56 protein-coding genes and 1 tRNA gene (2 of these 57 only partly in view) are annotated in these 55,873 nt (G+C 64.9%); 36 read left to right on the top strand and 21 right to left on the bottom strand.

Translation table 11 applies throughout. The features are described 5' to 3' along the window. The 7 genes from addA to regB all read right to left on the bottom strand — a co-directional run. Window positions 1-1,318 carry the beginning of a double-strand break repair helicase AddA gene (addA, locus tag CVV76_RS06945; protein WP_102223911.1) on the bottom strand. The gene continues 2,057 nt to the left of window position 1, outside the view, so only the first 1,318 of its 3,375 coding nucleotides appear in the window; the start codon lies at window positions 1,316-1,318; its stop codon lies beyond the left edge, outside the window. After that, window positions 1,315-4,251, bottom strand: a complete 2,937-nt coding sequence (addB, locus tag CVV76_RS06940; protein ID WP_102223910.1) for a double-strand break repair protein AddB — start codon at window positions 4,249-4,251, stop codon at window positions 1,315-1,317. Before addB ends, addA begins: the two co-directional genes overlap by 4 nt. Next, complete coding sequence (locus CVV76_RS06935; protein WP_102223909.1) at window positions 4,244-4,930, bottom strand: nucleotidyltransferase family protein; 687 nt, start codon at window positions 4,928-4,930, stop codon at window positions 4,244-4,246. The genes addB and CVV76_RS06935 overlap by 8 nt, the downstream gene beginning before the upstream one ends. Further along, complete coding sequence (locus CVV76_RS06930) at window positions 4,915-5,907, bottom strand: aminoglycoside phosphotransferase family protein (RefSeq protein ID WP_102223908.1); 993 nt, start codon at window positions 5,905-5,907, stop codon at window positions 4,915-4,917. The genes CVV76_RS06935 and CVV76_RS06930 overlap by 16 nt, the downstream gene beginning before the upstream one ends. Continuing rightward, the gene (tsaE, locus tag CVV76_RS06925) at window positions 5,900-6,379 is read right to left on the bottom strand and encodes a tRNA (adenosine(37)-N6)-threonylcarbamoyltransferase complex ATPase subunit type 1 TsaE (protein WP_102223907.1); all 480 of its coding nucleotides are present in this window, start codon (window positions 6,377-6,379) and stop codon (window positions 5,900-5,902) included. The genes CVV76_RS06930 and tsaE overlap by 8 nt, the downstream gene beginning before the upstream one ends. Before the next feature lie 54 nt (window positions 6,380-6,433). Beyond that, complete coding sequence (locus CVV76_RS06920; RefSeq protein WP_233192756.1) at window positions 6,434-7,876, bottom strand: PAS-domain containing protein; 1,443 nt, start codon at window positions 7,874-7,876, stop codon at window positions 6,434-6,436. A gap of 317 nt (window positions 7,877-8,193) precedes the next feature. Further along, window positions 8,194-9,588, bottom strand: coding sequence for a sensor histidine kinase RegB (gene regB, locus CVV76_RS06915; protein WP_102223905.1), 1,395 nt, complete (start codon window positions 9,586-9,588; stop codon window positions 8,194-8,196). A gap of 100 nt (window positions 9,589-9,688) precedes the next feature. On the opposite strand from regB, the gene CVV76_RS06910 reads away from it, so the two are divergent. The 3 genes from CVV76_RS06910 to CVV76_RS06900 all read left to right on the top strand — a co-directional run bounded on the left by CVV76_RS06910 (window position 9,689) and on the right by CVV76_RS06900 (window position 11,437). Beyond that, complete coding sequence (locus tag CVV76_RS06910; RefSeq protein ID WP_102223904.1) at window positions 9,689-10,366, top strand: SCO family protein; 678 nt, start codon at window positions 9,689-9,691, stop codon at window positions 10,364-10,366. Between the two features lie 58 nt (window positions 10,367-10,424). Then, a complete protein-coding gene (locus CVV76_RS06905; RefSeq protein WP_102223903.1) occupies window positions 10,425-10,985 on the top strand; it encodes an ActR/PrrA/RegA family redox response regulator transcription factor in 561 nt (186 codons plus the stop codon). Window positions 10,986-11,116: 131 nt separating this feature from the next. After that, a complete protein-coding gene (locus tag CVV76_RS06900) occupies window positions 11,117-11,437 on the top strand; it encodes an H-NS histone family protein (protein WP_102223902.1) in 321 nt (106 codons plus the stop codon). Window positions 11,438-11,447: 10 nt separating this feature from the next. Here the strand turns inward: CVV76_RS06900 and CVV76_RS06895 are convergent, their stop codons facing one another. Continuing rightward, window positions 11,448-12,047, bottom strand: coding sequence for an HD domain-containing protein (locus CVV76_RS06895; protein ID WP_102223901.1), 600 nt, complete (start codon window positions 12,045-12,047; stop codon window positions 11,448-11,450). A 108-nt stretch (window positions 12,048-12,155) separates the two neighbouring features. Here CVV76_RS06895 and ahcY point away from each other — a divergent pair, with 108 nt between their 5' ends. After that, window positions 12,156-13,550, top strand: coding sequence for an adenosylhomocysteinase (ahcY, locus tag CVV76_RS06890; protein ID WP_102223900.1), 1,395 nt, complete (start codon window positions 12,156-12,158; stop codon window positions 13,548-13,550). Window positions 13,551-13,738: 188 nt separating this feature from the next. Beyond that, window positions 13,739-14,080: a DUF2853 family protein gene (locus CVV76_RS06885; RefSeq protein ID WP_102223899.1), complete on the top strand. Its 342-nt coding sequence runs from the start codon at window positions 13,739-13,741 to the stop codon at window positions 14,078-14,080. A gap of 247 nt (window positions 14,081-14,327) precedes the next feature. Here the strand turns inward: CVV76_RS06885 and CVV76_RS06880 are convergent, their stop codons facing one another. From CVV76_RS06880 to tsaD, 4 genes are read right to left on the bottom strand one after another with little or no spacing between them, the layout of a single operon-like run. Beyond that, window positions 14,328-14,741 (bottom strand): EVE domain-containing protein, encoded by a 414-nt coding sequence (locus CVV76_RS06880; protein ID WP_102223898.1) that lies wholly within the window; start codon window positions 14,739-14,741, stop codon window positions 14,328-14,330. Continuing rightward, window positions 14,741-15,016: a YciI family protein gene (locus CVV76_RS06875; RefSeq protein ID WP_102223897.1), complete on the bottom strand. Its 276-nt coding sequence runs from the start codon at window positions 15,014-15,016 to the stop codon at window positions 14,741-14,743. The genes CVV76_RS06880 and CVV76_RS06875 overlap by 1 nt, the downstream gene beginning before the upstream one ends. A 1-nt stretch (window position 15,017) precedes the next feature. Further along, the gene (locus tag CVV76_RS06870) at window positions 15,018-15,983 is read right to left on the bottom strand and encodes an NAD(P)H-dependent glycerol-3-phosphate dehydrogenase (RefSeq protein WP_102223896.1); all 966 of its coding nucleotides are present in this window, start codon (window positions 15,981-15,983) and stop codon (window positions 15,018-15,020) included. Continuing rightward, the gene (gene tsaD, locus CVV76_RS06865) at window positions 15,980-17,074 is read right to left on the bottom strand and encodes a tRNA (adenosine(37)-N6)-threonylcarbamoyltransferase complex transferase subunit TsaD (protein WP_102223895.1); all 1,095 of its coding nucleotides are present in this window, start codon (window positions 17,072-17,074) and stop codon (window positions 15,980-15,982) included. The genes CVV76_RS06870 and tsaD overlap by 4 nt, the downstream gene beginning before the upstream one ends. Window positions 17,075-17,131: 57 nt before the next feature. On the opposite strand from tsaD, the gene CVV76_RS06860 reads away from it, so the two are divergent. From CVV76_RS06860 to CVV76_RS06835, 6 genes are all read left to right on the top strand, one after another. After that, window positions 17,132-17,839, top strand: coding sequence for a uroporphyrinogen-III synthase (locus CVV76_RS06860; RefSeq protein ID WP_102223894.1), 708 nt, complete (start codon window positions 17,132-17,134; stop codon window positions 17,837-17,839). A gap of 75 nt (window positions 17,840-17,914) precedes the next feature. Beyond that, the gene (locus tag CVV76_RS06855) at window positions 17,915-19,273 is read left to right on the top strand and encodes a mitofilin family membrane protein (protein ID WP_233192755.1); all 1,359 of its coding nucleotides are present in this window, start codon (window positions 17,915-17,917) and stop codon (window positions 19,271-19,273) included. A gap of 10 nt (window positions 19,274-19,283) precedes the next feature. Beyond that, window positions 19,284-20,792: a heme biosynthesis protein HemY gene (locus CVV76_RS06850; protein ID WP_102223892.1), complete on the top strand. Its 1,509-nt coding sequence runs from the start codon at window positions 19,284-19,286 to the stop codon at window positions 20,790-20,792. A 278-nt stretch (window positions 20,793-21,070) separates the two neighbouring features. After that, complete coding sequence (locus tag CVV76_RS06845) at window positions 21,071-22,324, top strand: site-specific integrase (protein WP_102223891.1); 1,254 nt, start codon at window positions 21,071-21,073, stop codon at window positions 22,322-22,324. A 194-nt stretch (window positions 22,325-22,518) separates the two neighbouring features. Further along, entirely contained in the window at window positions 22,519-22,755 is a 237-nt protein-coding gene (locus CVV76_RS06840) for a helix-turn-helix transcriptional regulator (RefSeq protein WP_102223890.1), read from the top strand. Continuing rightward, entirely contained in the window at window positions 22,752-24,050 is a 1,299-nt protein-coding gene (locus CVV76_RS06835; protein WP_102223889.1) for a hypothetical protein, read from the top strand. The genes CVV76_RS06840 and CVV76_RS06835 overlap by 4 nt, the downstream gene beginning before the upstream one ends. On the opposite strand, the gene CVV76_RS24935 is transcribed toward CVV76_RS06835, so the two are convergent. After that, complete coding sequence (locus CVV76_RS24935) at window positions 24,047-24,199, bottom strand: hypothetical protein (protein WP_158243111.1); 153 nt, start codon at window positions 24,197-24,199, stop codon at window positions 24,047-24,049. The genes CVV76_RS06835 and CVV76_RS24935 overlap by 4 nt on opposite strands. A gap of 815 nt (window positions 24,200-25,014) precedes the next feature. Here CVV76_RS24935 and CVV76_RS24625 point away from each other — a divergent pair. The 7 genes from CVV76_RS24625 (at window position 25,015) to CVV76_RS06805 (ending at window position 29,833) form a co-directional block, all read left to right on the top strand. Beyond that, window positions 25,015-25,284 carry a hypothetical protein gene (locus CVV76_RS24625; RefSeq protein ID WP_146010259.1) on the top strand — a complete coding sequence of 90 codons (270 nt, stop codon included), beginning with the start codon at window positions 25,015-25,017 and terminating at the stop codon, window positions 25,282-25,284. A gap of 2 nt (window positions 25,285-25,286) precedes the next feature. Beyond that, window positions 25,287-26,654, top strand: coding sequence for a DUF4055 domain-containing protein (locus CVV76_RS06830; protein ID WP_102223888.1), 1,368 nt, complete (start codon window positions 25,287-25,289; stop codon window positions 26,652-26,654). 1 nt (window position 26,655) lies between these two features. Further along, on the top strand, window positions 26,656-27,303 hold the full coding sequence (locus tag CVV76_RS06825) for a LexA family protein (protein WP_102223887.1): 648 nt from the start codon (window positions 26,656-26,658) through the stop codon (window positions 27,301-27,303). Window positions 27,304-27,407: 104 nt separating this feature from the next. Next, a complete protein-coding gene (locus tag CVV76_RS06820; RefSeq protein ID WP_102223886.1) occupies window positions 27,408-27,773 on the top strand; it encodes a hypothetical protein in 366 nt (121 codons plus the stop codon). After that, window positions 27,770-28,342 carry a hypothetical protein gene (locus CVV76_RS06815; protein WP_146010258.1) on the top strand — a complete coding sequence of 191 codons (573 nt, stop codon included), beginning with the start codon at window positions 27,770-27,772 and terminating at the stop codon, window positions 28,340-28,342. The genes CVV76_RS06820 and CVV76_RS06815 overlap by 4 nt, the downstream gene beginning before the upstream one ends. Beyond that, complete coding sequence (locus CVV76_RS06810; protein WP_102223884.1) at window positions 28,339-29,124, top strand: terminase large subunit domain-containing protein; 786 nt, start codon at window positions 28,339-28,341, stop codon at window positions 29,122-29,124. Before CVV76_RS06815 ends, CVV76_RS06810 begins: the two co-directional genes overlap by 4 nt. Further along, entirely contained in the window at window positions 29,114-29,833 is a 720-nt protein-coding gene (locus tag CVV76_RS06805) for a hypothetical protein (RefSeq protein WP_146010257.1), read from the top strand. The genes CVV76_RS06810 and CVV76_RS06805 overlap by 11 nt, the downstream gene beginning before the upstream one ends. A gap of 74 nt (window positions 29,834-29,907) precedes the next feature. Here the strand turns inward: CVV76_RS06805 and CVV76_RS06800 are convergent, their stop codons facing one another. The 3 genes from CVV76_RS06800 to CVV76_RS06790 form a co-directional block, all read right to left on the bottom strand. After that, window positions 29,908-30,720, bottom strand: a complete 813-nt coding sequence (locus CVV76_RS06800; protein ID WP_102223882.1) for a GIY-YIG nuclease family protein — start codon at window positions 30,718-30,720, stop codon at window positions 29,908-29,910. 137 nt (window positions 30,721-30,857) lie between these two features. Next, a complete protein-coding gene (locus CVV76_RS06795) occupies window positions 30,858-31,136 on the bottom strand; it encodes a hypothetical protein (protein ID WP_146010256.1) in 279 nt (92 codons plus the stop codon). Between the two features lie 71 nt (window positions 31,137-31,207). After that, window positions 31,208-32,215, bottom strand: a complete 1,008-nt coding sequence (locus tag CVV76_RS06790; RefSeq protein ID WP_102223880.1) for a hypothetical protein — start codon at window positions 32,213-32,215, stop codon at window positions 31,208-31,210. Between the two features lie 324 nt (window positions 32,216-32,539). On the opposite strand from CVV76_RS06790, the gene CVV76_RS06785 reads away from it, so the two are divergent. From CVV76_RS06785 to CVV76_RS06765, 5 genes are all read left to right on the top strand, one after another. Continuing rightward, window positions 32,540-32,962: an HNH endonuclease signature motif containing protein gene (locus CVV76_RS06785; RefSeq protein WP_102223879.1), complete on the top strand. Its 423-nt coding sequence runs from the start codon at window positions 32,540-32,542 to the stop codon at window positions 32,960-32,962. Between the two features lie 47 nt (window positions 32,963-33,009). Continuing rightward, window positions 33,010-33,085: transfer RNA gene (locus CVV76_RS06780), tRNA-Thr, on the top strand. A 120-nt stretch (window positions 33,086-33,205) separates the two neighbouring features. After that, the gene (socA, locus tag CVV76_RS06775; RefSeq protein ID WP_233192754.1) at window positions 33,206-33,730 is read left to right on the top strand and encodes a type VI toxin-antitoxin system SocA family antitoxin; all 525 of its coding nucleotides are present in this window, start codon (window positions 33,206-33,208) and stop codon (window positions 33,728-33,730) included. Then, on the top strand, window positions 33,723-34,424 hold the full coding sequence (gene socB / locus CVV76_RS06770; RefSeq protein ID WP_233192753.1) for a type VI toxin-antitoxin system SocB family DNA replication inhibitor toxin: 702 nt from the start codon (window positions 33,723-33,725) through the stop codon (window positions 34,422-34,424). Before socA ends, socB begins: the two co-directional genes overlap by 8 nt. 499 nt (window positions 34,425-34,923) lie before the next feature. Continuing rightward, window positions 34,924-35,391: a c-type cytochrome gene (locus CVV76_RS06765; protein WP_199178520.1), complete on the top strand. Its 468-nt coding sequence runs from the start codon at window positions 34,924-34,926 to the stop codon at window positions 35,389-35,391. Between the two features lie 409 nt (window positions 35,392-35,800). On the opposite strand, the gene CVV76_RS06760 is transcribed toward CVV76_RS06765, so the two are convergent. The 4 genes from CVV76_RS06760 to CVV76_RS06745 form a co-directional block, all read right to left on the bottom strand. Beyond that, entirely contained in the window at window positions 35,801-36,667 is an 867-nt protein-coding gene (locus CVV76_RS06760; RefSeq protein WP_102223876.1) for an amidohydrolase family protein, read from the bottom strand. A 33-nt stretch (window positions 36,668-36,700) separates the two neighbouring features. Beyond that, complete coding sequence (locus CVV76_RS06755) at window positions 36,701-37,834, bottom strand: mandelate racemase/muconate lactonizing enzyme family protein (RefSeq protein WP_102223875.1); 1,134 nt, start codon at window positions 37,832-37,834, stop codon at window positions 36,701-36,703. Continuing rightward, entirely contained in the window at window positions 37,831-38,736 is a 906-nt protein-coding gene (gene kdgD, locus CVV76_RS06750; protein ID WP_102223874.1) for a 5-dehydro-4-deoxyglucarate dehydratase, read from the bottom strand. Before kdgD ends, CVV76_RS06755 begins: the two co-directional genes overlap by 4 nt. 102 nt (window positions 38,737-38,838) lie before the next feature. Further along, window positions 38,839-39,606: a FadR/GntR family transcriptional regulator gene (locus CVV76_RS06745; protein ID WP_102223873.1), complete on the bottom strand. Its 768-nt coding sequence runs from the start codon at window positions 39,604-39,606 to the stop codon at window positions 38,839-38,841. 158 nt (window positions 39,607-39,764) lie between these two features. On the opposite strand from CVV76_RS06745, the gene CVV76_RS06740 reads away from it, so the two are divergent. From CVV76_RS06740 to CVV76_RS06725, 4 genes are all read left to right on the top strand, one after another. Beyond that, a complete protein-coding gene (locus tag CVV76_RS06740) occupies window positions 39,765-40,751 on the top strand; it encodes a TRAP transporter substrate-binding protein (RefSeq protein ID WP_102223872.1) in 987 nt (328 codons plus the stop codon). Between the two features lie 62 nt (window positions 40,752-40,813). Then, the gene (locus CVV76_RS06735; protein WP_199178519.1) at window positions 40,814-41,155 is read left to right on the top strand and encodes a TRAP transporter small permease; all 342 of its coding nucleotides are present in this window, start codon (window positions 40,814-40,816) and stop codon (window positions 41,153-41,155) included. 166 nt (window positions 41,156-41,321) lie between these two features. After that, window positions 41,322-42,596, top strand: coding sequence for a TRAP transporter large permease (locus CVV76_RS06730; protein WP_102223871.1), 1,275 nt, complete (start codon window positions 41,322-41,324; stop codon window positions 42,594-42,596). Between the two features lie 11 nt (window positions 42,597-42,607). Further along, window positions 42,608-43,402, top strand: coding sequence for an NAD-dependent epimerase/dehydratase family protein (locus tag CVV76_RS06725; RefSeq protein ID WP_102223870.1), 795 nt, complete (start codon window positions 42,608-42,610; stop codon window positions 43,400-43,402). A 149-nt stretch (window positions 43,403-43,551) separates the two neighbouring features. Here the strand turns inward: CVV76_RS06725 and oxlT are convergent, their stop codons facing one another. After that, window positions 43,552-44,868: an oxalate/formate MFS antiporter gene (gene oxlT, locus CVV76_RS06720; protein ID WP_102223869.1), complete on the bottom strand. Its 1,317-nt coding sequence runs from the start codon at window positions 44,866-44,868 to the stop codon at window positions 43,552-43,554. 617 nt (window positions 44,869-45,485) lie between these two features. Between oxlT and CVV76_RS06715 the strand changes: the two genes are divergently transcribed. From CVV76_RS06715 to CVV76_RS06680, 9 genes are all read left to right on the top strand, one after another. Beyond that, window positions 45,486-45,929, top strand: a complete 444-nt coding sequence (locus tag CVV76_RS06715) for a PAS domain-containing protein (RefSeq protein ID WP_102223868.1) — start codon at window positions 45,486-45,488, stop codon at window positions 45,927-45,929. A gap of 63 nt (window positions 45,930-45,992) precedes the next feature. After that, a complete protein-coding gene (gene frc, locus CVV76_RS06710; RefSeq protein WP_102223867.1) occupies window positions 45,993-47,243 on the top strand; it encodes a formyl-CoA transferase in 1,251 nt (416 codons plus the stop codon). 227 nt (window positions 47,244-47,470) lie between these two features. Then, on the top strand, window positions 47,471-48,205 hold the full coding sequence (locus CVV76_RS06705; protein ID WP_199178518.1) for a GntR family transcriptional regulator: 735 nt from the start codon (window positions 47,471-47,473) through the stop codon (window positions 48,203-48,205). 319 nt (window positions 48,206-48,524) lie between these two features. Continuing rightward, complete coding sequence (gene oxc / locus CVV76_RS06700) at window positions 48,525-50,273, top strand: oxalyl-CoA decarboxylase (RefSeq protein WP_102223866.1); 1,749 nt, start codon at window positions 48,525-48,527, stop codon at window positions 50,271-50,273. A gap of 66 nt (window positions 50,274-50,339) precedes the next feature. Then, the gene (gene frc, locus CVV76_RS06695) at window positions 50,340-51,617 is read left to right on the top strand and encodes a formyl-CoA transferase (RefSeq protein ID WP_102223865.1); all 1,278 of its coding nucleotides are present in this window, start codon (window positions 50,340-50,342) and stop codon (window positions 51,615-51,617) included. A gap of 298 nt (window positions 51,618-51,915) precedes the next feature. Then, complete coding sequence (locus CVV76_RS06690) at window positions 51,916-53,142, top strand: MFS transporter (protein ID WP_102223864.1); 1,227 nt, start codon at window positions 51,916-51,918, stop codon at window positions 53,140-53,142. Between the two features lie 392 nt (window positions 53,143-53,534). Next, window positions 53,535-53,684 carry a hypothetical protein gene (locus tag CVV76_RS24930; protein ID WP_158243110.1) on the top strand — a complete coding sequence of 50 codons (150 nt, stop codon included), beginning with the start codon at window positions 53,535-53,537 and terminating at the stop codon, window positions 53,682-53,684. A 207-nt stretch (window positions 53,685-53,891) separates the two neighbouring features. After that, complete coding sequence (locus tag CVV76_RS06685; protein ID WP_102223863.1) at window positions 53,892-55,268, top strand: sensor histidine kinase; 1,377 nt, start codon at window positions 53,892-53,894, stop codon at window positions 55,266-55,268. Next, window positions 55,265-55,873, top strand: partial view of an NADH-quinone oxidoreductase subunit B family protein gene (locus CVV76_RS06680; RefSeq protein ID WP_102223862.1) — the 5' portion only. 390 nt of this gene lie beyond the right edge of the window; 609 of the gene's 999 nt are visible here — the first part of the coding sequence; its start codon is at window positions 55,265-55,267; its stop codon lies off the right edge, out of view. The genes CVV76_RS06685 and CVV76_RS06680 overlap by 4 nt, the downstream gene beginning before the upstream one ends.

Here is a 55,873-nt window from a genome sequence, read left to right as displayed (position 1 = left end):
CGGCGCCCTGGAAGGAATAGATCGACTGTTTCTTGTCGCCGACGACGAAAATCGTCCGCCCCGCGCCGCGCGCGCCCTGCCCCGCCGTGAATTCCTGGGTCAGCCGCTCGATCACCTGCCATTGCGCGGGGCTCGTATCCTGCGCCTCGTCCACAAGGATGTGGTCGATCCCGCCATCCAGCCGGAACAGCACCCATTGCGCCACCGACGGGTCGGTCAGAAGGGCCTGCGTGCGCAGGATCAGGTCGTCGAAATCCAGCCAGCCGAGAGCTGCCTTGCGTGCCTCGTACTCGGGAAGGAACACCCCCGCGAACCGGTGCAACGCTGCCGTCCGCCGGGCGGCCTTCAGCGCCAGCCGCCGCGGGCGTGCCGCCTCGACCCGCCGCATCAGATCCTCCAGCCGGTTCAGAAGCGGCCCAAGCGCGGCCCGCGTCGACTTGGTCGGAAACTTGTCGAACTTGGCGGTAAACGCCTTTTCGCCGGTCTTGAACAGGAACGTGTCTTCCAGCGCGACGAGATCGGCAATCCCGGGGGCGTCAAGCGACAGAAGGGAAAGACGTTCGGCATCCTTGACGTCGGTCTTGGTGCCCGCAGCGAGGGTCGCGATGACCTCGGGCAACCAGTCCTCCTCTCCGCCAAGGAAGACTTCGGCGATCAGCGTGGCGTCATCGTCATCCGGCGACAGGCCGAAGGCCTGCCATACCTGGTCGCGCGTCAACGGCGGGGCGAATCCAGCCCGCCGGCCCGCGACCGACGCGCACAGGGCCGAGAAATCCTCGTCCGTCAGGAACTGTGCCACGCCGTCGACCACCTCGGTCTGTTGCTCCGCCAGCGCGTCGACCACCTCCTCGCGCAGCAGCGCGGCGCGGCGGTCGTCCATCTCGGCGAAGGCGGGCGTCACCCCGGCCTCAAGCGGAAACCGACGGAGCAGAGACGCACAGAAGGCATGGATCGTCTGGATCTTGAGGCCACCCGGCGTTTCGATCGCGCGGGCAAACAGGCGGCGCGCGCGGGCCAGGGTGTCGTTGTCGATCGCGCCCTCGATGCCCAGCTCGGACAGCGCCTTGCGCAGCGCGCCCTCCTCCAGCATGGCCCAGTCGCCAAGACGCTGGAACAGCCGGTTCTGCATCTCGCTCGCCGCGGCCTTGGTGTAGGTCAGACACAGGATCCGCTGTGGCTGGGCCCCCTGCAAAAGCAGCCGCGCCACCCGGTCGGTCAGCACCCGGGTCTTGCCCGACCCCGCGTTGGCCGATAGCCAGGTCGAAGCGCCGGGATCCGCCGCGCGGACCTGGCTTTCGCTTGCCTCGTTGCGGCTCATGCCCCGTCCTCCCCGACGTCCGAGGGCACGGCGGTATCGCTCAGATCCCATTCGCCGTAGCGGGCCAGGTGATCGTAATCCCCGGCGAAATCGTCGCGGAACATCGCCCGGCGCGCGACATAGCCCGTCTCGCGCCTCTGGTATCGGGCGATCAGCTTCTCCAGCCCCTCCCAGACCGTTCCGGTCAGCTCCGCGGTGATCTCGGTCACCTCTTCCCTCGGGTTGCTGCCAAGCCCAATGTAGGTGATCCGCGCCACCTCGGCCGGGCCAAGCGCGGCAAAGCCCGCGCGTTCGGCCATCGCGGCCTCCAGAAGCAGTTGCTTGTTGAACGCGGCCTGCTGTTTCTGGGTCGGGGGCGTGCCTGTCTTGTAGTCCAGAAGATGCAGGCGCCCATCGGGCAACACGTCGATTCGGTCGGGCTTGGCCGTCAGCGTGAACGGGCTCTGTTTCAGCGTGACAGAGCCTTTCTCCTCGATCAGTGCGGGTGTTCCGGGGCGCTGCGCCTCGCGCGCGATGAACCAGTCTGCGACCCGGTCGAGCCGCGCGCGCCACATCCGGCGGGTCGCGGGCCATGGGGTTTCCGTATTCAGCACGCGCTCGGTGATCTGCATCAGTCGGGCGCGGGCGTGATCCGGGGTCTCGCCAGGCTGGAGCGTGCGGAAATCTTCCAGGATCAGGTGCAGCACCGATCCCCTCAACCTCGGATCCGGTCCCGGCCGCAGCGGATCAAGCGGGCGCAGCCCGAGGATATGTTGCGCATAGATCGCGTAGGGGTCGCGGATCAGCGTCTGGATCCGCGTGACGGCAAGCTCGGTCGGACGGGCGGCGACCGGTGGCCGCGGGGCAGGGCGGGGCGCGGGGGGAACCGTCGTCCCCGCGGCATCCAGCGCGTCGGCAAGCGTCAGCCACGTTCGCCCGCGGTCCCGCATCTCGGCCAAAGCCTCCGGTCCGCCGCTTTCCTTCAGCCCGCCCAGAAGGTTCGTCAGCCGGTTGAGCCAGCGTGACGGCACCGTCTCGGCCTCGGCGTCGCGCAGGCTGCGCGACAGCACGACCTCGGGCGCCGCCACCGCGATCTGATAGTCATGCGCGGACAGCCCCACCTGCCTTTCGGGCAGCAATAGTGACGATTCCTTGCGCATCTGGCGGCTCAGCCACGGATCGGGCGCGGGCAGGGCGGGCCAGGTTCCATCGGTCAGCCCGCCGAGGATCACCAGCTCCGCCCCCTGTTCGCGCGCCTCGCGCGGCCCGTGGATCGCGATCAGGGGATGCGGCTCCACCGCCTCGCGCACGTCCCGCCGAGCCAACACCGAGGCAAAGAGATCGGCGTAATCTGCCGGGATCATTGCGCCGCCGTGGTCGGCCTCACGGGTCAACTCCTCCATCGCCAGAAGGGCGGCCTGCCCGGCTTCCTGCTCCCATAGCGCGCCGCCCCCGGTCCCGTCGGGGCCTTCGGCCAGGGCTTCGGCAATACGGCGGTGGTGGTCGAGGTGTTCGGCAAGCGGGCGCTTTCCCACCTCGGCCAGCCCGTCGATCAGTGACCCGAGCCAGGCCGCCCAGGGCTGATCGTCCGGCCGGGCGGCGGCCCAGGCGACAAGATCCTCCCCCAGCGGAAAGACGGGGCCATGACGACGCAGTGACAGCTCCAGCTCGCGCGTGGCCAGAAGGTGGGCCCCCCGCGCGGCGCCGGAATGCGTCAGCGGATGCTTCAGCAGCACGAGAAGCGCCTCGGCGGTCAGCTGCCGGCCGAACAGCCCCGCCACGTGGCGCAGGAAACGTCCGGGCGGCGACAGGCCCAGCGGTCGCCCGGCGCTGTCGTCGGGAAGAATGGCCCAGCGGCCAAGCGCGGCGGTGACCTGCCGCGTCAACTGCCTGTCAGGGGTTATCAGGCAGGCGCGCCGCCCTTCCTCCGCCGCGTGCCGCAGCCGCAGGGCGATTGCCAGTGCCTCGGCCCGGGGCGCGTGGGCCTCGATCAGCGTGACGTCGCGCATGGCCTCGGGCAGGGCGCTGAACGCCCGCCCCTCGCGCATCCACTGGTCGGTGACCGGGGCGGGCCTGAGCGAAAGCGAGATCAACCGGTTGCGCGCCGGTGCGGGGGCCACGGCATCGGCCCAATGCGTCACTGACCCGGCGGAAAACCCGATCAGATCCATCAGGCGGCGATAGCGGTATTGGGGATGATCCTCGGCCGTCAACGCGTCGGAAAGGCCATCCCACACCGGGGCGGGCATGTCGAAATCGAACGCGGGCAGGACCAGCGCGCCTTGCGGCAGCCCGGCCACGGCCTGCATGAACAGCGCCGTAGTGCCGCGCGACCCGGTCGAGCCCGCGACGATCACCGGGTGGTCCGGCGGGTCATCGCGCCAGCGCGCGGCCAGCGAAAGGGCGACCTTGCGGCGCAGTGCCTCGGGGTCGGGCGGCGCCTCGGCATCGGTGAAACGCGTGACGATGCGCAGAAAGTTCAGCGCCCGATCCCAGTGGCGGGCATGTTCGGCAAGGTCGAGCGCCTCGAGCGCGGCGATGCCCACGCCTTCGCCCTGCATCTCGTCCATCAGCGCGGCAAGGCTGTCGGCAAGATCGTAGATCGCGGCGCGCGGGGCGAGTTCCGGCGCGCGCGTCAGCAATCCATCGACAAGCTGCGCCAGTTCCAGCCGCCGACGCAGCGGTGGCACGGGGGCGGGCAGGCCGGGCAGGGGGACATCCTGCGCCAGGTCGGTGACGAGGCGCAGCCGGGGCAGCAGCAGCGCGCCTTCCTCGGACAGGATCTCCTGCACGCGGCGCTGCATCCGGCGGGTGTTGAGGTACAGCTCGACCCGGGCCATCGCCTCGGGCGGCTGACCCACCATCCGTGTTCTCAGGCCGCGCACGAGGTCACGAGCGAAATCGGTACCGGGAGGCGTGGCGAAGACGCGGGGAGCGGGTGAGGGCTCAAACATCGCCGGCCCCGGACAGAAGCTGCTCAGCTGTCGCGATGCCATCGGGCCGCCCGACATCGCACCACGAACCGTCATGAATCAGGCCGAAAAGCCGCCCCTCGGCGATCATCCGGTCCCACAGCAGGTTCATCGAGAACGCGGTTTCGGCGATCCCCGCCAACCCCTCGGTCCGCACGATCTGGGCACCGGAATAGATCGGCCCGGGGCCCCGCGACAGCTGCCCGTCCGGCGCAAGCAGAAAGTCGCCGCGCCCGGTATGGCCATTGGCGCGCGACGGGTCGATCAGCAGGAGAAGGGCATCCATCCGCGCGGGGTTCCAGGCGGCGCGCAACTCGGCCAGCGGGTTGGCGCCGGTCCAGACCGCATCGGTGTTGAGGGTCATCACCGGCCCCGGCCCCAGCAGCGGCAGGGCCGCGCGCAGCCCGCCGCCGGTTTCCAGAAGCACGGGTTCTTCCGACAGAAGGACATCGGGGCGGGGGGCGAGATGGGCGCGAATCTGCCCGGGCAGATAGTGCAGGTTGACCACCTTGCGCGGCACCCCGGCCGCATCGGCCAGGGCCAGCGCGTGGTCAAGCAGCGGGCGCCCCGCAACCTCGATCAGAGGCTTCGGACGGTCACGGGTCAGCGCGCCCATCCGAGTGCCCTTGCCGGCGGCGAACAACATTACGGCGTCGGGCATGCGGCGGCCAGTCCTTGCAGGTGCCCCGGGGTCGGTTCCGGGATCGTTTTCGTCACGAACGCGGCCAGATCTGCCAGTTCGGGATGCGCGAGGCAGCGTCGGGACAGGCCCCAGACGCGGGGGATCATGCCGAGGTAGCGGGTCTTTCCCGCGGTGCGCGCGAGGCGGGCGAAAAGGCCGACGATACGCAGGTTGCGCTGGGCGCCGAGCGCGGCGTAGGCCGCCGCGAAAGCCTGCCCATCGGCGCCCGTCGCCGCGGCGAAATGCGCGACCATCGCAGTCTCGACCGCGGGCGAGACGTCTCGGCGCGCGTCCTGCAGCAGCGAGACGAGGTCATAGGCCGGGTGACAGCGCATCGCCATCTGGAAATCGAGGAGCCCGACCCGCGCCAGCCCGCGGCGCCCGGGCAGCCAGAGCAGGTTCTCGGCGTGGTAGTCGCGCAGGATCATCGTGCCTGTCTCTGGCACCAGCCGCTCCAGCGCGGAGCGAACGTGGCCGACGAGCGGTGCCGGATCCGTTCGCGCGTAATCCTCGGCCAGAACAGAGACGTAATCCGCCATCATCGGCACGCCGTATTCAGGCAGGTTCGGCAGCGGTGGCACCGATTGCAGCCGCACGAGGACATCGGTGGCCGCGCGGTAGAGATCGGGTTCGAGGGCGGGCCTGGTGTCGAGAAGGCGAGCGAAGAGATCGTCGCCCAGATCCTCGAGCAGGAGGAAGCCGTGGACCGGATCCTCCGCCAGGATCGCGGGCGCCGAGAGGCCGAGGCTTTGGAGGTGCCGGGCCACGCGTGTGAAATCGGCAATCGGTTCGACCAGTCCGGGCGGCGCATCCATCAGCACGGCGGTGCTGCCGTCGGCGGCGACTAGGCGGCGGTAGCTGCGCGCCGAGGCGTCGCCGGCCAGTGGCCGGCTTTCGGCCGCGCCCCATCCGGTACGGACCACGAAGTCGCGGGCAAGGTCGTCACGGTCAGTCATCGGCGCGGCCCAGCTCCTGCAACAGTGCCGACCATCGGGCGGGGCCTTGCAGGACCAGTGCGCGGGCCTCCTCGTCCTCGGTACCGGAAAAGGTGAGGTGAAGGGCGTCTTCCGGCGCTTCCTCGCCCAGCCGGTCGGGCCATTCCACCAGGCAGATCGCGCTGTCGAATGCGGCGTCGAGGCCAAGCTCCATCACCTCAGACGGGTCGGTCAGGCGGTAGAGGTCGGCGTGCCAGATCTCCGCCCCGTCGGCGGTTTCGTAGGTCTGGACAAGGGTGAAGGTCGGCGAGGGAACGTCTTCCGGTTCGGCCAGAAGTGCCTGAATCAGCGCGCGCGCGAAGTGGGTCTTTCCGGCGCCGATCGGCCCCTCGAGCAGCAGCACGTCGCCCGGCTTCAGCGCGGGGGCGAGGCGGCGCGCCAGGGCGGCGGTTGCCTCGGGCGAGGGCAGGGCGAGGTGCTGCTTGTCTTGCATCGTCCCCGCAGTCTTACCGTGCCGCCAGCCACCTGCAAGCCCGATCCGGGCGGGTCACGCCCGCCGCTTGCGGGGGCTGGCGGCGCCGGCCTTCGGGGGCGTGGCCGCCGGCGCGGCCAGCGCGGTCGGCTCCGCCGCCCGGGCGACGAACCGGACAAGGGTTGCGCCCCCGGTCACCGGGGCACAATGACAAGTCAGGGCGCGTCCGTCCGTCAGCCGCAATTCGCCCGACCAGGGATCGCGCGGCCCGACGCGGCGGATGAAATCGGCCAGCCGGTCCCAGACCGGAGATGGCGCGCAAAGCTGCCGCCAACGGGCCAGCATGCCGGACAGATCGGCGCTGATCGGTGTCTCGGCGGCGCCGCAACCCCAGATACCGTCGCATGCCGCGTTGGAGACGATCAGCTGCCCCGCGGGAGAGAAGACCGCGATCGCCTCTTCCATCGCGTCGATGACGGCCTGACTAAGCTCCAGCTCCGCGCGGAACCGGCGTGTGAGGCTCATCTCGGCACTGATATCCTCGAACAGGAAGGCGACGGCGCCGTCGGGGTGGGGCCGCCCCGTGACGCGATAGGTGAGGCCCGAGGGCAGCGTCCAGGTTTCCTCGTACTGGCCCGAGGCCGCGGCCTTTTCCAGCGCGGCCAACTGATCGCGCCAGGTCTTGTAATCCTTGGGTTCCGGGATCGTGCGGCGGTCGCGCATCGCGTCGAGGAAATCGGGCAGCGTCGGCCGGGCGGACAGGAACTCGGGGCTGATCTGGGTCAGTTCGATCAACGCCGGATTGAACAGCACCAGCCGGCGTTGCCGGTCAAAGATGGCAAGGCCGATCGTGAGGTGCGCGAAGGTCTTGGTCAGCGTCTGGACAAAGCTGCGCAGGCTCGATTCCGCCTGAACTGCGGCGTCTGCAGGCAGGGCGAACACCAAGCGGCCGGCTTCCGCAGGCATCGCGCGACAGTCGAACCAGAGCGTCGTACCCTCCTTCGGCGTCCGCACCGACGCCCGCCGCGTGGCGCCCGGGGCCTGGCCATGTTCTGCCAGGTCAAGATCGGGAAAGAGCTGCGGCAGCGGCCAGCCGATATCCTCCTCGTCATCCTTCCGCGCCAGATCCAGATAGCGGCGGTTCGCCCAGATCACTGCGCGGTCCGGCGCCTCGCGCCAGACGAGGAAGGGGGCCTCCTCGACCGTTCCGCGCAGGTCGGACAATTCATCCTCCAGCGCGCGCTGGCTGATCGGGTCGAGCGTGGCGCCCGGCCCGGACCCGGCGGCGCGCGGATCGTGCAGGGAAAGCCGGGTCAGGCCGCCGCGCCATTCCGCCTTGAGGGTAAGTGGTCGGGGGCCCTGCGACATCAGCGTGACCCGGCCGCGTTCGGAAAGATCGGCGATATGATCCTCGATCCCGGGAAAGCGTGGCAGCAGGTACGACAGCAATCGTGACCAGTTGTCTTCCCCCTCGCCGGCGTTCAACAGCGCACGGGCGGGTCCGGTGGCGTCGATCATTTCCCTTTCGTCGAAGAGAAAGGTGATGCCTTCGGTCCGTTCGGTCAGCGCATCGGGGGAAAGCGCCGCCCGACTGGATGCAAAAGCGGACAGAATAACCAGTGAAGCGAAAGCGATCGCGAAGGAAACACCAACGATCACAATAAACTCTACCCAGCCACCATGTGACCAGTCGAAACCCATAAGCAGAGCCCCCCAGGGTAAAAACACCCTCTCTGAAAAACCTAAGGTTGACTAAGTTAACGAACAGTTAACACGAGGGCGAGTAGAAATCACCGCTTCTTCGTGCTGTGATGAGTTTGGAATGCGCGACAGGATCAGCCGGTGATCAGCACATTCTCGCCCAGCGGTCCGTCCCCGTCGGCGGCAATCCGGCCGCGCGGCCAGGTGACCGAAACGATGGCGCCCGACCGCGCGGGAATCCCGCTTTTCGGCGCGAACGGATCGGTGCCGTTGGCAAAGCTCAGTTCCGCGCCGGACCTTTCGAGAAGGGTTTTCGCAATGAAAAGACCAAGGCCCATGCCTTCGTATTCCGGCCTTTGATGGCGATCCTCGTCGCTTTGCCGCGACCGCACGAACGGGTCGCCGATCCGGGTGATCACCTGGGGCGGATAGCCGGCCCCGTCATCCGAGACCCGGATCGTGATCGCCCGGGCGGTCCATTCGCCTTCGACCCACACGGTCGAACGCGCGAAATCGACCGCGTTCTGGATGAAATTGCGCAGCCCGTGGATGATCTCGGGCTGCCGCAGGAGCGTGGGCTGCCGTTCGTCCCCGCCGGAGCCGGGATGAACGTTGAAGACGATCTCCTTGCCGCGGCCCATGTGCGGTTCTGCCGCCTCGCGTAGGAGCGCGGCCATCGGGGCGCGGCGCATGTGCAGGTCGTCCTTGCCGGCCTGGCCCATGGATCGCAGGATATCGCGGCAGCGGTCGGCCTGGTCGCGGATCAGGGCCACGTCCTCGGCCAGCGTGGGGCTGCCCTCAAGCTCGTCCATCAATTCGGAGCTGACCAGCTTGATCGTCGCAAGGGGTGTCCCCAGCTCATGCGCCGCGGCCGCCACGACGCCGCCGAGATCGGTAAGCTTCTGCGCCCGCGACAGAGCCATCTGCGTCGCGAGCAGGGCGTCCGACATCGACCGCATCTCGGTCGCGACGCGCCAGGAATAGAGCCCGAGAAACACGATCCCGATCACCGTTGCCAGCCAGAAACCGAAGGCGAAGACCGGTGGCACGTCAAGCTCCAGCCCGCCCTGAAGCACCAGCGGTACGTGGAACACCGCCAGGGCCGAGACCAGCGTAATCGCCACGGCGCCGAGGAACACGGTGGTGCGCAGTTGCAGCGTGCTGGCCGATATGGTGACCGGCGCCAGGATCAGTATCGCGAAGGGGTTGTTCATCCCCCCGGTCAGGAACAGCAGCAGCGCGAGCTGGCAGATGTCGAACAGCAACATCGCCATCGTCTGCACCTCTGTCAGTCGCAGCTTGCCGGGGAAGAGGAAGATCGCGCCAAGGTTCACCAGCACACCGGCCAGCACGGCCAGAAGGCACAGCCCCAGGTCGAGGTCGAGCCCGTAGAACTGGTGCGCGGCGAAGATCGCCAGCGCCTGCCCGGCCAGCGCCAGCCAGCGCAGCAGGATCAGCGTGCGTAGCCGAACCCAGTTCGACGGGGCGTCGCCGGTGAAGATATCGCGTCTGTGGTGTCTTGCGGGCATGTCTGTCGGCCGGGCTGGAAACGGGATGGGGCAGCGTGAAGCATTGTTAGTTGCCCCGTGATCGTGGATCAATGTCGCGAGGGGACGGAGGAGGAAAGGCATGACCCGGCAGAACGCAGTGTTTTCCGCCTTTGTCGTTTTCGTGGCGGTCATCGTCGTGGGCGTCGGCGGGTATCTCTATCTTCGCAGCCAGGCGGGCGGCGACCGGTTCGCGGCCTGCCGCGGCAGCGCGGTCGCCGGCAAGGCGGCGATCGGCGGGCCCTTCACCCTGACCGACGGCGACGGCAGGACTGTCAGCGACGAGGATGTCATCACCAAGCCCTCGCTGGTCTATTTCGGATATACCTTCTGTCCCGATGTCTGCCCCCTCGATAGTGCGCGCAACGCCGACGCCATCGACCTGCTGGACAAGCGCGGACTTGACGCGCAGGCGGTCTTCATCTCGATCGACCCGGGGCGCGACACCCCCGCGGTCGTCAAGGAGTTCGCGGCGAACTTCAGCCCCAAGATGATCGGGCTGACGGGCACGCCCGAGGAGGTGAAGGCGGCGTCGCGGGCCTACAAGACCTATTACAAGGTGCATTCTCCGCCCGCGGACGCGGCGCCGGGTACCAAAGCCTATGCTGATTGGCAGAAATACTACCTCGTCGACCATTCGACATTTACCTATCTGGTGCTCCCCCGCGCGGGCTTTGTCGACTTTTTCAAGCGCGAGGATACGCCGCAGCAGATCGCCGACCGGGTCGCCTGTTTCGTGGGTGCCGCGAAGGCAAATTGACGCTCGGGGCGCTTGGCCATAGAAAGGGCCGCAAACGCGCGAATTTCCGGGGGATTTCATGGCGGACGACGACGACCTGACGGCCGAACTGGGCCAGGACCGCTCGCTCTTGCTTGTCGACGACGACGAACCTTTCGTCAAGCGGCTGGCACGCGCCATGGAAAAGCGTGGCTTTGCCGTCGAGACGGCGGAAAGCGTGGCAGGGGGCAAGGCAATCGCCACCAGCCGGCCGCCAGCCTACGCGGTGATCGACCTGCGGCTTGAGGATGGCAATGGGCTCGACGTGGTCGAGGTGCTGCGCGAGAAACGCCCCGACGCGCGCATCGTTGTGCTGACCGGATATGGCGCGATCGCCACGGCTGTCGCGGCGGTGAAGATCGGCGCGACCGACTACCTGTCGAAGCCCGCCGACGCCAATGACATCGTCAATGCGCTGCTGGCGCGGACCGACGAATTGCCGGCCCCGCCGGAAAATCCGATGTCGGCTGACAGGGTGCGTTGGGAACATATCCAGCGTGTCTATGAATTGTGCGACCGCAACGTTTCGGAAACCGCGCGGCGGCTGAATATGCACCGCCGCACGCTGCAGCGCATTCTGGCAAAACGCAGTCCGCGCTGATTTCCTCCTACCGAATTCCACCGTCATGGACATTTGAGCTATTCTGAACAAGAATAGGTTAACTTGTATATATCGCTTGACTTTATTGATGTGGAGAGCGAGGAAGCTGCGGAAAAGCACTGGAGGCTAGATTGTCGACTGATTTGAACAACCTTTCCTTGAAAGAGCTTAAAGAGTTGCAATCGAAAGTCGCGAAAGCGATTGCGAGTTACGAGGAACGCCAGAAAAAAGATGCCATTGCGCAGCTTGAAGAAAAGGCGCGCGAGATGGGCTTTTCCCTAGCCGAATTGACCGGGACCCAGGTCGGAACCAAGCGCAAGCGCAGCGTTTCGGCGCCGAAATACGCCAATCCGGCGGATCCGACGGAAACCTGGACCGGTCGCGGCCGCAAGCCGAACTGGATGATCGAGGCGCTGAAAGCGGGCAAATCGCCCGACGACCTGCTGATCTGAATAGACCGACTTACCGCCCGTCCATCGCCGCGATCAGTGCGGCATGACGGGCGGTGTAGTCGGTGCGCACCTCCCGCGGGGGGCGCAGGCGGATCTCCAGCCCGGCCTTGAGGGCCTCTGGCACCCGTCCAAAGAACTTGTCCGCCTCTGCAGCGGAAAAGCCCGCGATCTGCGTGGCTTCCAGCCAGGCCGATACCTTGTCGGCCGCCTTGATCGCCTTCTTCACTGTCTTCGGCAATGCGGCAGGCAGGCCAAAGCGGATGTGCACTGCCGCGGTCAACCGCTGGTCCAGCTCGCCGTAGGCAGGGCCCACCGAAGCCTTCACCGGGCTGATCATGTCACCGATCACGTATTCCGGCGCATCGTGCAGCAGCGCCGCCAGCCGCCATTTCACTGGCGCCTGGGGATTGGCGCGGCCAAAGATCTCCTCGACCAGCAGCGAATGCTCGGCCACGGAATAAGGCCAGTCCCCCACCGTCTGCCCGTTCCAGCGCGCGACGAAGGCAAGGCCGTGGGCGATGTCCTCGATCTCGATATCCACTGGCGTCGGGTCCAGCAGATCAAGTCGACGCCCGGAAAGCATGCGTTGCCATGCCCGTGTCTGCTTCATTCTTGTGCGCTCCGTCAGGTCGGGGGGTATGGCCCGGGGGGCCAGCCATTGTTCATTTCCCCCCCGGATGGTATTCGACCGCCAACCGAAGGTTCAAGGAGCACACCCATGCCGAAAGATTACATCGTCAAGGACATCGCGCTGGCTGACTACGGCCGCAAGGAGCTCGACATCGCCGAGACGGAGATGCCGGGTCTGATGGCCCTGCGCGAGGAATTCGGCAGCTCGAAGCCCCTCAAGGGCGCGCGCATCGCGGGTTCCCTGCACATGACGATCCAGACCGCCGTGCTGATCGAGACGCTGACCGCGCTGGGCGCCGATGTGCGCTGGGCCTCGTGCAACATCTTCTCGACCCAGGACCACGCCGCCGCGGCGATCGCCGAGGGCGGTACCCCGGTCTTCGCCATCAAGGGCGAGAGCCTTGAGGATTACTGGTCCTACACCGACAAGATCTTCCAGTTCGAGGGTGGCACCTGCAACATGATCCTCGACGACGGCGGAGACGCCACGATGTACATCCTGCTGGGTGCGCGCGTCGAAGCCGGTGAAAAGGATCTGATCGAGACGCCGACCTCCGAGGAGGAAACCTTCCTCTTCGCGCAGATCAAGAAGCGCCTTGCCGAAACCCCCGGCTGGTTCACCAAGCAGCGCGACGCGATCATGGGTGTTTCCGAGGAAACCACCACCGGCGTGCACCGCCTCTATGACCTGCACAAGAAGGGCCTGCTGCCCTTCCCGGCGATCAACGTGAACGACAGCGTCACCAAGTCGAAGTTCGACAACAAGTACGGCTGCAAGGAATCGCTGGTCGACGGCATCCGCCGCGCGACCGACGTGATGATGGCCGGCAAGGTCGCGGTGGTCTGCGGCTATGGTGACGTGGGCAAAGGGTCGGCCGCGTCGCTGCGCGGCGCCGGCGCCCGCGTGAAGGTGACCGAGGTCGATCCGATCTGCGCCCTGCAGGCCGCGATGGACGGGTTCGAGGTCGTGACGCTGGAAGACGTCGTCAAGGATGCCGACATCTTCATCACCACCACCGGCAACAAGGACGTCATCCGCATCGAGCATATGCGCGCGATGAAGGACATGGCGATCGTCGGCAACATCGGCCATTTCGACAACGAGATCCAGGTCGCCCAGCTGAAGAACCACAAGTGGACCAACATCAAGGACCAGGTGGACATGATCGAGATGCCCTCGGGCGCCCGCATCATCCTGCTGTCCGAAGGCCGCCTGCTGAACCTCGGCAACGCCACGGGCCACCCGTCCTTCGTGATGTCGGCCTCGTTCACCAACCAGGTGCTGGCGCAGATCGAGCTGTATACCAAGGGCGATGATTATGCCCCGGGCGTCTACATCCTGCCCAAGCATCTGGACGAAAAGGTCGCGCGCCTGCACCTCGCGAAGATCGGCGTGAAGCTGACCCAACTGCAGCCTGAGCAGGCCGCCTACATCGGCGTCACTGTCGAGGGTCCGTTCAAGTCGGAACATTACCGCTACTGATCGCGCGGCCACTGGCCCCTTGATCGTCTGATGACCCCGGAGGGGCGGCACAACTGCCGCCCCTTCTGCCTTTCGCGGTACTCTCCTCCTGCACGCTTTTCTTCTTGGTTCCCTCGGGGCTTGGGCTTACGCTTCGATCAGCCTGAGGGCAGTGAAGCCCCGCAAACGGGGACAGTGGGAGAGACGACATGAGCAAACGTGACGAACTGATCGCCAAGTATGCCGACGATCTGAAGACCAAGTGCGGCATGACCCCCGACATGGACCTGCTGACCAAGGTCACGATCGGCTGCGGCCCGACCATCTACAACGCCGACAGCTCCACCGTCGCGGGTTCGGACAGCGCCGAACTTGAGACCGTCAAGAACAACTTCCTCGTCAAGAAGCTGGGCCTCGCCGATGGCCCGCAGCTGATGGACGCGCTCAACGCCGTCATCGACACCTATGGCCGGTCGGAGCGCAACAAGTACCGCGCCGTCGTCTATTACATGCTGGTCAAGCACTTCAACAAGGAGTCGGTCTACGGCTGACCCTCGCGCCGGGCGCCTGCACTGCCGCGGGCGCCCATGCTTAACGCCTCATTAAGCTAACCTGTTCTTTTTGAATGATTTTTCGGAACGTGAGGCTTGCGTCTCGCGGCCGGTCGCGATATACACATCGCATCGGGCCAGAATGGCCGGACCCAGAATTTCACGCGTGGTGCAGGGGTGTACCAGGGTGGCAAGGGGTTCCGGTCGGGGCGGCCGGGACCCCTTGTTTTATGTCTCCGGCAATTGCCTACAGCCCGCCCATCTTGCAGATCAGCGCCCATTCCGCATCGCTCACCGGCTGCACCGACAGGCGCGAATTGTTCACCAGCACCATCTCCGCCAACTCCGGCTCGGCCTTGCAATCATCCAGGCTCACCGGCGTGGGCAGCGGTTTCACCGCCTTGATGTCCACGCATTCCCAACGCGGATCGTCGGTGGTGCTGTCGGGATGCGCCTCCGAGCAGACTTCGACGATGCCGACGATCTCCTTGCCCTGGTTCGAATGGTAGAAGAACCCCTGGTCGCCCAGCTTCATCGCCCGCATGTTGTTGCGGGCCTGGTAATTGCGCACGCCATCCCATTGCTCGCCGGCCTCGCCCTTCGCGACCTGGGCGTCCCAGCCCCAGGTGTCGGGCTCCGACTTGAACAACCAGTGCGCCATCAGCCGATCACCTTCTTCCATTCCTGCACGCTCACCTCGGCGAACAGCCCGGCCTTGGCATAGGGATCGCCGGCGGCCCAGTCCCTGGCAGCGGCCAGGCTGTCGGCCTCGATCAGCAGCAGGCTTCCGCACATCTCCCCCTCGGGGCTGACGAAGGGACCGGCCAGCGTGACGGCGGAGGACTCGTTGAGATAGGCGAGGTGCCGATCGCGCGTGGCCTTGCGGATGTCGAGCGCGCCGGGCTTGTCGCGGCAGATCACGGCATAGGTCGTCATGTCATTCCTCCTTGAGGGGTCGTGTCAAAAGGCTCTCGGCCGCCTGTTCAAGCGTGATACGTTGGTCCAGAAGCGCGGCGATCATCGCGGTCACCGGCATCTCGACGCCCCGCTCCCGCGCCAGCCGGGCCATCGCCCGCGCCGTCGCCGCCCCCTCGACCGTAACCGAGGGATCGAACTCCTCGCCCCGCCCCAGCGCATGCCCGAAGCGGAAGTTGCGCGACTGGTCTGAGGTGCAAGTGAGCACGAGGTCGCCCAGCCCGGACAGGCCGGCCAGCGTCTCGGGGCTGCCCCCAAGCGCTGCGGCCATCCTGGCCATCTCGGCATAGCCCCGCGTCATCAGCGCGGCACGGGCGCTGTCGCCAAGGCCCGCGCCGATGATCATGCCGGCGGCGATGGCGATCACGTTCTTCAGTGCCCCGCCCAGCTCGGCCCCGATCACATCGGTGGTGCGGTAAAGCCGCAGAACCGGTGTAGAAAGCACTTTCTGCAGCCGCGCGCCTTCCGCCGCGTCGGCGCACGCCAGCGTCAGCGCGGTGGGAAGGCCCCGCGCGATGTCGGCGGCAAAGCTCGGCCCGGTCAGCATCGCCGGCACCGCGCCGGGTGCAAGCCGGCCGATAAGCGTGGCCGGCCCCTCCAACGTGGTCAGGTCGATCCCCTTGCAGCAGGCCACGAGCACGCCTCGGCCAAGCCCGGGATTGGCGGCAAGAAACCCGCCCAGCTGTTGCATCGGCACCGACAGGAGGATCGGGGCACCTTCGGGAAGATCCGCGATTTCCGCCGTGACAGTCACGTTTTCCGGCAGATCCACGCCGGGCAGTCGCGCCGCGTTCTGCCGGCTCGCGGCGATCCTGGCGACCGCGTCGGCATCGCGGCTCCAGAGCGTGACCTCGGGCCCGTTGCGCGCCAGCGCGACCGCCAGCGCGGTGCCGAACGCGCCGGCCCCGACAATGCCGACCGCGCTCATGCCTTAGCGCCCTTCTTGCCCGATCCGATCAGCGCGGGGCGGCTGCGGTCCAGCGGCCAGCGGGGACGCGCCGCAAGGTCCATCCCGTCGCGCCGTCCTGCACGGAAGAGTTCCACCCCCGCCCAGGCGATCATCGCCGCATTGTCGGTACAAAGCCGCAGCGGCGGCGCGACGAACCGCGCGCCGGCCCCGGCCGAAACCTTTTCGAGTGCGTCACGGATCGTCGCGTTCGCGGCCACCCCGCCTGCCACGGCGAAGGCGGGCGCCGCGGGCGCTTCGGCCATGTAGAGCGCAAGCGCCCGGCGTGACTTTGCCGCGATCACGTCGGTTACCGCGGCCTGGAAGCTGGCGCAAAGATCGGCGCGGTCGGCCCGCGTCAGCCCGCCCTTTTCCGCAACCAGCGCGTCGCGCGCCCGCAGCAGGGCCGTCTTCAGCCCCGAGAAGGAAAAGTCGCAACCCGGCCGGTCCAGCAGGGGCCGGGGCAGGGCGAACCGCGCCGGATCGCCCGCGCGCGCCTCTGCCTCGACGGCAGGCCCACCGGGCTGCGGCAGGCCCAGGATCTTGGCCGCCTTGTCGAAGGCCTCGCCGGGCGCATCGTCGATCGTTCCGCCGATCCGGCTGAATTCGTCACTGTTTCGCACGATCAGGAACTGGCAATGCCCGCCGGAGACCAACAGCATGAGATAGGGAAATTGAAGCCCGTCCGTCAGCCGCGGCGTCAGCGCGTGCCCGGCCAGATGGTTCACCCCGATCAACGGCAGACCGGCGCCCGCCGCGATCCCCTTCGCGCACATCACCCCGGAGAGCACGCCGCCGATCAGCCCCGGCCCCGCGGTCACCGCGACAGCGTCGAAGGCCGACAAGCCGACCCCGGCTTCCACCAGCGCCTCCTCGACACAGAGGTCGATCTTTTCGGCATGGGCCCGCGCCGCGATCTCGGGCACGACGCCGCCGAAGGGCGCATGCAGTGCCGTCTGCCCGGCGACCACCGAAGACAGGATCTCGGCGCTGCCATCGGTCCGTGCGCGCACCACGGCCGCGCCGGTATCGTCGCACGAGGATTCGAGGCCGAGGAGAAGGAGGTCTTTCATTGCCGGGCCGGATCGGGAAAGCTGCACAGCAGGTAGCATCCGGACCCGCCCGAAACAATGGCCCCCACCATTCTCCTGACCCGTCCCGCCGCGCAATCGGCCCGCTTCGCGAAGGCGTTGCACGATCGGTTTGGCCCCGTGCCCGTGGTCATGGCCCGGCTGACCGAGACACGTTTCCTTGACACTCCGCTGCCGGATCGGCCCCAGGGCGTGATCTTCACTTCGGAAACCGGTGTCCGCGCCCTGCACCGTCTTGCGCCGGATCTTGGCGGTGCGGCGTGGTGCGTGGGCGACCGTACCGCCGAGATCGCGACCGAAGCGGGGTTTGCCGCCGTCAGCGCCCATGGCGACGCCGCGGCGTTGATCGCGATGATCCGCGCTTCGGGCGTCCGGGGGCCGCTCCTGCATGCGCGGGGCCGACACAGCCGCGGGGAGGTGGCAGAAACCCTGACCTCTGCCGGGATCGAGACACATTCGGTCATCCTCTACGATCAGGCGGAGTGCCCGCTTGGGGAGGAGGGACAGGCAGTTCTGGGCGGAAAGGCGCCGGTGCTCCTGCCGATATTCTCGCCCCGGACGGCGCGCCTTCTGGTGGCGCAGGCGGCGGGGGCGCAGGCGCCGCTTCATGTCGTTGCGCTCAGCCAGGCTGTGGCCGAGGGGGTAAGCGGACTGCCGGCCGAGACGCTGACCATTGCCTCCCGCCCCGACGCGCAAGCGATGATCGACGCCCTGGCGCAGCGGTTGGCCGCAGTTCGCCCGGCTTGAGGGTCGCGCTGCCGCAGTCTACAGTCGGGCGAGGCGGGGCGGCCGACAAGGCCCTGCAAGTCAGGAGGGATGCAGATGGCGGGCCGTAAGACGCCGAAAGATAACGCAACGTCCGCCGAGGCGCCTGAGACGACTCCTGACACCGCAGAGACCGCGAAGACCCCCGCGACCGAACCTGAAAAGACCCTTTCCGAAGGTGCGACGCCGCCCCCCGAACCGGAGGAGGACGCGGCGTCCGAGCCGATGGAAGAGCCCGCTATCGAGTCCCGCGAGCCGACCGGGGCCACCGATCCGACGGAGCTGCCGGACGAGGGGACCGGGCCTGCCGTCTCCGACGACGTCCCGCCCGAAGATCTGCCGCCCGAAGATCCGCCAGTCGAAGAGCGTCCCGCGCCCGAGGCGCCGGCGCCCGTGGTGGTGAAGCGCGGGCCCGGCTTCGTACCGCTGTTCTTTGGCGGGGTGGTCGCCGCCGCTCTGGGCTTTGGTGCCGGGCAATACGTCAACAAGGGCTGGCCCTTCGCCGCACGCAACGATGCGACTGCGCAACTCAAGTCCACGCTGGACCGCCAGCAGAAGGACATCGCTGCGCTGCAACAGAAGCTTGACCAGACCGCGAAGGCCGCGGCGGACGCCTCGGCCCGTGCCGGGAAGCTGGACAGCGATCTTGGCAAGCGGCTCGACGACCAGAAGAAGACCTTTGCCGCGGGGATCCAGACGAACACCCTTGCGATTTCCGAGCTGAAGAGTGGCCTGTCCGGCATCAAGACCCAGGCCAGCAGCGCGCAGGGCACCCTGCCCAAGGCGACGCAGGACGAGATCGGGCAGCTTGAACAGCGCGTGAACAAGCTGGAGACCGACGTTCAGAACCGGCTCGACGCCGCGCGCAAGTCGGCGGACGAGGAAAAGGCCAGGGCCGAGGCCGAGGCCAAGCTGGCCCGTGAACGGGCCGCCGTCACCCAGATCGAGGCGGCGCTGAATGCAGGTGGCGGCTATGCCGATGCCGTGTCGGTGCTGAGCGCCGGGGGGGTCGACGTGCCCGAGGCCCTTTCGGGTACGGCGCAGAACGGGGTACCGACGATGGCGGCGCTGCGGCAGGCCTTCGATCCGGCCGCGCGCGACGCGCTGACGGCCTCCGTCCGCGGCAAGGTGAATGGCGGGGTCTGGGATCGGGTGACCGCCTTCCTGCAGGTTCAGACCGGGGCCAGGTCATTGACGCCACGGCAAGGCGACAGCCCCGACGCCGTGCTCTCGCGCGCCCGTGCAGACGTTGAAAAGGGCGATCTTTCCGCAGCGATAGAGACGATCAAATCGCTGCCCGAACCGGGGCAGCAGGCGATGTCGGACTGGGTCAAGCGGGTCCAGACCCGCCTCAAGGCTCAGGCCGCGGCCAGGAAGATCGGCGCCGCGCTCGCCAACCAGCCGAACGGCAAGTGAGGGGACAGTCATGCTCTGGTCGCTAATCAAGGTTCTGCTCTTCGTCGCCGTGATCGCCGCGCTCACCATGGGTGCCGGCATGCTGATGGACATGGGCGGCGGCCTTCGGCTCGCCATCGGCGGCTGGGAGTTCTCGCTCGGTCCGCTGCAGGCGGTGATCGCCGTGATCCTGCTGATGGCGGTGCTCTGGCTGGTGATCAAACTGGTCGGCCTTCTGGTCGCCGTGCTGCGCTTTCTCAACGGTGATGAAACCGCGGTCAGCCGCTATTTCGACCGCAACCGCGAGCGGAAGGGATATGACGCGCTGTCCGACGGCTACATGGCGCTTGCCTCCGGCGAGGGGCGACTGGCCATGATCAAGGCGCAGCGGGCGGAAAAGCTTCTGGGCCGGCCGGAGCTGACCAACCTGATCACCGCGCAGGCGGCCGAGATGGTGGGCGATACCAAGAAGGCCGAAGCCGTCTACAAGGACCTGCTGACCGACGACCGCAGCCGCTTCGTCGGTATCCGCGGGATCATGAAGCAGAAGCTGGCCGAGGGCGATACCGAGACTGCCAAGGCGCTGGCGGAAAAGGCCTTTGCGCTGAAACCGCGCCACGCCGAGACGCAGGATATCCTGCTGGAGCTGCAGGCGCGGCAGGGCGACTGGACCGGCGCGCGCGCCACCCTCAGCGCCAAGGCCCGCTCGGGCTACCTGCCGCGCGACGTGCACCGTAGGCGCGACGCCGTCCTGGCCCTGCAGGAGGCGAAGGATATCCTCGACAGCGGCAAGTCGATCGAGGCGCGCGAGGCGGCGATCGCGGCCAACCGCAAGTCGCCCGACCTGATCCCCGCCGCCGCGATGGCCGCACGCGGCTACATCGCGGACGGCAAGCCGAAATACGCGACCCGCGTGCTGCGCAAGACCTGGGAGGTCAGCCCGCACCCCGACCTTGCCGCCGCCTTCGCCGAGATCGCGCCGGACGAGACCCCGGCCGAGCGGCTCAAGCGGTTCCGCACGCTGACCTCGGTACACCCCGACGACCCCGAAACCCGGATGCTGCTGGCGGAGCTTGAGATCGCGGCCGAAGATTTCCCTGCGGCACGCCGGGCGTTGGGTGACCTTGTCGAGACCAGGCCCACGGCCCGCGCCCTGACCATCATGGCGGCGATCGAGCGTGGCGAAGGTTCCGACGACGCGGTGGTCCGCGGTTGGCTGACCCGGGCGCTGACTGCGCCGCGCGGCCCGCACTGGGTCTGCGATACCTGCCAGGCGGTACATACGTCATGGGGGCCGGTCTGCGAGAATTGCGGCGGTTTCGACACGCTTTCGTGGCGTGAGCCGCCGGTCTCCAGCGGTCCGAGCGCGACGCAGACCGAGATGCTGCCGCTGATCGTCGGCGCCCCCGGCAGCCGCGCGCCGGAGGCTGCGGAAACGCCAGAGCCGCCGCCGGAGGCAGAGGTCGAAGATGCCGAGGTGATCGCCGAACCGACATCCGGGGAGGCTGCCGAAGATCCCCCCCGGCGGGCGGCAAATTAGGGCTACACACCCCGCAAAGATGGTGCTATCAGGCGCGCCACCGGGGTTGATCAATCGCGTCTGCGACGCGCGTGTCCTTCCCGGATCGAGAAGGATGCCGGTGTAGCTCAGCTGGTAGAGCACGTCATTCGTAATGCGAAAACCTCGGCAACACTCGGTGGCGTTTCGCCGTAAAACCTCAACAAAATAAGGTACTTGACCAATTCTCGGTTGGGTTTGATTCCGGTTAGAACGTATCGTGAACCTTGCAACAGCACGCCCATTGCAAGGAAACGGTCATGCCACAGATCAAGTTCACCGACACAGCAATCGCCAAGCTTAAGACAGACAAGACCACCTGGTTCACGGACCCCAGTGTGAAGGGCCTCCGGCTCTGCGTCACCGGGCCGGGGGTGAAGACTTGGTATGCCGTGAAGTGGGACTCGCAAGCGAACAAGACCCGCCAGATCAAGCTCGCGCAGTGGGCCGACAGAGGTACGCATACGCGCTGGGCGAAGGGTCAGGTTGGCAAGGTCATCCTGGATATTGTGGAGGGCAAGGCCAAGACACGGGCCGAGCGAGTCATCGACAAACCCAACTCGTTGCCGACCTTCCAGGACGCCTTGGAACTCATGATCGAGCGGAAATCGGGCGCTCGGGCTTCTGGCAAACGCTCGATGGCCGATTCGACCATTCGCGACTATCGCGGCTCGTTTAAGAAACACCTCGGTAGCTGGGCGCATATCACGGTTGACGAGTTGCCAGTGTATGAAATTGCCTCCTACCTGAACGATCTTCAGGCGGAGAAGCCGGAGGCTGCGGCGCGCGCAGCGGCCGTCGCAGGCTCAGTTATTCGCTTCATCGGGCGCGTGGCGTCTCGCGACCTCCCGGTGCCACAACTGGTCGATCCGACGAAGCACAAGAGCAGGGTTGAGACCTCGCGGTTGGACATGTCTGTGCCACTGGCCGACCGGTGGGCAGATATTCAGCGGGTGGAGAATGCCCACAAGCGACTTGCCTTAATGCTGACCGTCTATACGGGCATCCGTGGCCGCCCCCTTCGTGAACTCACCTGGGACCGGGTGCGAGAGGTTGTGCTTGCAGACGGCAGGACCGTGACCGCGCTGCTGTTGGACAAGCCGATCAAACGGCGCCCAGAGGACCGCGAGATCGTCCTGGCCGACGATGCCGCACGTATCATCGGGAAGCTCCGCGAGATTCGCGCAGATGACTGCCAATGGGTATTTCCCTCCCGGCGTAAAATGGATGGCACGCGCGGCTGCCTCGATGCCATCGACAAGTTCGGTACCACGAATGCAGGTGATCTTCGGCACTACTGGATGACCATTGCCCGTGGGGTGGCGAAATTGCACGTCCAGAAATGGCTCGGCCTGCACACGATGAAAAGTGCAGAATTTGGCATGATCGGCCACTACGGGGTCGCAACGCCGGACGAGCAGTACGCCGGAGCAAATGCCATCGCCTCCGCAATCAACGCTCAGATCAAGCGCGGCCCCGCCAACGTGGTCAACCTCAAGCAGGCTAGCGCCTAAGGCGAAGAATCAGGCGTTACCTTCTAATGTTGTTGAAATTCGCCAAGGCTCCGCCTAGCTTGATCATAGCAACGGATTAGCAACGGACGCGGTGCGGCAAGGCCGACCTATCCCCTGAGGGGGAAGCGAGGCCCGCGACAGCAACGCAGAGACAATCGCCCCTCGGGGCTAGAACCTGCAACCGGAGCTTTTCCATGACAATCGAAATGATTGGTCAGCAGCTTGCTGACCTGCACCGTGACCTTGTCAGGTCACATCCCCCTGAGGTGATGACGCCGCCCGAGGCGGCGGAATACATCGGGGTAACGACTGAAACCCTCTTCCGCTGGCGTAAGGATGGCTGTGGCCCGAAGTTCAGCCAGCCCAATCCGCGCATTGTCCGCTATCTGCGCGACGACCTGGTCACTTTCCTCAAGGAGTACCGGGCATGAGCGGGCGCAATAAGGAAAAAGACCTGGCTGTGCTCGATGAGTCGGTCGCGAAGGACCTCGTGAAGTTCAGTCGTGGTTCGAAGCAGCGAGTTGTCGACTTCTGTAATCAGGATCTCGCTAACGATGATAGCGAGGTGCTCGACGAGCAGAAGAACTACTCGTCGTGGAATCGCGCGCTCAATTGCCAGGAAGTGTGGGAAGGGCTTATCGAGTCGCTCGATGACCTCTGGTCTAGCCAAATCGCCCGGCCATTCGATTATATCGAGGAACCCGGTGACGACCTGCGCGGCTATATGAAGAACTTCGCGTCAGCTGACTGGTGGTTCGACACGCTGAAACCCGATATGTCGCCCTCGACGTTCAGGGCGTGGTTCTCGGGCCGCTCGGCTTCGGACAAGAAGATTGCGGCACTCCGCGAGCGCTTCGACGACTGGTGGACCCGCATGGCGGCGGCGCTTGACGGCGCGCGCGATTATACAAAATGGGCTCAGGCCTTCCGGAAGGACGGCCCGAGCGGTGTATTCGAAATCTGGGAGAAGGACGCGAAGGAGCCGCGCCGCTGGAACCAAAGGGGCCTCGACCAGATACTCTACCGACTCGTCGTCGAAGACCGGGTGGTCACGAAGGCGGAGGCACGTTCGCTCGTCGAAGAGAAATTCAAGCGCTACTACTGCGGGCGTCTGACTATGATCGACCCCTCTGACCCCAAAGATCCGTTCGCGTGGCTCGACTGGGCTGGGGATTACGCCCGCGAGACGTGTCTGTGGGAGATCGAGGAACGCCTTGATGAGATCTTCGACAACGACTTCCCGCTGGCAACGCCCTCTCTGCCGCCGAATGGTAAATGGGAGCGAGTGCTGTCGAGTGAGGGGCAGTGGGGCGGCTTCGCCGAGGAAGAGGGCACGTCCGTTCAGAATAGCGAACTCTGGGGTCTCTGGTACCGTCAGGAGACCGTGCAGGTATGGAACCGCGATAGCGTTGGCTATGAGTCCAACGAGTCGAGGATTCTGCAGGTGTCCGAGGATGGCAAGCACTGGCGGGAACCTGACGAGCGCGAAGCCCAGGGATGGCTGTCGGGCACGACGGCGTTCCTGGAGGCACTGGTGCAGGGTAAAGATACCAGCTCGCCGTATTACCAGGAACGCGAGCTGCACCGGTGGGCGAAGCGCATGGCGCATGACCCCAGCAATCTCAAGTACCTCCTCAAGCGGCTGAAAGATGCGCCGGATGAAATCGATGAGAGGGCCAAGAAGCGGCTGGAGAGGGAAGTCGAACTGGTGAAGCAGTATCTCTAGGCTGCCTGAGCGCAGGTAGGGAGGTCGAGCGCCGCGATGACTTCGCGGCGCTCGTCTGCCGTCGTTACGGGCGCGAGCCACTGCTTGATGACGTAGATCGGTTCGCCATGGGCTTTGAGCAGTTGAGCGTGGGCCAGAATGTTGGGCATTGGTCAGACTCCGTTATCAGTTGGTAGCCTAATTATATCGCCTGGGGCATGTGGACCTAACCGAGATCAAAGGTGGCAATGCCAGCATCTGAGGTCCAGGGGTGCCGGTCGGCGTAGCTCGTTGCCAGTAAAGTTGCTCGTCCTGCTGCGTCGCTACTATGCGCACGCGCGCACGTGCATAATAAAATGATGATGACAGTTCTGATGTGCTGGCATGGCCGATTGATAACATCATTTTATTATGCACGTGCGTGTGCGCGCGACATACGCAAACGGCTCGCCACAGAGCGCACAGAAATCCGCCCCATCTTGGATTTCTGTTCAGATACGCATAGATAATGCGTAGGTCTATACAAACAACCTATTGATATTTAACATAAATCCTGGATATCTGCCTTGCAACGCGTCGGACGTTGCAAGACTGACCTCAGTTCTGCACCTCGCGACCCCTCCAACACCGCAGTCATCGGTCTTCCTGCTCAACATCCGCGCTGTCGCAGGCCACTTAGCACTGCAACCGCGCCAACGCGCCTCAGAGCGCGGCGCTAAGGCGGTGTCTTAGCTTTGGAGGTATGCTGACGCCCAAACGTGCGCTTGCCGCCTTAGCGCCGCGCTGCTGCGACGTTCTGAAACGACGGCAATTGCTTGGTCGTTCCCACCGACCGCTTCTCCACCTCGTTTTCCCTGGCGACACCTTCTAATCTGCTTTCGTTCCTGATGTGTTCTTCCGAAAATCAAGCTGCACGCGGGCTTACCGGTCGGCTGCCGCGCGCATGACGACCAAGCAGCCGCCCAACTGCCACAGGAGAATCACAGTGAAAGTTTACATCGAAGGCCAAGGTGAACGTGACTGCACGATCACGACTACCACCAACTCGTCGCGCAGCTTCCTGCCTGTCCCGCTGCCGAAGGAGTGTATGCTGGAAGTGATCCGTGCCACGCTCATGAACCCCGACGCGCAGCAGACCGTCTACCTGGGCGCCTCGGTCAGGCACGTGCCCGATGGCATCACCGTCGAATACAAGAACGGCAAGATGCACATTCCTTACCCGCTCGTCTTCCCCCTGATCATGCAGGACGCTTGACCATGGCCGAGCGGATCCATCATCGCACCTACGACGTGCGTGCGGCCCAGGTCGAGAAAGTCCTGGACGCCCTTGACGGGGAAGAGCAGGTCAAGCGCCAGGGGCAGGTTTACTTGCCCCAACCCTCCGGCATGTCCGTGGCGGACTATTCGGCCTATCTCGCTCGCGCACACTACTTCCCTGTGGCTGAGCGCACGCTCCGCGGCCTGACAGGTCTAGCCCTCGCCCATGACCCCCAGATCAAGCTGCCAACGGCACTCGTGCCCATGATCGAGAACGCGACCTTCCGTGGTGACTCCCTGGATGTGCTGGTCGAGAAGATCCTGCACGACACTCTTTCGGTGGGCCAAATCGCGCTGTTGCTCGACTACCCGACGAGCGGCGCGGCCGCGTTCTCGGCTCCCTACATCTCTGTCTTCACGGCCTCGACAATCCTGGACTACCGCGAGGCCGTCGTGGAGGGCCGCTCGCGCCTTGTCATGGTTCGACTCGCGGAAGACGACGACTTCGACGACGAGGTGGAGCGACACCTTCTGCTGACCCTGACCGATGGCATCTATACGGTTCAGCGCTTCGAGGTGGACGGCGAAAACCTGGTGCCAATCACAGAGCCGCTGGTGCCTACGATCAACGGCAAGCCGCTGACGGAGATTCCCATCGTCTTCGTCTCGCCCTATGAACTGCGCGCGGCACCGCCGAAGCCCCCGATGCTCGACCTGGTCAATGTCGCTCTGTCCCACTATCGCAACGCGGCTGACCTCGAACACGCTCTGTTCCTCACCTCGCAGCCGACCCCGTATGTCTGCGGCAATATCCAAGAAGACCAGCGCCCGCAGTCCTTGGGTTCTGGTGCGTTCTGGGTCTTGCCCGAAGGCGCTCAAGCCGGGATGCTTGAAATGCAAGGCAACGGCATTCAGCACCTGCGTGAGGTGATGGCCGAAAAGAAGAACGAGATGGCCGCGCTCGGCGCCCGCATGATCCACGAAGGCCAGAACCGCAACGAGTCATCGGACACGGCCAAGATGCGCGGTCGGGCGGAAATGTCGCTCCTCGCAGGCGCCGTCCGCATGACCGAGGCCGCGATGCGGCGCCTTCTGCGGCTTGCAGCCACCTGGACGGCATCGTCGCCGGATGAGGTGGTCTTCGAAATGTCCCGCGACTTCGTATCGGTCGAGATGGCGAGTGACGCGATCCGCGAACTCGTCAAAGCCTGGCAGTCCGGCGCTATTTCGCACCAAACGCTCATCGAGAATCTGCAACGCGGCGAAATCGTCCCGGCGGATCGGTCGCCAGATCACGAAATGATGCTGATCGAGGAGGAGGGCGGCAACCTCGGCACTCCGAGCGTTGTCACCTTCCCAGGGGCCTGAGATGCAGCCGGAATACCGGCTGCTTATGTCAGTCCTCTCGCTCGCCGTCGAAGACCTCACGTCGAGCGATGAGAGGATCCGCTGGGAAGCCCACGAATTCTTCTTGCAGCAGAAAGGTTCGTGGGCAGATCACCGCCGGTTCCTCCTGGATGCCCTCGGAATTGACGAGCAAGCGATGCTCGCGGCAATCGCGGACAAGTTGGCGCCTCTGCCGCCAGAAAAACCCGAACAGCCGTTCATAACGGGGTCGAAGGTCGACCAGGCCATTCCCTACACGCCATTTACCGCCCGGCAGATCGCGGACAGAATCGGTTGCCGCAGCACGGCAACTGTCGCGACCCATCTTCACAGGCTGAAAGCCAAGGGCATTGTTCGGCGGCTTGATCGCGTCACCTGGATTCGGGCCGATAGCGATCATGACCTCACGCCTCTGCCCGACCGAATCCTGGACACACTGCGCGACGGGCAAAAGACGATCCGGCAGATCATGTGGGCGCTCAACGGCGAAGTTGATACCTCGACAATTCGCACGAACCTCGACCGGCTGATCCGTGAGCGCAAGGTCGAGCGCGATGTGGTCGAATACCGACTAACACCTTGTTTCGCTGAGAAAGACCTTCTTTCCCTGGTTGTGGAAGTCGCCGGTTAGGACCGAACGTTAACGCGTGGGCTAGGCCTCGACTTTCTTGTGGCGATGGGAAGGCGGGCAGCGTGCAGCCCGCCTTTTCATTTTCGATCCACAAGGAGACTGACATGACGGACGAAACCCAGCCCGAGACGCCGGACGAGAATCAAGCGCAGGCGGCTGCCTTGATCGAGGCACTTGTACCCAAAATCGCCGAGGCGATTCTGCCGAAGATCTCCGAGAGCGTCGAGGTCCAAATCGGCGGCGTGCTGAGGAAGAACGACGAACTGCTGGACAAACTCGCGAAGCAGAAGATCGCGGACGACGAGGTCCGCAAGGAGCGCGCGGCCCGCAGCAGCGGATTCGACGCAGATGCTGCTGTGAAGCCTCTGCGTCTTTCCCGAGCGGACGCCCTCGACGTGAAGAAGTATCGCGCTGCAAAGGCCGAGGCTGAACGGCTCGGCGTCAGCCTGGAAATCGTGTCGGGCGAATGAGTCGGACGCGGCCATCAAAGATTGCTCAACTGCCTGAGCGCAAGCGCGACGAAATCGTCCGCGATATTGTGCTCGGGCGGAAATCTATGTGGCAGGTAAGCAAAGAGCTTGGCATCGCGGACACCTCGGTCTCTCGGTATATGGCGACCGTGACAGAGGAGGAGCGGCTTGAAATAGTCGCGAAGGCCGCCCACGACGCCAAGGTCCAAAACGCGCTGCGCAACGCCGAGATCGTCAATGAGCTCGGTGATGACACTGAGAAAGACCTGAAATGGGTTCTCCATGAATTGAAGACCCTGCTTGCTGATGCGCGCGGCGACGAAGACCGGATGATCCAGCTCGGCACGCTGAAAGAGCTCCGGCAGGCACTCATGGCTCTCGCGGACCTTCAGGGAAAGCTGAACCGCAAGATCGACATCCGCTTGAACCTGAACGAGTCGCCGCAGTTCGTGGAACTTCGCCGCATCATTCTGACCGTCCTGGATCGCCATCCCGACGCGAAGGCTGACTTCCTGACCGAGATGCAGCGCCTTCAGGTCGTCACGCCGCCGAAGGCGATCTGTGAATGATCCACGACCCACACCTCCGAGAATACCTGGCCGGACTTGCCCTGTCCCTCGATCCAGTCGAGCGGTTCCGCATGACCATTGGAGAGCCGGACCCTTGGCAGACGGAGGTGCTTCGAACGGACCCTACCGCGAGCGAGACCGACCGCATGACACTCGTGCTGACGGGCAGACAGGGCGGCAAGAGCACGACGTGCGGCTGCCTGGCATATGATGACTTCGCGCGCGGAAAGACCGTCGTGCTGACCGCGCCATCACTCCGGCAGTCAACGACCTTGTTCCGCCGCATTCTCGCGTTCAAGCAGGCTGACCCTTTCTGTCCGCCCATCGTGCGGCAGACACAGACAGAACTTGAGGCCCACCCGCGCCATGGCGGCCGTATCGTCGTTCTTCCCGCGACCGATCAGGCACGCGGCGAGACGGCAGACACCATACTGGCGGACGAGGCCTGCTTCATCCAGCCTGACGAGGCCCTGACCGCCTTCTTCCCCATGCGAAAACCCGATGGCCGTGTCTTCCTGATCTCGACGCCGAACGGCACCAGGTCCGGTTACTTCTACGAGACCTGGGAGTCGGATGCCGACGTGCGCCGCATCAAGGCACGCTCGATGGACACAGCAAGACCTGATCGCCTACGTCAGGTCGAGTTTGACCGGCGAACCATGTCTGACGCGACGTTCCGCCGTGAACACCTCGTCGAGTGGGTGGGTGCAGGCGAAAGCCTGCTTTCCTGGAACACACTGCAACGTGCCATGCACAATGAGGAGAAAGCACTTGTCTTCTGATCTGGTCGAGCGTGGCGACGGCACCTTGGCATTGCACACATCTGCTGATCCTGCAGGCGCTGGGCATCAACGCCTCGGCTTTCGCCGATATGCTGTCGGCCTCGACGTGGGTGGGCGTGGGGAAGACCCATCTGCCCTCTGCATCGTTAAGGCAGAGTCTCGGCCTTTCATGACGGGACGTGGCTGGCAACAGGCTCTCACCCCGCCGGAGTACACCGTGGTCTACACCGAAGCGGCCAGGCTCGACGAGGCGACGGACGTTGTTGACTGGGTCGTCGCGCGTCTGCTCAAGCTGAAGAACTGGCACCTGACCTTTGACATGTCGGGCATGGGCGCGCCGCTCCTGTCCATGTTCCAGGCCGCAAAGGTCTCACCGCTCTTGGGTGTTACGATCACGGCGGGTTCGGCATATGACCGGCGTGGGAATACGGCGCGCGTGAGCAAAGCTCTGCTGTTCGAGAATGCGGCGTCCTGCCTTGAGACGGGCACTCTCCGCATCGCCCATGACCTGCCTGAGCGAGACGCGTTGCTCGCCGAGATGCAGTCCGTGGAATACGCGGAAACCTCGTCAGGCAATCTGACACTAAAAGCCGGTGGCCGCGGCCACCATGCCGACCGCTTCTCGGCGCTCTGCCTCGCACTGATCGCCGAAACCCACCTCGCCCCGCAGAAGATGGTCGTCAGCAAGATCGCGGGCTACTACGGCTGACCAACGGTCTCGGTCCGCAAGTTCAGTTCTGTTACCATCAAGAGGCTCCCAGGGTAGCGCAACGGGACACGCGTTTATGCGGCCTGTGCGCCGATTTCTCGCGCCCAGTCAGGCAGGTTGTTGTGGCCTGGATTCTCTTCCGCCCATTGGATGATGGCGAAGACCTCCTCGACCGCGTCACACTCTGGGTCACCGTGGTGCGGCAGATAACGCCATGCCTTGAACCGTGGGGAAGTCAGATTGTTGCAGCGCCATTGGATCGTTGCGCGCCCTATCTTCAGCGCCTCATGCGCCAGGCGGACATTTCCGAAAATCTGACCTTCAATGATGAGTGAAGGCACGCGCGTCACCTTGGTCGCTCTCAGCTTCTTCGAGATTTGCGCATTCCGCTCTGGCCTCTTCGCTGCCTCGCGCACCTTGTTGAGCCAAGGTCTATTATGGCCTAACTCGCTTGCCAACGCGCGCATCTTTTGAAGTCGGCGTGCCCGGTGCAATGGATTCTGCCATAGCTGGCGCGCAGCATCACTTTTCGCGCGGCGGCAGGCCTCTGCGTTAACACTGGCTCGATGGCGCTCAGCTACCAACAGAGACATTTTTCCGCCGCCACCGCCCTCGGTCATGTTGTAACCCTGAGGTGAAAGGGTGCCGTTGTTTTTGATCTCCTGAACCTCAAGAGCGTCGAGCACAGTTTTGTCGTCTATGCCGTCGTGAAGCACCTCAAGCGTGAATGCAGCGGCCCCATATTTTCTGATGGCGCGGTGCAGCGCGAATGGGCTGCCAAATCGTGCGTCAGTCATATGCCCGTTCCACCGCTCTTCGAGCGTCTTGCTTGTCTGCCCGACATACTGCTTTCCGCTCGGGCTGGTGAGAAGGTAGATGCACCCCATCCTGGCACTCCGGTCTAACGCCTGGTCGACGATGGACGCCAGCTTGGTGACATGCCAACCAGAATTTCAGGATAGGACTAGAGCCGCGCAGAGCTTGGCGAGCAGGCGGCGTCTGCCCGCTCGCCCTACGTCCACGCCTACTCGGCGGCTACCGCCCGTCTGAGGCGCGCTGTGCGCGGCACGCGCCGCATCTGAACCGATAAGACCCAGACGTCTTGCCCCACGCGCTCAGTCAACTGGCCTATGGTCGGTGGCTCGTCGAAGATCAGTTCGCGCGTCTCGCGCCCGTCGTCCGTCACGACGACACAGCAGCGCGAGATCGTCAGCAGCGCGCGTCGGCGCCCCTGCCGAACCTTCCCAGCCATGCGGCGCATAGCATCTGCGTTTAAACGGTCAGTCAGCTTCTCGGAAATCATGATTGCCCCCTGCGGCATTGTTGCGGAGGCAATTTTCATAAGTGCCGGTCAGGTGGGCGGGTCAACCAGTTCTAATCGAGCAGCCGGAAGTTCCCGTTTGACTGCCAAGAAACGAGGTCCGTGTCTTTCGGCGGCTTCAAGTCGTAATAGCTGTATTCCGAGGCCTGATCGAACCATTTGTACTGGGAGCGAGTAAAGCGCAACATCATGAGTTGATCATACATTTGCTCTTCGATCTTCTGGATATTGGCGTGCAGCGCGAAAGTCCCTGACACGAACTCGACTGTCCGGTATCCCGCGCCGATTGTCCTTGCGCTGCCATCCGCGATCCACAGCTTCTTGCGCATGATCGGCCCGTAGGCGTCACGGAGTGCTGGGAACATTTCAGCCTGCTTGCGGATCAGCAATGCCTTGAAGCGCTCGCGCTTCTGCTGCCCATCCGGCCCCAAGTCCAAATCGGCACCGTTTTCGTAGAGCAGGTTCCATGCGCCGATGAGGATAAGGGCCTCGTTGATCTTGTCTATGGAGCTCGTGTAGTTCGATGCGCGGACGCTCGGGAGCGAGGTGAGTTCCCGGTCAAGTTGCTCGACATATTGGTCAACCTTCGCCTTCGCAGCTTTCGCGACCTTCGCGTCGGCCGCCGCCTTCTGCGCCTCCTGCTTTGCTTTCAAAGCAGCCGTGCGAGCAGCCTCGTCCTGAGCGATCCGGGCGAGTTCCGCTTTGTGCCGTGCTGGGTCGATCTTTGCGAGTTCCGCGAGATACTTCGTTTGGTCGGTCGCCTTCAACTCGGCAAGATAGGCAGCCGGATCGGTCTTCTTGAGAGAGGCCAGTTTTCCGGCCTCTTGGTCGTTCGCGGTCGCAGCCAATAGCGCAGGGAGGCCAACCAGAAGCATCACCGCGATACTGAATCCACGATGCCCCAGCCCAAACTTCGGGAGCGGTTTGAACAACGCGATAAATGGGACGACAAGCAGCGTCGCGGCGAATGCAATACCGACCTGGGGGGAGATCGCTAGGGCAAGTCCTGCTAAGAACATCAGCCCAATGACTATTGCCGTCCCTTTGAGAAATGCCTTCATCGGTGCTCCTATGCCAATCGTGACGCGTATCAGTTCAGACGGCGACCGAGGCCGTCGAAACAACTATTGCGATAGTCACCCAATCGGGCAACACTAAGGCGTCGGTTTGGAAATTGTCTCCGAGTTGAGGAAGGTTCCTCCATTAGGCAGAAGGCCAAAGACGACGCGCTAAGTCGGCGTGAGGGTCAACGGGGTCTCTCGGGATGCCTCGGCAGGTCACGGGCGAACTCGGTCCCGCCGAAGCCCGTCAAAGACCATCTTCTCGACACAATGCGGCCTGTCTCAACGGCGACCATCGCAGTGGGCAGTCAGGGAGGCCAATAAGTGCCGTATCTCATCAATCGTCGCAGGGAAGACGGAAAGCTCGAGACCTGGATCTCGACCGAAGATCTGGACCGGCACGGGCGCTACCGCTTCTTTCATCGCTCGGAAATCCTCGTGCGCAAGGCAGAAGGTCGCGCTGGCCCTGCCGCACCTCCCTGGTTGACCGATAAGGACCGGCAGACGATCTTGAACATTTTCCGCGAGGCAGAGATGCGGTCCAACTTCACGGGCGAGGAGTTCGAGGTGGACCACATCGTCCCGCTGAAGGGCTATGACCCCCACAATCCTGATGGCCAAGCTGTTGTCTGTGGCCTTCATGTCCCTTGGAACCTTCAGACATTGACGAAGCCTGCGAACCAGAAGAAGGGCAAATGGTTTGTCACCGGCTGGTACTCCGGCGATGAAGATGAAGTCCCGTTCTGACATGGCTTGCGCGAGACCGCTGGGTCGTTTAAACGCACCATCGGTACGCCGCAGTAGCTCAGCTGGTAGAGCACGACATTCGTAATGTTGGGGTCGGGGGTTCGAGTCCCTTCTGCGGCACCATCAGCCTTCATCATTGCCAAATCACCCCGCGGTGAGGCATGATAGTGAACAAAAGTAGAACACGAAGTCGGCAGGCACAAGGCGATGGGAGCGTATGATCCAAGGGCAGTCGCTAACCTCATGCTCGATGAGGCTGCCAACCCGCGCTATGGTGCGGAGATCAGAATCACGAATCTCGCGCTGCAGAAGTTGCTCTACTTCGCGCATGGCATCCACCTGAAAAGGGGCAACGGACCGCTCGTTTCGGGGTACTTCGAGGCGTGGCAGTACGGTCCTGTTCACCCCGCGGTCTACCGCGCCTTCAAAGCGTCCGGCTCGAACGTGATCACCATGCGGGCGGCTGGCCGCGACCCCCTGACGGGCCAGGCGCGCGAACTTGTGACGCCGACCGACCCTGAAGTGCGCGAACTGATAGCCGAGGTCGTCTGGCGCTACGGCAAGATGTCACCTGGCCGTCTCGTAGATCTTTCGCACGCGAAAGGTTCACCGTGGGATGTGGTGGTGGACAAATCAAGAACAAGCGTTGCTTTTGGGATGCGAATACCGGATAATGTGATTATCGACCGATTCCAGCACCACAAGGTGTCGGTCGGCGCTAATCCTCGTGCCGGAGAACCGCCCAGTGACGATACGCCCTTTGCCTGACATTGACCTCGCGCGCATCGCACCGCAACGCGATGATATGAAGCGCAAGAGCTTGGAGCAGATGAAGGGCGGTTTTTCGACCTTCTCCTACAAGCCGGTGCGCACCTGTTTCTCCGACATATTCAACATCCAGCCTGAGTTGGACCTGGGTGTAGCCGCGCCAACCCCCTGGGCCGTTATTGAGACCGAACTGCGGAGGCGTAGTAGGTCTGAAGAGGAGTTCACCTATAATCGGCGCGTTGCCCTGGGGCTGCACGACTTCGCGACGTCCGGTCGGGTCTTTGGGCGGCGCCATGAGTTTTTCCCGCTTTCAATGGGGATGGGGCGGAAGGTCACTCTCTGGCTGCCTATGATCCTCGCCATTGACGAGCAAGCTAGTGCGCTGTTTATCGAGCCCCGCAGCACAAGAGGCTTGGGCGCCGAGGGCCGCCGGTTTGCGTTCTCAATGATGCACGAGCGAATCCGAGCCGTTGACGAAGACTTCGCCAATGTGCGGCTGACCATCTTGCAGTTTGCCGATGCTGCCAATGACCGGCGTGCTGTCAGGCTACACAATGACGAGGGAGTTGAGCTTTACTCACGCGAGGAGTTGGAGCAGATGGTGGCATCGACCTATGAGATGTGGCGCGAGGTTCTGGAAGAACGCGAGCGCAAGGCGCGCGGTCAGGCGACTGGGACCGGCCCGTTGATCTGACTCATCCTTGCAACATCCTTGCAACGGCGGACAAGCAAACGAGAAAACGCTTAGTTTTCAATGCAGATAGGCTCTAGCCCTCCGCATTCGTAATGATGGGGTCGGGGGTTCGAGTCCCTTCACCGGCACCACTAAACCGCGGGATTGCCTGACAATATCTGATTGTTGGCAATCTCGCGGGTTTAGGGCATCCAGCCGGATATTCACCTTCATGCACGCATCAGGCACTGGCGGCGCGTAGCCCGCACGTCCTGGTCGATCTCCTCAGGTTAGCTTCAAGTCGTCCCACAGCCCCGTCTCTTGGCCAGAGATCGCGTTCGCCAGGTGGCGTTCAGCCGATGGCCTGTTTGCGCCTGATGTCCAGGACCTCCCGGCCAGGGCATCCGCGACGCTGCCGCCTGCTCTGATCTTCGGCGCGGCAAGGCGTGAATTGACGTAGCGCAAGGCGCAGTTCGAAAGGTGTCTTAAAGTTACACCTCTTTGAGGGAGGAGTATCCCAATGCTCAGATCAACCGATCGCCGGCGTGCGGCCCTTGTGCTTCTTGGCCTGGTGGCCATGGGCACGACGTTCGACGGCTCAGTGGCGTCCGCCCAGATGGGCCACATGGACCAGCCCGGCTACCATGGTCAAATGATGGGCGGCGGCACGATGATGATGGGCCGTGACCGCACGTCGCCCGGAGGATCCGCATCCGGCAAGCAACTCTATATCGGCGATTGTTCGAGTTGCCATCGCGCGAGCGGCGCGGGCGGGCTTAAGATCGGTGAAGCCACGTCGGCCGATCTCAGAGCGCCGGCGCTGGAGGTGATGTATCGTCATGACGACCGGCTTCTTCTTCGCGCGATCCTGAGCGGAGTCGATGAGGATGGCGAAGCGCTTGATCAGGCAATGCCCAGATGGCAGGGCACGCTGTCGAAACAACAGGCCAATGCGATCGTGAGCTACCTGAAGCAGCTTCACAAATAGTTGGGGCCACGCCAAACGGGTTCACCGGGGGCTTCGCCGAGCGGTCAGCCGCTGGCTTATGCCATACGGCTGTGGCGCAGGCGGGCTGCGACCAGCACGTTGAGTTGTGGGTAGGCGCACCGCCCCTGCGCCGGGCCGGAGGCCCGTTTCCGCCCGGCGGAGAAGCTGTTGACGCCTATCTATGATTGCCTCGGAGGTGATCGGGTCGCGAGATAATATGCGGGCGGGCCACCTCGGCTGCCCGCGTTCAACTGGAACTTCGTCCTTCGCAACAAGCGGGCGCCGCCGCCGAACAGGAAAACGCCTGCCGAAGCGGGCTGGATTCGTCACTGTTTGAGCTGAAACAGCCCCTTTCCAAGGCGATGTCGCCGGGCGGCCATGGGCGTGGAAGCAGTGTTGGCGAGGAAGGTCAGCGCGGGGGAAGACGTCCGCCGAACAGTGCCTCGGCGTTGTCGACAAGTGCGCGTTGGCGCCCTTCCTCGGGCAGCCAGCCGAGGGTGGCATCGAGAAGTTGTGCGTCGTCGGGATAATCGGCCGCGGTCTTGGCCAGATTGTGCGGCCAGTTCGTGCCCCAGACGATGCGATCTGGCGCATGGGCAGCGATCACACGGGTCATCGCGGCCACGTCGGCATAATCCGGGCCGCCTGAGAGGCTCGACTCGTAACATCCCGCGATCTTGTACCAGACGTTGCCGCGGTCGATCAGGCGTTTCACCGCCGCCATCTCCGGCCCGTCGGGGGTGGCGCCGCGGAAGAACTTTCCATGGTGATCCAGCACCCAGCGGCTGCCGATCGCCCCGAGCCGCGCCTCGTGGTCGAGGATGTCCGAACCGTCGAACTGCACGGCCATCATCCACCCCATGTCGCGTGTCCGCGCATCGACCGCTTTCAGCGCCGGCAAGCCGACCGCACCGCCCGGAAGATCCATGATCCGGGCGCCGATCACCCCGCCGTCGTCCAGCCGGGAAAGCTCGGTCGCGTCCTCGGTCCCGTCGATCACGGCGACGCCGCGGGCATGGTCGCGCGTCTGGTCAAGGCAGGCCAGAAGGTTGGCATTGTCCCCGAGATGCGCATTGCCCTGGGTGATGATAAAGCGTGAAATACCCAGCCAGTCCATGACCTTGCGGTAATCTTCCCAGACCGGCAGCGGCGCGGGCGGCAGGCCGATGCTGCCCGGCGCGGCGGGATAGCCCTCCATGTAAAGATGCATCTGCGTGTCGACGGCCCCCTGCGGCAGGCGGATGGCGGGCGGGGTGCCGGTATAGCTGCGTTCCATGCAGTCCTCCGTATGGCAGGCGTATGGCGGGGGTCAGTCCCTGGGGGCGAACTCGGCCAGCGCGGCGCGGTCGATCTCGATCCCGAGGCCGGGGCCGTCCGGGATCGAGACGACACCGTTCTCATGCTCGATCGGGCGGGTCACGATGGCCTGACGGAAGGGGTTGTGGGTGCGGTCGAACTCAAGGATCGGCGCCACCGGGTTCACCCGTACCGGATCGGGGATCTGCGCCGCCATGAACTGCAGCGAGGCGGCGATCTGCACCGCCGTACCCCAGACATGCGGCACCAGGCGCACGCCCGACAGCACCGCCATGTCCATGATCCGCTTCATCTCGGTAAATCCGCCGGTGCCGCAGAGGTCGGGCTGCACGATGTCGATGCAGCGCGTCTCCAGCGGCTCCTTCATCGCCCAGCGGCCCTGCCACGTCTCACCGCTCGCGACGGGGATCGGCTGGCCCGCACGCACCGCGCGGTAGGAGGACAGCGCTTCGGGGATCACCGGCTCCTCGAACCAGTCGATGCCGTATTCGGCGGCACGATGGCCGAGGCTCAGCGCCTCAGACAGGTTATAGCCGTGGTTCGCGTCGATCATCAGTCGCATGTCGGGGCCGATCGCCTCGCGCACGGCCCGGATGACGCGCAGGTCTTCCTCCACCCCGAAGCCGATCTTGATCTTGCCGGCATGGAAGCCAGCCGCGTGGTGCCCCGCCATCTCGGCCGCGTTGTCCTCGACCCGGTCGACGCCATCGCGCTTGAAGGAGCCTGTGGCATAGGCCCGCACGGATTCGCGCCAGCGCCCGCCCAGAAGGGTGGAGACGGGAACGCCGAAATGCTTTCCCTTGATGTCCCACAGCGCCACGTCGATCCCCGACAGGGCGGTGATCGTCAGGCCGCGCTGCCCCTGGTCGCGCAGCGCGTTGTAAAGCGTGGCCCACAGCTTTTCGGTTTCCAGCGGGTTTTGTCCCACCAGCCACCCGGCATAGGCGGCGACCACCGCCGCGTTGGGCCGGGCCGGGCCGAGGCATTCGCCCCAGCCCGTGGTGCCGTCGTCGCACTCGATCTCGACCAGCAGATGCTGGCGCCGGTCGAACCGCATCGAGGCGCTCTCGAACGGCACCTCGAGCCGGTGCTCCAGAAGATGCGTGCGAACCCGGGCGATCTTCATTTGCCGGCGCGCTCCATCAGGGCCTTCATCATCGCGTCCTCCTCGGCGGTCAGATCCGACAGCGGCGGACGGACCGGACCGACGTCGAAGCCCGCCATGCGCACGCCGGCCTTGATCGCCGAGACGGCATAGCCCTTGCGGCGATTGCGAATCTGCATGAACGGATAGAAGAAATCACGCAAGATCTGCTCGCACCGGGCGCGGTTGCCGGCGCGCAGTTCCTTGTAGAACTCCACCGCCAGCCCCGGGACGAAGTTGAACACTGCGGACGAATAGGTGGTGAAGCCGGCGCCCAGATACGCCTCGGCGAACAGCTCCGCCGTGGGCATGCCGCCGAGATAGGTCAGCCGGTCGCCCAGTGTCGCAGTGACCTGCCGAACCAGGCCGATGTCGCCGGACCCGTCCTTGAAGCCCACCAGGTTCGGGCAGGCCTCGGCCAGCCGCGCGACGGTATCGGCCTGGAAGATGCAATTGTCGCGGTTGTAGATCATCACGCCGATGCCGATCGCGTCGCAGACCTTCTTCACGTGATCGAACAGGCCCTCTTGCGGCGCGTCGATCAGGTAGTGCGGCAGAAGCAGGATCCCGTCGGCGCCGGCTTTTTCGGCGGCCTTCGCGATGGAAACGGCCATCTCGGTGCCGTAACCGCAGCCCGAGATGATCGGCGTATCGCCCGCGGCTTCCTTGGCGGCGGCGACGATGGTTGGGATCTCGTCCGGCGCAAGCGAGAAGAACTCCCCGGTGCCGCCCGCGGCGAAGAGGCCCGCCGCGTCGAACCCAGACAGCCAGGAGACGTGCTTCTGATACGGCTCGGGCGCGAAGGCGCCGTCGGCGCCGAACGGCGTCACCGGAAACGACAGGAGCCCGGAAGCGAGCGTCTTCTTGAGATCTTGGGGGGTCATGACATCCTCTGGTGCTGACATCGCAGGGTACGCGCCGCGGCGTGCGGCTTGCGCCAGACTTATCGCCAGCCGCCATGTCTTGTCAACAACTTGTATGATAACTTAGGGATGAGAGCCGCTCTCGCTGCGCCGGAGGAGGGCACGATAGCGCTGCAGGCTGCCCTTCAGATGGGTCCGCATCGCCTCGCGCGCGCCGTCTTCGTCCCGCGCCGCGATCGCATCGAAGATCGCCCGGTGCTCGGCTGAGATCTGCGCCATATATGCCGGTGGGGCGGCTTCGCCCTCGGTCTGCTGCACCGCGGTTCGCGGGATCATGTTGCGCCCCAGCATCTGAAGAAAGTCGCGAAAACGCCGGTTGTTCGTCGCGTCGGCAATGGCGAGGTGCAGTTCAAGATCCGCCTGAACCGCTGGCCGACCCTCGGCTGTCAGCGCCTCGACCGTCAGAAGGCGCTGCATGATTTCCTCTTCCTGTGCCGCCGAGCGGCGCGCGGCGGCAAGGGCCGCGGCCTCGATCTCCACTGCCGAGCGAAGCTCAAGCATCTCTATCATATGGGAAATCTTCTCGACGTCGAGGTTCTCGAACGGCTGAGACGAGGGCGGCGCGAAGCTGAGCACGAAGACGCCCGCCCCCTGCCGCGCCTCGACTAGGCCGTCGGCACGGAGCGAGGCGATGGCCTCGCGCACCACTGTCCGGCTGACGCCGAAGCGCTCTGTCAGCTGCGCCTCGCTTGCAATCTTGTCGCCAGGCTTCACCTTCCCAGACAGGATCTCGGTGCGCAGCCCCTCGCGCACCGTCTCGACAAGCGTGCGGGTGGCGCGGCGGCGCGTGCGGCTGGTTTCTGGGCTGTCTGTCGGGGGCGCGTCGGTCAAGGAAAGCTCCGTTGTTGCCGCGGCGAGGATGGGTCTCGCGCGGGGGGCTGTCAAGGAACTCTGGACAACTTATAATACAGGTTGACAGAATTTAGCCGATTGATAGGATGACTTCGTTTGCGATTGATGAGGGGCGCATCAGCCCAGGGAGGAGAAACATGCAGTTCATGACACCGATCCGTGCTGCCATGGCGGCGGCGGTCGCCGCGGTGGCGCTGACCGCCCCGGTGCACGCCGATACCTGGCGCGGCTGGAACATTCACCCCAAGGGGTACCCGAACACCACCGCGATCGAGAAGTTCGCGACCGATGTCGACAAGGCGACCGACGGCAAGCTGAGCCTCAAGGTCTACAACGGCGGCATCCTCGGCGACCAGTCCGACGCGATCGAGCAGCTGCGCGCCGGCGCGCTGGAATTCGCCAACTTCAACCTCGGGCCCATGGGGCCGGTGGTGCCGATGACCGACGTCCTGTCGCTGCCCTATCTGTTCAAGAGCCCGGAACAGATGCACCACGTCATGGACGGCCCGATCGGCAAGGAATTTGCCGCCGCGATGGAGAAGAAGGGCATCGTCGTGCTGTCGTGGTACGATGGCGGTTCGCGCAGCTTCTACAACACCAAGCACCCGATCGAGACGCCCGCCGACATGAAGGGCCTGAAGCTGCGGGTGATGAACAATGATCTCTACGTCCAGATGGTCGCCCAGCTTGGAGGCAACGCCACGCCGATGGCCTATGGCGAGGTGTACCAGGCGCTGAAGACCGGCGTCATCGACGGGGCCGAGAACAACTTTCCGTCCTACGACAGCTCGAACCATTACGAGGTGGCCAAGTACTATTCGGTCGACGACCACCTGATCCTGCCGGAATGCCTGTGCATCTCGAAGAAGGCCTGGGACAAGCTTGACCCGGCGCTGCAGGACGAGGTGAGGAAGGCCGCGATTGCCTCGGCCGACGACCAGCGCAAGCTTTGGGCCGAAGACGTGAAGAAGAGCGAGGCCCAGGTCAAGGCGTCGGGTGTGAAGGTCAACACGGTCAAGGACAAGGCCGCCTTCCAGGACGCGATGAAGCCGATCTACGCCAAGTTCGAGACGGAACACCCCGAGTTCAAGAAGGTGATCGAGCAGATCCAGGCGACGGAATAAGCCTGCAACGCCTGGCCCGGCCCCGGGGAGGGGGCCGGGCACTTTCATTTTCGGGGAGTGAGATGCTGAAACCTTATCCGACCCTCGGGCCGGTTTCCCGGCTGCTCGACGGCGTGACCGCGCTGATCGTGATCGTCTCGGGCGTGATGATGGTCGTGCTGATCGCGATCTTCGGCTGGCTGGTCTTCGGCCGCTACGTCCTGAACAACACCCCGACCTGGGTCGAGCAGGTGTCCCTGCTTCTCGTGGTCTGGATCACCTTTCTCGGGGCCGGGGTCGGCGTGCGGCAGAAACTGCACCTGTCGACCGATTTCATGCGCGATGCGCTGCCCACCCCCGCCAGTGTTCCGCTGACCTACCTGACCCACGTGGCGATGATCTTTCTCGGCGGCCTCATGGCCTAGTACGGCTGGGAACTGACAGTCAGCAGCCTCGACCGCATCATCCCCATGCTGGGCATCGCCGAGGGCTGGCGCGATCTGCCGGTCGCGATCTGCGGCGTGCTGATGGTGCTGTTCTCGATCGAACACCTCGCCGCGCTGGCCGCGGGACACAAGGATCTGGTCTGACATGGGTCTGGCAATTCTCTTCGTCGTCTTCTTCGGCGGCCTCTTCGTCGGCATCCCGGTGGCCTTTGCCCTGGCGCTCTCGGCCATCTGCGGATTCTGGTACGAGGGGCTGCCGATGTTCCTCGCCTTTCAGCGCGTGGTCTCGGGGGTATCGGTCTATTCGCTGCTTGCGATACCGTTCTTCATCTTCGCGGGAGAGCTGATGCTGCAGGGCGGGATCGCCTATCGCCTCGTGCGCCTGTCCTCGGCCGCGGTCGGCTGGATGCGCGGCGGGCTGGGTGTCGTCGGCGTGTTCTCGTCGATGCTGTTCGGCGGAATCTCGGGATCGGCGGTGGCCGATACCTCGGCGCTGGGGTCGATCCTGATCCCGGTGATGAAGCGCGAGGGCTATGCGGCCGACTATGCCGTCAACGTCACCGTCAGCTCTTCGGTCGCCGGCGTCGTCATTCCGCCCAGCCACAACATGATCCTGTTCGCCGTGGCGGCGGGGGGCGTCTCCGTCTCCAAGCTGTTCTTTGCGGGCATCCTGCCGGGCGTTCTGATGTGTCTGTGCCTGGCCGTCGCCGCCTATGTGATCGCGGTGCGACGCGGCTATCCGGCCGAAAGCTTCCCGGGCTTCAAGTCGCTGGGCATCAGCTTCATTGCCGCGCTGCCGGGCCTGTTCACCGCGGTGATCATCGTGGGCGGCGTGCTGTCGGGCGTGATGACCGTGACCGAAAGCGGGGCCTTCGGCGCGATCTACGCCCTTGTCGTGACACTTGTCGTCTACCGCGAACTGACGTGGGAGAAGTTCCGTCACGCCGTCATGGCGGCGGTGCGCACCACCTCGATGGTGATGATCCTTGTCGGCGCGGCCAACGCCTTTGCCTATCTTCTGGCGCTCTACCAGGTGCCGGACATGTTGGCGAATTCGCTGACCGACATCTCGTCGAACCCGATCGTCATCCTGCTGATGCTGAACGTGATCCTGCTGGTCTTGGGCATGATCATGGACATGGCGCCGCTGATCCTGATCTGCACGCCGATCTTTCTGCCAGTCGTCCGCGATCTGGGGATGGACCCGATCCAGTTCGGCGTGATCATGATGATGAACCTGGGCCTCGGCCTCTGCACCCCGCCGGTGGGCGCGTGCCTGTTCGTCGGCTGTGCGGTGGGCAAGATCCGCATCGACCAGGCAGTGCGGACGATCTGGCCCTTCTACCTGGCGATGTTCGTGGCGCTGATGCTGGTCACCTATGTGCCCGCCTTCTCCATGTTCCTGCCAAGCCTGTTGTGAAAGGACCCCTGATGAAACGACTTCTGATCACCGGCGCCGCAGGCGGTTTGGGCCGTGCGATGCGGTCCCGGCTGGCGCCGCTTGCCGACACCCTGCGCCTTGCCGACATCGCGCCGGTGGGCGAGGCCGGCGCGAACGAAGAGGTCGTCACCTGCGACCTGGCCGACGCGGCCGCCGTGCACGAGATGGTTGCCGGGTGTGACGGCATCGTCCATTTCGGCGGCGTCTCGGTCGAGCGTCCGTTCGACGAGATCCTGAACGGCAACATCATCGGCCTCTACAACCTCTACGAGGCGGCGCGTACCCATGGCCATCCTCGCATTCTGTTTGCCAGTTCGAACCACACGGTGGGGTTCCATCCGCAGGACAAGCGGCTGACCGCCTCGGACCCGATGCGGCCAGACAGTCTCTATGGCGTGTCGAAATGCTATGGTGAGGCGCTGGCCTCGATGTATCACGACAAGTTCGGACAGGAGACGCTGATCCTGCGGATCGGGTCGAGCTTTCCCAAGCCTGCGAACCGGCGGATGCTGTCGACCTGGCTGTCCTACGACGATCTTGCCCGGCTGATCACCCGGATGTTCGAGGTGCCGCGCCTTGGCCGCCCGATCGTCTGGGGCGCCTCTGACAACCCCGCCGGCTGGTGGGACAATGGCGAAGCCGGCTGGCTGGGCTGGCGTCCGCAAGACAGCGCCGAGGCCTTCCGCGCCGAGGTCGAGGCGGCCGAGCCCCTGCCGGCCCGCGACGATCCGGCCGCGGTCTACCAGGGCGGTGCATTCTGCGTGGAGCCGATCCACAAGAAGTGACGCTTTGATCCGTGGTCCAAATGAAAAGCCCCGTGGTCCGTCCGCGGGGCTTTTTCGTCTCTGTTCCACGGAAAATGAGATCATAGGCCCGGAAAGCAAAAGGACGCCCGGGACAATCGTCCGGGGCGTCCCTGGTTCGTCGCGGCGGCTTATTCGGCCGCGGCGGCGGCGTGGGCGTGCGGCATGCCCGCCGGATTGTTGCGGTTCTCGATCAGCGACTTGCGCATCGGCTTGAGCACGAAGAGCGCAAGCAGCACAACGATCACGTACATCGCCGCCGAGATCACGAAGACCATGTGCCAGCTTCCCGTCGCCGTCTTGATCACGTTGGCCAGCGGCACGAGGAAGGCCGAAAGCCCCTTGGCCGTGTACAGGAAACAGGCGTTCGTGGTGGCGTAGCCCTGGCCGAAGCTGTCGGTGCAGGTCGAGGGGAACAGGCTGAAGATCTCGCCCCAGGTGAAGAAGATCAGCGCCGCGCAGATCACGAAGGCCCAGGGGCTGCTGCCAACATTGGCAAGCAGGCCGAAGGCGATCGCCCCAAGACCGAAGGCGACGGCCATCGTGTTTTCGCGTCCCAGCTTGTCCGAGATCCAGCCGAAGAGCGGCCTCGCCCCGCCGTTTGCAAGCCCGTCGACGATCAGCACGACCGTCAGGGTCGGCGCGCCGAACAGGAGCACGCTATCGGCGACATGGTAGCTGGTCGCGATCAGCGCGATCTGCGCCGTCGCCATGAGCCCGCCGGCCGAGATCATCACGAACATGAGGTAGAGCAGCCAGAAGACCGGGGTCTTCAGCATCTCCTTCGGAGTCATGCTGAGGCTGTTCTGCGGGATCTTGCTGGCGGTGACCTCCGGTACCTCGCCCGGATGCGGGAAGCGCATGACCGACGACAGCGCCACGATGATCGCGCCCTGGATCAGGCCAAACCAGAAGAACGTATCGGCGTAGCCCGCCGAGGCGATCATCATGCGGATCGGAATGACCGTGAGAACGGACCCCGCGCCGAACCCGGCGGCGGTCAGGCCGACGGCAAGGCCGCGGCGGTCGGGAAACCATTTCACGGCGTTTCCGACGCAGGTCGCATAGACCGCGCCGCCGCCGATCCCCGAGAGGACGGCGCCGAAATAGAGCATGCCGAGCGAGCCGGCATAGGAATTGACGATCCAGCCGAGGCCGACGAACAGCCCGCCGACGCCAATCACGACCCGCGGGCCGACATCGGGGCCAAGGGTGTCGGCGATCCAGCCCTCGACCGGCGTCAGCCAGGTCTCGAGGGCGACGAAGATGCTGAAGGCCACCTGAATCGCGGCCACGTCCCAGCCGGTGGCCTTGGCCATGGGATGGACGAACAACGTCCAGCCGTATTGCAGGTTGGCGATCAGGATCATGCAGATGACCCCCAGGGTCAGCTGCATCCAGCGGTTGGCCGATTTCCTATCGGCCGCGCGCGGCGCGGTTGTAGACATTTGGACTCTCCTCCCGAGTGCCGGTGCGTTGCGGCAGATCTGCTGGCGTAAAGTATTTGGTATGCCAGAGGCGTTGTAAACGATTTTTTCTTTCTCCGACCTCCCTGTCGGGCCCGGCACCGGGCAAGCAAAGCAGGGATCCAGACGTTCGCGAAGTCTGTCGAAATGCGGTGGCCGGTGGCGCTAACGCATTCGTCCGAAACAACAACTGCCGACGTTGGACCTCCTCTCGAATCACAGCGTAATCGAAATTCTCAATGTGGCAAAACAGCGCAAAAATCGGACGACAAAGCGCCGGAAACCCAAGTTTTATTGGCCTCGCGCGCCTGGGTGCCCGTGCACGCGCCTACGCGTGCGCGGAAACAACCGTACGATCGGGCGAATGCCGTCAAGCAAGGTGATTCGCACCAATTGCCACAGCGCTTCTGGCATCGCGAGGACCACACCGGCCTGGGTCGAGCAGACGTATATCCGTCACGTCGCCGAGAGCGCGATCGAATAACTTGACATCCCATTCTCTGGCATGCCAGATGCCATAGACGCGAGATGGTAGCGAAACGGCGTGGGGAGCGCCGGGCCACCAGACACAAAGCACACGCATAGGGAGAGCGCGGGCGATGAGCGGCACTGTGGACACCCGGCAACTTGTCGACGGCGCGGCGGACGCGATCGTCGTCTCCGACGCCGAGGGCCGGATCGTCCTGTGGAACGCGGCGGCGACGCGGCTCTTCGGCTTCACCGAGGATGAGGCGCTGGGGGACACGCTCGACCTCATCACGCCGGAGCGGTTCCGCCCGCGCCATTGGGCCGGCTACCGCGTGACCATGGAAACGGGCGAGACGCGCTACGGCGACACGCTGCTCCGCGTGCCGGCGCTGCACCGCGAGGGACACACGCTGTCGATCGCCTTCACGGTGTCGCTGCTTTTCGACGCCGAGGGCCGGCCCGAGCAGATCGTCGCCGTGATCCGGGACGAGACCGAACGCTGGCACGCCGAGCGCGCGCTGAAGGACAAGCTGCGGAAGCTGGAGGAGGCGCAGGCCGCAGGCGCCGAGATTTGACGACATCCGGGGCCGGACGGTCCGCGCCCCGGAGCTCACTTTGAGGAGAGGGAGAAATCCGAGATGGGCAAACCACTAGAAGGCATCAAGATCATCGACTTCACGCATGTGCAGGCGGGCCCTGCCTGCACCCAGATGTTGGCCTGGTTCGGCGCCGACGTCATCAAGGTCGAACGCCCGGGTGCGGGTGACGTGACCCGCAGCCAGCTGCGCCATGTCGAGGATGCCGACGCGCTCTACTTCACCATGCTGAACTCCAACAAGCGCTCGCTCACGCTCAACACCAAGACAGAGGCGGGCAAGGAGGTTCTGACCAAGCTGATCAAGGAATCCGACGTTCTGGTTGAGAACTTCGGCCCCGGCGCGCTGGACCGGATGGGCTTCAGCTGGGAACATATCCACGAGCTGAACCCGGGCATGATCGTCGCCTCGGTCAAGGGGTTCTCGGACGGCCACCACTACCAGGATCTGAAGGTCTACGAGAACGTCGCGCAATGCGCGGGCGGCGCCGCGTCGACCACCGGTTTCTGGGATGGCCCGCCGCTGGTGACCGGTGCGGCGCTGGGTGACAGCAACACCGGCATGCACCTTGCCATCGGCATCCTGACCGCGCTGGTGCAGCGCAACCAGACGGGCGAGGGCCAGCGGGTTGCGGTGTCGATGCAGGACAGCGTGCTGAACCTGTGCCGCGTGAAGCTCCGCGATCAGCAGCGCCTCGATGCGCTGGGGTACCTCGAGGAATATCCGCAGTATCCGCACGGCGAATTCACGGATGTGGTGCCGCGCGGCGGCAACGCGGGTGGCGGCGGTCAGCCGGGCTGGGTGCTGAAGTGCAAGGGCTGGCAGTCGGATCCGAACGCCTACATCTACTTCACCATCCAGGGCCACGCGTGGGAGCCGATCTGCGACGCCATCGGCAAGCCCGAATGGAAGACCGACCCGGAATACACCACCGCCCGGGCGCGCCAGGACAAGATCTTCGACATCTTCTCGACGATCGAGGAATGGCTTTCGGACAAGACCAAGTACGAAGCGGTCGACATCCTGCGCAAGTTCGACATCCCCTGCGCCCCGGTTCTGTCCATGAAGGAGATCGCGGCGGACGAGTCTCTGCGCAAGAGCGGCTCCATCGTCGAGGTGCCGCATCCCAAGCTGGGCAAGTACCTGACCGTCGGCAGCCCGATCAAGTTCTCGGGTCTGTCGGTGGAAATCACCGCCTCGCCGCTGCTCGGGGAGCATACCGACGAGGTGCTGACCGGGCTGGGCTACTCGGCCGACCAGATTGCAGAGATGCACGCCGCACAGGCGGTCTGAAGTCCCTCCGGCGCGCGCGGCAGCTTCCCTGCAGGCCGTGGGCGCCGTCTGTCCCGGGATCCGGACCGTCCGGACCCCGGGACAATTTCGGGCAAGGCGGCCCGGATCGCCCACACCGTGGGCCGAAAGCCTCGCCGCGCGTGCCCACGGGCCGTGGAACCTTGGAAAGGCCGTCCGGATGCGCTATTGGCATGAGGAATGCCAGCGCCATTTGAGGAGACTGCCACGTGCCCACGCCGACGCGCAACAGGTGGCCGGTGGCCGAGCAGGCCACGCCTGATCTCGTCCTGCGGCCTTTCGCGCCCGAGCCGACGTTCAAGACCCGGGTCTACGAGACGTTGCGCCATGCCATTATCAATATGGATATCTACGGCAAGGAAGAGGAAACGTGGCTCGACGAGCGCCAGCTTTCCGAAAAGCTGGCCGTCAGCCGGACCCCGATCCGCGAGGCGATCGCCATGCTGGAACAGCAGGGCTTCGTGCGGACCGTGCCGCGCCGGGGAATCATCGTTCTGCGCAAGACCAAGCGTGAAGTGATCGAGATGATCCAGGCCTGGGCCGCGCTGGAGGCGATGGCGGCGCGGCTGGTGGCGCTGAATGCCAGCGACGAGGCAATCGCCGGCCTGCGGGAATTGTTCAACACCTTCCATGAAAGCCACCGGCCCGCCGACAACCTGTCGGAATATTCCGTGGCGAACATCCGCTTTCACCAGCGGATCATCGAGCTGACCGGTTCGGACCTGCTGCGCGAGATGACCGAGAACATCCTGATGCATGTGCGCGGGATCCGTCAATTGACGATCGGCCGTGGCGACCGCGCGACGCAATCCATCAAGGATCACCTCGCCATCATCGAGGCGCTGGAGGCACGCGACGTGACCCGGGCCGAGGCGCTTTGCCGAGACCACACGCTGGGGCTTGCCGACTATGTCGAGAAGCACAGCGAAGGGATCTTCGACTGAACGGATGATCCCCCCTGACGATCCGTCGTAAGGGGACACCAGCGCGATGAAGGGGCCGGGCACTCGGGTGTCCGGCCCCTTGCGTTCCGGCGCCCCGCAACTGGCCTGAAACGTCCCAAAGCTGGCCGGGAACCAGATTGACAGGTCTTGCCCATGGTGTATGGTATGCCAGATGCAAAGAGGCGCCATGCCATGCATCCGGCGGATCGGGAGGGTCGCCGAACCATGTCGAACCGCCCGCCGCACCGCCCAGCCGGTTCGCCGCGGGCACCGGGCGCGCCGCGCCGGCAAAACTTCAGCAAGGCCAAGGGAGAGAGAGATGAATGTGACGGGCTCGGTTCTCGAAGGGAACAAGGCAGAGGCGGACGCCCAGCAGGAGCTGACCGACGGCTTCCACCTCGTGATCGACGCGCTGAAGCTGAACGACATCACCACGATCTACGGTGTCCCCGGAATCCCGATCACCGATCTTGGCCGCCTCGCGCAGGCCGAGGGGATGCGCGTCATTTCGTTCCGCCACGAACAGAACGCCGGCAACGCCGCCGCACTGGCCGGTTACCTGACGCAGAAACCGGGCGTCTGCCTGACGGTGTCTGCCCCCGGCTTTCTGAACGGCCTCACCGCGTTGGCCAACGCTACCACGAACTGCTTTCCCATGATCCTGATCTCCGGCTCGTCCGAGCGTGAGATCGTCGATCTTCAGCAGGGCGACTATGAGGAGATGGACCAGCTGGCGATTGCCAAGCCGCTTTGCAAGGCCGCCTACCGGGTGCTTCACGCCGAAGATATCGGCATTGCCGTGGCGCGCGCCATCCGCGCCGCCGTCTCGGGCCGTCCCGGCGGTGTCTATCTTGACCTGCCGGCGAAGCTTTTCAGCCAGGTGATCGACGCGGCGGAGGGCCAGGCTTCGCTGGTCAAGGTGATCGACCCGGCGCCAAAACAACTGCCCGCGCCTGATGCCATCACCCGTGCGCTCGACCTGCTGAAGGGCGCCGAGAAGCCCCTGATCATCCTTGGCAAGGGTGCGGCCTACGCGCAGGCCGACGATGACATCCGCGCCCTGATCGAGAAGACCGGGATCCCCTACCTGCCGATGAGCATGGCCAAGGGCCTTCTTCCCGACGACCACCCGCAATCCGCCGGCGCCGCCCGGTCGCTGGTGCTGAAAGAGGCCGATGTCGTGCTGCTGCTGGGTGCCCGGCTGAACTGGCTGCTGTCGCACGGCAAGGGCAAGCAATGGGGCGCGCCCGGTTCGAAGAAGTTCATCCAGGTCGATATCGAGCCCCGCGAGATGGACAGCAACATCGAGATCGCGGCCCCCGTGGTGGGCGATATCGGCTCTGTCGTTGCCGAAATGCTGAAGGGCGTGGGCCCGGACTGGACCCCGCCGCCCGCCACCTGGACCGGCGCGATCCGCGAGAAGGTCGAGACGAACATCGCCAAGATGGCGCCGAAACTGGTGGGCAACACAGCGCCGATGAACTTTCACACCGCGCTGGGCGCGCTGAAGCAGATCATCAAGGAACGCCCCGAGGCGATGCTGGTGAATGAGGGCGCCAACACCCTCGACTTTGCGCGGTCGATCATCGACATGTATCGCCCGCGCAAGCGCCTGGACGTCGGCACCTGGGGCGTGATGGGCATCGGCATGGGGGCGGCCATTGCCGCGGCGGTCGAAACCGGCAAGCCGGTGCTGGCGGTCGAGGGCGACAGCGCCTTCGGTTTCTCGGGGATGGAGGTAGAGACGATCTGCCGCTACCAGCTGCCGGTCTGCATCGTCATCTTCAACAACAACGGCATCTACCGCGGTACCGACACCGACCCGACCGGCCGTGACCCGGGCACGACCGTCTTCGTCAAGGGCGCACGCTACGACAAGATGATGGAGGCCTTCGACGGTGTCGGCGTCAACGCGACCACGCCGGATGAGCTTACCCGTGCCGTGAACGCGGCGATGGATTCGGGCAAGCCCACCCTGATCAACGCGGTGATCGACGAACAGGCGGGAACCGAAAGCGGCCGGATCGGCAACCTCAACCCGCAAAGCACGATCGGCAAGAAGGCCTGACGCGAAGGCCTCGCCGGGCCCAGACCGGCCAGGCGAACCGCAGCATGGCGATCGGAGGAGGACGCGATGACGGCGCTTGAAGGTGTCAGGATACTCGACTTCACCCATGTCCAGTCCGGGCCGACATGCACCCAGTTGCTGGCCTGGTTCGGGGCGGACGTGATCAAGGTGGAACGCCCCGGAAGCGGCGACGCGACCCGGGCGCAGTTGGTCGACATTCCGGGCGCGGACAGTCTCTATTTCACCATGCTCAACCACAACAAGCGGTCGATCGAGCTGGACGCGAAGACCCCCGAGGGCAAGGAGGTTCTCACCCGCCTGATCGAGAGTTGCGACGTGATGGTCGAGAACTTCGCGCCCGGCGCGCTTGAGCGGATGGGGTTCCCGTGGGAGGTGGTGCAGACCATCAACCCGCGTATCATCCTGGCGTCGATCAAGGGGTTCGGGCCGGGGCGCTATGAGGCCTGCAAGGTGTACGAGAACGTCGCGCAATGTGTGGGTGGTGCGGCCTCGACCACCGGGTTCCGCGACGGCATCCCGGTGGTCACCGGCGCCCAGATCGGCGATTCCGGCACCGGGCTTCACCTTGCGCTGGGCATCGTCACCGCGCTTTACCAGCGCGAACAGACCGGTCGTGGACAGCGCGTGTCGGCCGCGATGCAGGACGGGGTGCTGAATCTCTGCCGGGTCAAGCTGCGCGATCAGCAGAGGCTTCAGAAGGGCCCGCTTCGCGAATATTCCCAGTTCGGCGAGGGTGTGCCATTTGCCGATGCGACGCCGCGCGCGGGCAACGACAGTGGCGGTGGCCAGCCCGGCCGCATCCTGCGCTGCAAGGGGTGGGAGGACGACCCGAACGCCTATGTCTACTTCATCACCCAGGGCGCGGCATGGTCGAAGATCTGCGCCCTGATCGGTCGCCCGGACTGGCAGAGCGACCCGCGCTATGCCACGCCCGAGGCACGGCTGCCGCGCCTGAACGAGGTCTTCGCCACGATCGAAAGCTGGACCGAGACGATCGACAAATTCACCGTGATGGAGATCTGCAACCCCCTCGGCATTCCGGTGGGGCCCATCCTCAGCATGAAGGAGATCGCCGAGGACGAGGGGCTGCGCGCCTCGGGCACCGTGGTGGAGGTCGACCACCCCGTCCGCGGCAGGCACCTGACGGTCGGCTGCCCGATCAAGCTTTCGGACAGCGCGGTCGACGTGCGGCCCGCTCCGTTGCTGGGCCAGCACACGGAAGAGGTGCTCAGCCAGCTGCTGGGATATTCCGCGGATGAGGTCGACCGGCTGCGCAGATCCGGCGCGCTTGGCGGGGTACCGGACCGGGCCGCGGCCGAGTAGCAACGCCCGGCCCGGCACGCGAAGGCACCGCGGCAAGGCATCCGCGCCGAAACGCAGCCGTGCGCTGAAACAGAGACGTTTTCCCGCGTTCGACGCGCATCCAGCGTGATCACGCCGCCATCACTTTGATGTGCGGCAGGTGCCATCGCTGGAAAGCCGTGCGTTTGGCGATAGCTGAACATGCGAACAAGCGCGGCCTCCTGTTTCCGCCCCTCCCGACACGATCCTGGGTCAAAGCCGGCCTTGGTCCGCCCCGGGCCTGTGCGGAGGTGTGCCCCGCGGCAGGAACGGAGGATTCATGTTAAAGGCACTCGACCACCTGAAGGCGCTCGACGCGAACCAGCGCCGCACCGTCATCGCCAGCTTCCTGGGCTGGACGCTGGACGCGTTCGACTTCTTCATTCTCGTCTTCGTGGTGAAATACATCGCGCAGGAGTTCAACGCCTCGATCCCCGAAGTGTCCCTGGCGATCTTCCTGACCCTGGTGATGCGGCCCGTGGGGGCCCTGATCTTCGGAATCATCGCCGAGAAGTTCGGCCGCCGCACCACGCTGATGATCGACGTGCTGATGTATTCGGTCTTCGAATTCGCCTCGGGTTTCGCGCCCAGCCTCGGTGTGCTGATCGTCCTGCGCATCATCTACGGCATCGCGATGGGCGGTGAATGGGGCGTGGGCGCCTCGCTGACCATGGAGTCGATCCCGAAGGAGGCGCGCGGCGTCATCTCGGGCATCCTGCAGGCGGGTTATCCCTTCGGCTACCTGCTGGCGTCGCTGGTGTTCTTCCTGCTGTTCCCGGTGATCGGCTGGCGCGGCATGTTCATGGTTGGCGCGATTCCCGCGCTTCTGGTCTTCTACATCCGGCGGAACGTGAGCGAATCCCCGGTTTACGAAGCCCGCGACAAGACCAAGTCCGAGCCATTCCTCAAGGTGCTGCGGCAGAACGCCAAGCTGTTCATCTGGGCGGTGATCATGATGACCGCGTTCAACCTGTTCTCGCACGGCTCGCAGGACGTCTACCCGACCTTCATGGAGACGCAGCGGAACTATTCGACCCACGTGGTCGGTGCGATCGCGATCTTCTACAACATCGGGGCCATCCTGGGCGGCATCGTCTTCGGCCAGTTCTCGCAGTTGATCGGCCGCAAGCGCGCCATCGTCATCGCCGCCGTGCTGGCCGTGCCCACGGCCTGGCTCTGGGCCTTTGCGCCCGGCGCTGTGCTCTTGGCGATCGGCGCCTTCCTGATGCAGTTCTTCGTGCAGGGCGCCTGGGGTGTCATCCCGGTCCATCTGAACGAGCTGTCGCCTGACGAGGTCCGCTCCACCTTCCCGGGGTTCGCCTACCAGATGGGCAACCTGATCGCCGCGGGCAACGCGACGCTGCTGACCAGCCTCGCCGCCGCCTGGGGCAACGATTATGCCTCGGCGATGTTCTGGGAAATGATCGTGGTGGCGATCCTCGTCGCGCTGCTGGCGGGCTTCGGCTACGAGAAGCGCAACGTCAGTTTCGGCGCGCAGCAGGGCTGACGCACAAGCCTCGGGGGCCGCGTTTTCAGCGCGGCCCCAAGCATAACGTTTCAGTGAAATTTTCCCATTCTTGGTGCCCATACAAACCCCGAAGGCACTTTTTCCTTGCTTAAGTGCGCAAAAAAACATATATGAGCGCCATACAGAAATCGTAACCGGTCCCATTGGACGTTCCGCCCTGCGCAGCGCCCACCTTTGGAGACGGCAATTAAGCCATCTTCGGGACCGTACCCAGGAACGCCGGAGCCAAGGCCAATCGCCAGCCATTACGGGTTGTGCGGCGGGTCTGCCAACTTTTCCCGCAGCGTGCGGGGTGCTTCGGCGATCAACACATATTCCGGGACGGCGCTGCTTGCGGTGCCCTCCGGCAAGACCAGAGAAGGAGTGACATCATGCGTAAGGACACCAACGCGGATCAGGTGAAGACCCGGATCGAGCCGACCGAAGAACAGCGTCGCGAAGATCGCAAGACCACCGCGCAAAAGGCCGACGCGGACCTCTGGGCGGTGCAGCGGCACACCCAGTTCGCCACCTCGGCCTGAACCACCGACAGCGATCCCGGGATTGCCCGGGGATGCGCGCACGACGCGACGGCCGGCCCAACGGGGCCGGCCGTTTTCGTTTGCAGGGGCGCCGCACCTTGAGAATATGCCCCTCGGGGAATGGGCGGTGCGGGCTCGCCGGGCTGGGGTCGCTGCCGCCCTTGCGTCGTTGCGGCCACCCGATATGCTTTCGCCCGAGGAGATCCGATGACCCGTTCCCCATCGCACGACCGACAGCCGCACCAGGCCGACACCGGCCTCAGCGCCCTGTTGCCCGAGGGCGCGGGGGGCGATGACGTCTGGATCGACGTCCTCTCGGCGGTCGACCGCACCTATGCCGACCTCGTCGATTATCAGGAACGGCTGGAGCGTCAGAACCGCGAGATGGAGGATCTGCGTTCGTTCCTCGGGTCGATCCTGTCGTCGGTCTCGGATGCGCTGATCGTCGTCACCCGGTCGGGCACGGTTCTGGAAACCTCGGCCTCGGTCGAGGGGCTGACCGGCAGGCCCGGCGCCGCGTGGCACGGCGGTGCCCTGGCGGCGATGTTCGTGCCCGACGCCGCGCCGGCGCTTGATGCCGCACTGGCCGAGGCGGCGAACCGGCGCGCCCCCGTCACGATCGAGGCGGCGCTGCGTGGCCACGACGGCCCCGCCCCGGTGGAGCTTTCGGTCAGCCCGCGGATGGACGACCGGGGCCGCATCGCGGGCTACGCGCTGACTGGCCGCCCGCTGGGAGAGCTGCGCCAGGCCTATTCCGAGCTTGCCGAAAGCCACGAGGCGCTGAAATCCGCGCAGGCCCAGCTGGTGCGCAACGAAAAGCTGGCTTCGCTGGGCCGCCTGCTTGCCGGCGTCGCGCATGAGCTCAACAACCCGATCAGCTTCGTCTACGCCAATGCCCACGCGCTGGAACGTTACGCAGGCAAGTTCGAGACATATTTCGAAGCCGTCCAGCAAGGCGCCGAGCGTGCCAAGCTGATGCGCCTGCGCGAGGAGCTGAAGCTGGACCGCGAAGTGCGCAACCTGCGCGAGGCCGTGCAGGGCGCCCGCGAAGGGGCCGAGCGGGTTCGCGATATCGTGGAAGATCTGCGACGGCTGAGCGCCGAGGGCACCGGCGAGATGGTGGCGTTCGACTTGGTCGATACTGCCTCGGTCGCCGCAAGCTGGGTACGCCGCGGCTCCAAGGCCGAGGTCGCCCTGGTCTTCGAGGGCCTGCCCGGGCTGCGCGTCATCGGCCGGCCGGGCCATGTGCAGCAGGTGGTGATGAACCTTGTGCAGAATGCCGTCGACGCGCTGGAGAACCGTCCCGGCGGGCGCATCGTCATTGCCGCCGCGATCGCTGGCGGCCGCGGCCAGCTGTCCGTTCGCGACAACGGCCCGGGCGTGTCGGATGAGGACGCCGCAGCCATATTCGACCCGTTCTTCACTACCAAGCCGGTCGGGCGCGGTACTGGCCTCGGCCTGTCGATCTCGCACAAGATCGTCGAGGAACACGGCGGACGCCTGCGGCTTTGCACAGATGGCGAAGGCGGCGGCGATGGTGGCGCCTGCTTTCGCTTCGACCTGCCGCTGGCGGAGGCGCAATGAACCTGCTCTGGCTTCAGGCCGCCGGTTGTGGCGGCTGCACCATGTCGCTCCTCTGCGCCGAGAATCCGAACGTCTTCGACCTGCTCGACGGGGCCGGGGTCAATGTGCTCTGGCATCCCGCGATCAGTCTCGAAACCGGCGTGGAAGTGTCTTGTCTGCTCTCGGCAGTCGAGGCGGGAGAGATCCCGCTCGATATCCTCGCGGTCGAGGGGGCGATTGCCCGCGGACCGCATGGCACGGGGCGTTACCAGATGCTCTCGGGCACCGGTCGGTCGATGCTCGACTGGTTGCGTGCTTTGGCGCCACGCGCGCGGCATGTCATGGCGGTTGGTACCTGCGCCACCTATGGCGGCATCACCACCGCCGGGGGGAACCCCTCGGATGCGGTCGGCGTGCAGTACGAGGGGGCCCTCGGCGGCGGCGCGCTACTCGCCAGCTTTCGCGCGGGCGATGGCCTGCCGGTGATCAACGTCGCGGGCTGCCCGACCCACCCCGACTGGGTGACCGAGACCCTGTTGTTGCTGAAATCCGGCGCGCTTGGCCCCGCCGACCTCGACGAGCTGGGCCGGCCGCTCTTCTACGCGCAGCACCTCGTCCACCATGGC

Origin of the sequence: Acidimangrovimonas sediminis, from assembly GCF_002871005.1 — a bacterium.
Classification (GTDB): Bacteria; Pseudomonadota; Alphaproteobacteria; order Rhodobacterales; family Rhodobacteraceae; genus Acidimangrovimonas; species Acidimangrovimonas sediminis.
This window is presented reverse-complemented; position numbering and strand designations above follow the sequence as displayed.

Coding starts and splice junctions, on each gene's coding strand:
- CVV76_RS06735 (WP_199178519.1), top strand. CDS start 40,814: ATGCTGAAACCTTATCCGACCCTCGGGCCGGTTTCCCGGCTGCTCGAC.
- CVV76_RS06870 (WP_102223896.1), bottom strand. CDS start 15,983: ATGAGCGCGGTCGGCATTGTCGGGGCCGGCGCGTTCGGCACCGCGCTG.
- CVV76_RS06715 (WP_102223868.1), top strand. CDS start 45,486: ATGAGCGGCACTGTGGACACCCGGCAACTTGTCGACGGCGCGGCGGAC.
- CVV76_RS06935 (WP_102223909.1), bottom strand. CDS start 4,930: ATGCCCGACGCCGTAATGTTGTTCGCCGCCGGCAAGGGCACTCGGATG.
- CVV76_RS06850 (WP_102223892.1), top strand. CDS start 19,284: ATGCTCTGGTCGCTAATCAAGGTTCTGCTCTTCGTCGCCGTGATCGCC.
- CVV76_RS06815 (WP_146010258.1), top strand. CDS start 27,770: ATGAGTCGGACGCGGCCATCAAAGATTGCTCAACTGCCTGAGCGCAAG.
- CVV76_RS06880 (WP_102223898.1), bottom strand. CDS start 14,741: ATGGCGCACTGGTTGTTCAAGTCGGAGCCCGACACCTGGGGCTGGGAC.
- frc (WP_102223865.1), top strand. CDS start 50,340: ATGACGGCGCTTGAAGGTGTCAGGATACTCGACTTCACCCATGTCCAG.
- CVV76_RS06760 (WP_102223876.1), bottom strand. CDS start 36,667: ATGGAACGCAGCTATACCGGCACCCCGCCCGCCATCCGCCTGCCGCAG.
- CVV76_RS06930 (WP_102223908.1), bottom strand. CDS start 5,907: ATGACTGACCGTGACGACCTTGCCCGCGACTTCGTGGTCCGTACCGGA.
- CVV76_RS06895 (WP_102223901.1), bottom strand. CDS start 12,047: ATGAAGCAGACACGGGCATGGCAACGCATGCTTTCCGGGCGTCGACTT.
- CVV76_RS06910 (WP_102223904.1), top strand. CDS start 9,689: ATGACCCGGCAGAACGCAGTGTTTTCCGCCTTTGTCGTTTTCGTGGCG.
- CVV76_RS06885 (WP_102223899.1), top strand. CDS start 13,739: ATGAGCAAACGTGACGAACTGATCGCCAAGTATGCCGACGATCTGAAG.
- CVV76_RS06685 (WP_102223863.1), top strand. CDS start 53,892: ATGACCCGTTCCCCATCGCACGACCGACAGCCGCACCAGGCCGACACC.
- CVV76_RS06800 (WP_102223882.1), bottom strand. CDS start 30,720: ATGGGGTGCATCTACCTTCTCACCAGCCCGAGCGGAAAGCAGTATGTC.
- CVV76_RS06740 (WP_102223872.1), top strand. CDS start 39,765: ATGCAGTTCATGACACCGATCCGTGCTGCCATGGCGGCGGCGGTCGCC.
- oxlT (WP_102223869.1), bottom strand. CDS start 44,868: ATGTCTACAACCGCGCCGCGCGCGGCCGATAGGAAATCGGCCAACCGC.
- kdgD (WP_102223874.1), bottom strand. CDS start 38,736: ATGACCCCCCAAGATCTCAAGAAGACGCTCGCTTCCGGGCTCCTGTCG.
- regB (WP_102223905.1), bottom strand. CDS start 9,588: ATGCCCGCAAGACACCACAGACGCGATATCTTCACCGGCGACGCCCCG.
- tsaE (WP_102223907.1), bottom strand. CDS start 6,379: ATGCAAGACAAGCAGCACCTCGCCCTGCCCTCGCCCGAGGCAACCGCC.
- CVV76_RS06875 (WP_102223897.1), bottom strand. CDS start 15,016: ATGACGACCTATGCCGTGATCTGCCGCGACAAGCCCGGCGCGCTCGAC.
- CVV76_RS06855 (WP_233192755.1), top strand. CDS start 17,915: ATGGCGGGCCGTAAGACGCCGAAAGATAACGCAACGTCCGCCGAGGCG.
- CVV76_RS24935 (WP_158243111.1), bottom strand. CDS start 24,199: ATGCCCAACATTCTGGCCCACGCTCAACTGCTCAAAGCCCATGGCGAA.
- CVV76_RS06830 (WP_102223888.1), top strand. CDS start 25,287: ATGGCCGAGCGGATCCATCATCGCACCTACGACGTGCGTGCGGCCCAG.
- CVV76_RS06690 (WP_102223864.1), top strand. CDS start 51,916: ATGTTAAAGGCACTCGACCACCTGAAGGCGCTCGACGCGAACCAGCGC.
- CVV76_RS06905 (WP_102223903.1), top strand. CDS start 10,425: ATGGCGGACGACGACGACCTGACGGCCGAACTGGGCCAGGACCGCTCG.
- CVV76_RS06755 (WP_102223875.1), bottom strand. CDS start 37,834: ATGAAGATCGCCCGGGTTCGCACGCATCTTCTGGAGCACCGGCTCGAG.
- addB (WP_102223910.1), bottom strand. CDS start 4,251: ATGTTTGAGCCCTCACCCGCTCCCCGCGTCTTCGCCACGCCTCCCGGT.
- socA (WP_233192754.1), top strand. CDS start 33,206: ATGCTCGATGAGGCTGCCAACCCGCGCTATGGTGCGGAGATCAGAATC.
- oxc (WP_102223866.1), top strand. CDS start 48,525: ATGAATGTGACGGGCTCGGTTCTCGAAGGGAACAAGGCAGAGGCGGAC.
- CVV76_RS06810 (WP_102223884.1), top strand. CDS start 28,339: ATGATCCACGACCCACACCTCCGAGAATACCTGGCCGGACTTGCCCTG.
- tsaD (WP_102223895.1), bottom strand. CDS start 17,074: ATGAAAGACCTCCTTCTCCTCGGCCTCGAATCCTCGTGCGACGATACC.
- CVV76_RS06730 (WP_102223871.1), top strand. CDS start 41,322: ATGGGTCTGGCAATTCTCTTCGTCGTCTTCTTCGGCGGCCTCTTCGTC.
- ahcY (WP_102223900.1), top strand. CDS start 12,156: ATGCCGAAAGATTACATCGTCAAGGACATCGCGCTGGCTGACTACGGC.
- CVV76_RS06725 (WP_102223870.1), top strand. CDS start 42,608: ATGAAACGACTTCTGATCACCGGCGCCGCAGGCGGTTTGGGCCGTGCG.
- CVV76_RS06860 (WP_102223894.1), top strand. CDS start 17,132: ATGGCCCCCACCATTCTCCTGACCCGTCCCGCCGCGCAATCGGCCCGC.
- CVV76_RS06835 (WP_102223889.1), top strand. CDS start 22,752: ATGAGCGGGCGCAATAAGGAAAAAGACCTGGCTGTGCTCGATGAGTCG.
- CVV76_RS06920 (WP_233192756.1), bottom strand. CDS start 7,876: ATGATCGACGCCACCGGACCCGCCCGTGCGCTGTTGAACGCCGGCGAG.
- CVV76_RS24930 (WP_158243110.1), top strand. CDS start 53,535: ATGCGTAAGGACACCAACGCGGATCAGGTGAAGACCCGGATCGAGCCG.
- frc (WP_102223867.1), top strand. CDS start 45,993: ATGGGCAAACCACTAGAAGGCATCAAGATCATCGACTTCACGCATGTG.
- CVV76_RS06845 (WP_102223891.1), top strand. CDS start 21,071: ATGCCACAGATCAAGTTCACCGACACAGCAATCGCCAAGCTTAAGACA.
- CVV76_RS06825 (WP_102223887.1), top strand. CDS start 26,656: ATGCAGCCGGAATACCGGCTGCTTATGTCAGTCCTCTCGCTCGCCGTC.
- CVV76_RS06840 (WP_102223890.1), top strand. CDS start 22,519: ATGACAATCGAAATGATTGGTCAGCAGCTTGCTGACCTGCACCGTGAC.
- CVV76_RS06820 (WP_102223886.1), top strand. CDS start 27,408: ATGACGGACGAAACCCAGCCCGAGACGCCGGACGAGAATCAAGCGCAG.
- CVV76_RS06765 (WP_199178520.1), top strand. CDS start 34,924: ATGCTCAGATCAACCGATCGCCGGCGTGCGGCCCTTGTGCTTCTTGGC.
- CVV76_RS06795 (WP_146010256.1), bottom strand. CDS start 31,136: ATGATTTCCGAGAAGCTGACTGACCGTTTAAACGCAGATGCTATGCGC.
- CVV76_RS06790 (WP_102223880.1), bottom strand. CDS start 32,215: ATGAAGGCATTTCTCAAAGGGACGGCAATAGTCATTGGGCTGATGTTC.